Origin of the sequence: Salinispora pacifica DSM 45544 (assembly GCF_000378845.1) — a bacterium.
Classification (GTDB): domain Bacteria; phylum Actinomycetota; class Actinomycetes; order Mycobacteriales; family Micromonosporaceae; genus Micromonospora; species Micromonospora pacifica.
Genome location: NZ_KB905359.1, coordinates 794,558 through 850,601, shown reverse-complemented (window position 1 = coordinate 850,601; position 56,044 = coordinate 794,558). Strand labels below are relative to the sequence as shown.

The 56,044-nt window shown below is 70.1% G+C and carries 49 protein-coding genes, 2 pseudogenes and 1 riboswitch; of the genes and pseudogenes, 36 read left to right on the top strand and 15 right to left on the bottom strand.

From position 1 onward, the window contains the following. Positions 1-188: 188 nt before the first annotated feature. The 3 genes from SALPAC3_RS0103910 to SALPAC3_RS0103900 all read left to right on the top strand — a co-directional run bounded on the left by SALPAC3_RS0103910 (position 189) and on the right by SALPAC3_RS0103900 (position 2,320). Entirely contained in the window at positions 189-428 is a 240-nt protein-coding gene (locus SALPAC3_RS0103910; protein WP_018215227.1) for a DUF397 domain-containing protein, read from the top strand. A gap of 172 nt (positions 429-600) precedes the next feature. Beyond that, positions 601-1,434 carry a helix-turn-helix domain-containing protein gene (locus SALPAC3_RS0103905; RefSeq protein WP_018219965.1) on the top strand — a complete coding sequence of 278 codons (834 nt, stop codon included), beginning with the start codon at positions 601-603 and terminating at the stop codon, positions 1,432-1,434. A gap of 85 nt (positions 1,435-1,519) precedes the next feature. Continuing rightward, on the top strand, positions 1,520-2,320 hold the full coding sequence (locus tag SALPAC3_RS0103900; protein ID WP_018826845.1) for a DedA family protein: 801 nt from the start codon (positions 1,520-1,522) through the stop codon (positions 2,318-2,320). Positions 2,321-2,345: 25 nt separating this feature from the next. On the opposite strand, the gene SALPAC3_RS0103895 is transcribed toward SALPAC3_RS0103900, so the two are convergent. Continuing rightward, the gene (locus SALPAC3_RS0103895) at positions 2,346-3,782 is read right to left on the bottom strand and encodes a glycine hydroxymethyltransferase (protein WP_018219963.1); all 1,437 of its coding nucleotides are present in this window, start codon (positions 3,780-3,782) and stop codon (positions 2,346-2,348) included. Positions 3,783-3,813: 31 nt separating this feature from the next. Next, positions 3,814-3,903, bottom strand: a riboswitch (ZMP/ZTP riboswitch). 112 nt (positions 3,904-4,015) lie between these two features. Here SALPAC3_RS0103895 and SALPAC3_RS0103890 point away from each other — a divergent pair. Beyond that, a complete protein-coding gene (locus tag SALPAC3_RS0103890) occupies positions 4,016-4,897 on the top strand; it encodes a metallophosphoesterase family protein (RefSeq protein WP_018219962.1) in 882 nt (293 codons plus the stop codon). A gap of 91 nt (positions 4,898-4,988) precedes the next feature. Then, complete coding sequence (locus SALPAC3_RS0103885) at positions 4,989-6,017, top strand: DNA polymerase domain-containing protein (protein WP_050563725.1); 1,029 nt, start codon at positions 4,989-4,991, stop codon at positions 6,015-6,017. On the opposite strand, the gene SALPAC3_RS0103880 is transcribed toward SALPAC3_RS0103885, so the two are convergent. After that, positions 5,958-6,509 carry an Lrp/AsnC family transcriptional regulator gene (locus SALPAC3_RS0103880; protein ID WP_018219960.1) on the bottom strand — a complete coding sequence of 184 codons (552 nt, stop codon included), beginning with the start codon at positions 6,507-6,509 and terminating at the stop codon, positions 5,958-5,960. The genes SALPAC3_RS0103885 and SALPAC3_RS0103880 overlap by 60 nt on opposite strands. A gap of 72 nt (positions 6,510-6,581) precedes the next feature. Between SALPAC3_RS0103880 and pdhA the strand changes: the two genes are divergently transcribed. The 4 genes from pdhA to SALPAC3_RS0103860 all read left to right on the top strand — a co-directional run bounded on the left by pdhA (position 6,582) and on the right by SALPAC3_RS0103860 (position 11,704). After that, positions 6,582-7,763, top strand: a complete 1,182-nt coding sequence (gene pdhA / locus SALPAC3_RS0103875; RefSeq protein ID WP_018219959.1) for a pyruvate dehydrogenase (acetyl-transferring) E1 component subunit alpha — start codon at positions 6,582-6,584, stop codon at positions 7,761-7,763. Next, entirely contained in the window at positions 7,763-8,770 is a 1,008-nt protein-coding gene (locus SALPAC3_RS0103870) for an alpha-ketoacid dehydrogenase subunit beta (RefSeq protein WP_026185208.1), read from the top strand. Before pdhA ends, SALPAC3_RS0103870 begins: the two co-directional genes overlap by 1 nt. After that, complete coding sequence (locus SALPAC3_RS0103865) at positions 8,752-10,176, top strand: dihydrolipoamide acetyltransferase family protein (protein WP_018219957.1); 1,425 nt, start codon at positions 8,752-8,754, stop codon at positions 10,174-10,176. The genes SALPAC3_RS0103870 and SALPAC3_RS0103865 overlap by 19 nt, the downstream gene beginning before the upstream one ends. Positions 10,177-10,438: 262 nt before the next feature. Beyond that, positions 10,439-11,704 carry a L,D-transpeptidase gene (locus SALPAC3_RS0103860; protein ID WP_018219956.1) on the top strand — a complete coding sequence of 422 codons (1,266 nt, stop codon included), beginning with the start codon at positions 10,439-10,441 and terminating at the stop codon, positions 11,702-11,704. Between the two features lie 84 nt (positions 11,705-11,788). Here the strand turns inward: SALPAC3_RS0103860 and SALPAC3_RS0103855 are convergent, their stop codons facing one another. The 3 genes from SALPAC3_RS0103855 to SALPAC3_RS0103845 all read right to left on the bottom strand — a co-directional run bounded on the left by SALPAC3_RS0103855 (position 11,789) and on the right by SALPAC3_RS0103845 (position 13,717). Then, positions 11,789-12,166: an FKBP-type peptidyl-prolyl cis-trans isomerase gene (locus SALPAC3_RS0103855; protein ID WP_026185207.1), complete on the bottom strand. Its 378-nt coding sequence runs from the start codon at positions 12,164-12,166 to the stop codon at positions 11,789-11,791. 139 nt (positions 12,167-12,305) lie between these two features. Beyond that, positions 12,306-12,869, bottom strand: coding sequence for a DoxX family membrane protein (locus tag SALPAC3_RS0103850; protein ID WP_018219954.1), 564 nt, complete (start codon positions 12,867-12,869; stop codon positions 12,306-12,308). Between the two features lie 116 nt (positions 12,870-12,985). After that, positions 12,986-13,717, bottom strand: coding sequence for a helical backbone metal receptor (locus SALPAC3_RS0103845; RefSeq protein ID WP_018219953.1), 732 nt, complete (start codon positions 13,715-13,717; stop codon positions 12,986-12,988). 47 nt (positions 13,718-13,764) lie between these two features. Between SALPAC3_RS0103845 and SALPAC3_RS0103840 the strand changes: the two genes are divergently transcribed. Further along, positions 13,765-14,472 carry a nitroreductase family protein gene (locus SALPAC3_RS0103840; protein WP_018219952.1) on the top strand — a complete coding sequence of 236 codons (708 nt, stop codon included), beginning with the start codon at positions 13,765-13,767 and terminating at the stop codon, positions 14,470-14,472. An 80-nt stretch (positions 14,473-14,552) separates the two neighbouring features. On the opposite strand, the gene SALPAC3_RS0103835 is transcribed toward SALPAC3_RS0103840, so the two are convergent. The 3 genes from SALPAC3_RS0103835 to SALPAC3_RS0103825 all read right to left on the bottom strand — a co-directional run bounded on the left by SALPAC3_RS0103835 (position 14,553) and on the right by SALPAC3_RS0103825 (position 18,418). Beyond that, positions 14,553-15,134, bottom strand: a complete 582-nt coding sequence (locus tag SALPAC3_RS0103835) for an ArsR/SmtB family transcription factor (RefSeq protein ID WP_018219951.1) — start codon at positions 15,132-15,134, stop codon at positions 14,553-14,555. Between the two features lie 923 nt (positions 15,135-16,057). Then, entirely contained in the window at positions 16,058-16,396 is a 339-nt protein-coding gene (locus SALPAC3_RS0103830) for a histone-like nucleoid-structuring protein Lsr2 (protein ID WP_018219950.1), read from the bottom strand. A gap of 282 nt (positions 16,397-16,678) precedes the next feature. Further along, positions 16,679-18,418: a DEAD/DEAH box helicase gene (locus SALPAC3_RS0103825; RefSeq protein ID WP_018219949.1), complete on the bottom strand. Its 1,740-nt coding sequence runs from the start codon at positions 18,416-18,418 to the stop codon at positions 16,679-16,681. Between the two features lie 291 nt (positions 18,419-18,709). Here SALPAC3_RS0103825 and SALPAC3_RS0103820 point away from each other — a divergent pair, with 291 nt between their 5' ends. From SALPAC3_RS0103820 to SALPAC3_RS0103810, 3 genes are read left to right on the top strand one after another with little or no spacing between them, the layout of a single operon-like run. Continuing rightward, complete coding sequence (locus SALPAC3_RS0103820; protein ID WP_018219948.1) at positions 18,710-19,672, top strand: DUF5715 family protein; 963 nt, start codon at positions 18,710-18,712, stop codon at positions 19,670-19,672. Positions 19,673-19,676: 4 nt separating this feature from the next. Next, complete coding sequence (locus SALPAC3_RS0103815) at positions 19,677-21,287, top strand: asparagine synthetase B family protein (RefSeq protein WP_018219947.1); 1,611 nt, start codon at positions 19,677-19,679, stop codon at positions 21,285-21,287. 53 nt (positions 21,288-21,340) lie between these two features. Beyond that, positions 21,341-22,165 carry a MerR family transcriptional regulator gene (locus SALPAC3_RS0103810; RefSeq protein WP_018219946.1) on the top strand — a complete coding sequence of 275 codons (825 nt, stop codon included), beginning with the start codon at positions 21,341-21,343 and terminating at the stop codon, positions 22,163-22,165. A gap of 97 nt (positions 22,166-22,262) precedes the next feature. Here the strand turns inward: SALPAC3_RS0103810 and SALPAC3_RS0103805 are convergent, their stop codons facing one another. Continuing rightward, complete coding sequence (locus SALPAC3_RS0103805; RefSeq protein WP_018219945.1) at positions 22,263-23,705, bottom strand: LVIVD repeat-containing protein; 1,443 nt, start codon at positions 23,703-23,705, stop codon at positions 22,263-22,265. A gap of 248 nt (positions 23,706-23,953) precedes the next feature. On the opposite strand from SALPAC3_RS0103805, the gene SALPAC3_RS0103800 reads away from it, so the two are divergent. Beyond that, positions 23,954-24,628, top strand: a complete 675-nt coding sequence (locus tag SALPAC3_RS0103800; protein ID WP_018811365.1) for a DUF305 domain-containing protein — start codon at positions 23,954-23,956, stop codon at positions 24,626-24,628. 28 nt (positions 24,629-24,656) lie between these two features. Here the strand turns inward: SALPAC3_RS0103800 and SALPAC3_RS0103795 are convergent, their stop codons facing one another. Beyond that, a complete protein-coding gene (locus SALPAC3_RS0103795) occupies positions 24,657-26,000 on the bottom strand; it encodes a serine/threonine-protein kinase (protein WP_018811364.1) in 1,344 nt (447 codons plus the stop codon). Between the two features lie 216 nt (positions 26,001-26,216). Between SALPAC3_RS0103795 and SALPAC3_RS0103790 the strand changes: the two genes are divergently transcribed. The 5 genes from SALPAC3_RS0103790 to SALPAC3_RS0103770 all read left to right on the top strand — a co-directional run bounded on the left by SALPAC3_RS0103790 (position 26,217) and on the right by SALPAC3_RS0103770 (position 31,383). Beyond that, positions 26,217-27,449: a glutamate-cysteine ligase family protein gene (locus SALPAC3_RS0103790; protein WP_018219942.1), complete on the top strand. Its 1,233-nt coding sequence runs from the start codon at positions 26,217-26,219 to the stop codon at positions 27,447-27,449. After that, positions 27,446-28,780 carry an ergothioneine biosynthesis protein EgtB gene (gene egtB, locus SALPAC3_RS0103785; protein WP_018219941.1) on the top strand — a complete coding sequence of 445 codons (1,335 nt, stop codon included), beginning with the start codon at positions 27,446-27,448 and terminating at the stop codon, positions 28,778-28,780. The genes SALPAC3_RS0103790 and egtB overlap by 4 nt, the downstream gene beginning before the upstream one ends. A gap of 10 nt (positions 28,781-28,790) precedes the next feature. Beyond that, on the top strand, positions 28,791-29,537 hold the full coding sequence (gene egtC / locus SALPAC3_RS0103780) for an ergothioneine biosynthesis protein EgtC (protein ID WP_018219940.1): 747 nt from the start codon (positions 28,791-28,793) through the stop codon (positions 29,535-29,537). A 51-nt stretch (positions 29,538-29,588) separates the two neighbouring features. Then, complete coding sequence (gene egtD / locus SALPAC3_RS0103775; protein ID WP_018219939.1) at positions 29,589-30,554, top strand: L-histidine N(alpha)-methyltransferase; 966 nt, start codon at positions 29,589-29,591, stop codon at positions 30,552-30,554. A 244-nt stretch (positions 30,555-30,798) separates the two neighbouring features. After that, positions 30,799-31,383 carry a TMEM165/GDT1 family protein gene (locus SALPAC3_RS0103770; RefSeq protein WP_018219938.1) on the top strand — a complete coding sequence of 195 codons (585 nt, stop codon included), beginning with the start codon at positions 30,799-30,801 and terminating at the stop codon, positions 31,381-31,383. 123 nt (positions 31,384-31,506) lie between these two features. On the opposite strand, the gene nhaA is transcribed toward SALPAC3_RS0103770, so the two are convergent. After that, positions 31,507-32,817 (bottom strand): Na+/H+ antiporter NhaA, encoded by a 1,311-nt coding sequence (gene nhaA / locus SALPAC3_RS0103765; protein ID WP_018219937.1) that lies wholly within the window; start codon positions 32,815-32,817, stop codon positions 31,507-31,509. Between the two features lie 483 nt (positions 32,818-33,300). On the opposite strand from nhaA, the gene SALPAC3_RS0103755 reads away from it, so the two are divergent. From SALPAC3_RS0103755 to SALPAC3_RS0103745, 3 genes are all read left to right on the top strand, one after another. After that, positions 33,301-34,518 carry a glycosyltransferase family 4 protein gene (locus SALPAC3_RS0103755; RefSeq protein WP_018219935.1) on the top strand — a complete coding sequence of 406 codons (1,218 nt, stop codon included), beginning with the start codon at positions 33,301-33,303 and terminating at the stop codon, positions 34,516-34,518. A gap of 113 nt (positions 34,519-34,631) precedes the next feature. Next, positions 34,632-35,300 carry a hypothetical protein gene (locus SALPAC3_RS0103750; protein WP_018219934.1) on the top strand — a complete coding sequence of 223 codons (669 nt, stop codon included), beginning with the start codon at positions 34,632-34,634 and terminating at the stop codon, positions 35,298-35,300. Positions 35,301-35,385: 85 nt separating this feature from the next. Next, on the top strand, positions 35,386-35,796 hold the full coding sequence (locus SALPAC3_RS0103745) for a DUF2267 domain-containing protein (RefSeq protein WP_018219933.1): 411 nt from the start codon (positions 35,386-35,388) through the stop codon (positions 35,794-35,796). Between the two features lie 33 nt (positions 35,797-35,829). Here SALPAC3_RS0103745 and SALPAC3_RS0103740 read toward each other — a convergent pair whose 3' ends face one another. Further along, on the bottom strand, positions 35,830-36,996 hold the full coding sequence (locus SALPAC3_RS0103740; RefSeq protein ID WP_018219932.1) for a CaiB/BaiF CoA transferase family protein: 1,167 nt from the start codon (positions 36,994-36,996) through the stop codon (positions 35,830-35,832). Positions 36,997-37,246: 250 nt separating this feature from the next. On the opposite strand from SALPAC3_RS0103740, the gene SALPAC3_RS0103735 reads away from it, so the two are divergent. Both SALPAC3_RS0103735 and SALPAC3_RS0103730 read left to right on the top strand, forming a co-directional pair. Then, complete coding sequence (locus SALPAC3_RS0103735) at positions 37,247-38,260, top strand: TerC/Alx family metal homeostasis membrane protein (protein WP_018219931.1); 1,014 nt, start codon at positions 37,247-37,249, stop codon at positions 38,258-38,260. A 92-nt stretch (positions 38,261-38,352) separates the two neighbouring features. After that, a complete protein-coding gene (locus SALPAC3_RS0103730) occupies positions 38,353-39,654 on the top strand; it encodes an NAD(P)/FAD-dependent oxidoreductase (protein WP_026185206.1) in 1,302 nt (433 codons plus the stop codon). Positions 39,655-39,733: 79 nt separating this feature from the next. Here the strand turns inward: SALPAC3_RS0103730 and SALPAC3_RS0103725 are convergent, their stop codons facing one another. Continuing rightward, on the bottom strand, positions 39,734-40,711 hold the full coding sequence (locus tag SALPAC3_RS0103725) for a DUF2267 domain-containing protein (protein ID WP_018219929.1): 978 nt from the start codon (positions 40,709-40,711) through the stop codon (positions 39,734-39,736). Positions 40,712-40,903: 192 nt separating this feature from the next. On the opposite strand from SALPAC3_RS0103725, the gene SALPAC3_RS0103720 reads away from it, so the two are divergent. Both SALPAC3_RS0103720 and SALPAC3_RS0103715 read left to right on the top strand, forming a co-directional pair. After that, positions 40,904-41,209, top strand: coding sequence for a hypothetical protein (locus SALPAC3_RS0103720; protein WP_018219928.1), 306 nt, complete (start codon positions 40,904-40,906; stop codon positions 41,207-41,209). Between the two features lie 204 nt (positions 41,210-41,413). Further along, the gene (locus SALPAC3_RS0103715) at positions 41,414-41,899 is read left to right on the top strand and encodes a hypothetical protein (protein WP_018219927.1); all 486 of its coding nucleotides are present in this window, start codon (positions 41,414-41,416) and stop codon (positions 41,897-41,899) included. 144 nt (positions 41,900-42,043) lie between these two features. Here the strand turns inward: SALPAC3_RS0103715 and SALPAC3_RS0103710 are convergent, their stop codons facing one another. Together SALPAC3_RS0103710 and SALPAC3_RS0103705 are read right to left on the bottom strand one after the other, a co-directional pair. After that, positions 42,044-42,895 carry a hypothetical protein gene (locus tag SALPAC3_RS0103710; RefSeq protein ID WP_018219926.1) on the bottom strand — a complete coding sequence of 284 codons (852 nt, stop codon included), beginning with the start codon at positions 42,893-42,895 and terminating at the stop codon, positions 42,044-42,046. Positions 42,896-43,196: 301 nt separating this feature from the next. Next, complete coding sequence (locus SALPAC3_RS0103705) at positions 43,197-43,625, bottom strand: OsmC family protein (protein WP_018219925.1); 429 nt, start codon at positions 43,623-43,625, stop codon at positions 43,197-43,199. 206 nt (positions 43,626-43,831) lie between these two features. Here SALPAC3_RS0103705 and SALPAC3_RS0103700 point away from each other — a divergent pair, with 206 nt between their 5' ends. The 10 genes and pseudogenes from SALPAC3_RS0103700 to SALPAC3_RS0103660 all read left to right on the top strand — a co-directional run bounded on the left by SALPAC3_RS0103700 (position 43,832) and on the right by SALPAC3_RS0103660 (position 55,994). Further along, on the top strand, positions 43,832-44,578 hold the full coding sequence (locus SALPAC3_RS0103700; RefSeq protein WP_018219924.1) for a response regulator transcription factor: 747 nt from the start codon (positions 43,832-43,834) through the stop codon (positions 44,576-44,578). A gap of 22 nt (positions 44,579-44,600) precedes the next feature. Further along, the gene (locus SALPAC3_RS0103695; protein ID WP_026185205.1) at positions 44,601-46,034 is read left to right on the top strand and encodes a sensor histidine kinase; all 1,434 of its coding nucleotides are present in this window, start codon (positions 44,601-44,603) and stop codon (positions 46,032-46,034) included. A 45-nt stretch (positions 46,035-46,079) separates the two neighbouring features. Beyond that, positions 46,080-46,817, top strand: a pseudogene (locus SALPAC3_RS29340) (glycosyltransferase family 39 protein); the annotation flags it as partial. Positions 46,818-47,906: 1,089 nt separating this feature from the next. After that, positions 47,907-48,230, top strand: a pseudogene (locus tag SALPAC3_RS29485) (mannosyltransferase YkcB-related protein); the annotation flags it as partial. Beyond that, a complete protein-coding gene (locus SALPAC3_RS0103685) occupies positions 48,227-49,471 on the top strand; it encodes a bifunctional glycosyltransferase family 2/GtrA family protein (RefSeq protein ID WP_018219921.1) in 1,245 nt (414 codons plus the stop codon). The pseudogene SALPAC3_RS29485 and the gene SALPAC3_RS0103685, both read left to right, overlap by 4 nt. A gap of 151 nt (positions 49,472-49,622) precedes the next feature. Then, complete coding sequence (locus tag SALPAC3_RS28240) at positions 49,623-49,772, top strand: hypothetical protein (RefSeq protein ID WP_018219920.1); 150 nt, start codon at positions 49,623-49,625, stop codon at positions 49,770-49,772. A gap of 4 nt (positions 49,773-49,776) precedes the next feature. Beyond that, a complete protein-coding gene (locus tag SALPAC3_RS0103675; RefSeq protein ID WP_018219919.1) occupies positions 49,777-51,189 on the top strand; it encodes a class I SAM-dependent methyltransferase in 1,413 nt (470 codons plus the stop codon). Then, positions 51,182-53,266: a sulfatase-like hydrolase/transferase gene (locus SALPAC3_RS0103670; RefSeq protein WP_018219918.1), complete on the top strand. Its 2,085-nt coding sequence runs from the start codon at positions 51,182-51,184 to the stop codon at positions 53,264-53,266. The genes SALPAC3_RS0103675 and SALPAC3_RS0103670 overlap by 8 nt, the downstream gene beginning before the upstream one ends. Before the next feature lie 401 nt (positions 53,267-53,667). Beyond that, complete coding sequence (locus tag SALPAC3_RS0103665) at positions 53,668-54,951, top strand: citrate synthase (RefSeq protein ID WP_018219917.1); 1,284 nt, start codon at positions 53,668-53,670, stop codon at positions 54,949-54,951. A 176-nt stretch (positions 54,952-55,127) separates the two neighbouring features. Further along, a complete protein-coding gene (locus tag SALPAC3_RS0103660; protein ID WP_026185204.1) occupies positions 55,128-55,994 on the top strand; it encodes an NmrA family NAD(P)-binding protein in 867 nt (288 codons plus the stop codon). Positions 55,995-56,044 lie beyond the last annotated feature (50 nt).

Here is a 56,044-nt window from a genome sequence, read left to right as displayed (position 1 = left end):
CCCCGTGTCTGCCCTGCTAGTCGCCCAGTAAAGGTGACTTACGGTGAGCGGATCGACACCGCTCCCGTCGGCTATCATGCTCGTTGTCCGATGCATATGCAATAGCAGATGCACGTGCAGGAGCCACTCTGTCCACACGTACCCGTCCGGGCTGCGGTATGGACGGATGCATGACGAGAAGGGCGCACATGCAGCCGCTATCGAATGGCGTTCCCGCTCCCGAGCTACCGCCGCTGCGGTGGCAGAAGAGCCGCCGCAGTAATCCCAGTGGCAACTGCGTAGAGCTGGCCGAGCTTCCGGACGGTGCGGGCATCGCCGTGCGCAACTCGCGGCATCCCGACGGCCCCGCTCTGATCTACACCGTGGACGAGATCGCAGCCTTCGTGCTTGGCGCCAGGGACGGTGATTTCGATCACCTGATCCACTGATCCACTGATCCGCGCCGCGCCGCCGGGACCGATTCCCCTCACCGACGGGCCATGGCATGCTGACTCGGCGACCGGGCCAGGTTCGGCCCGGGCGCGTCCAGTAAACGGAGGGGCGGCAGTGGCGACGAGACCCGTTGAGGGGGGGTCATCGGCTGGCCCAACCGTCCTACGGATGATGCTCGGCGCGCAGCTGCGCCGGCTACGCGAGTCCTGCGGGGTTAGTCGGGAGGGTGCGGGCTGGGAGATTCGGGCCTCCGAGTCGAAGATCAGCAGGATGGAGCTGGGACGGGTCGGGTTCAAGGAACGCGACGTCGCGGATCTGCTGACCCTCTACGGCATCACCGACCCAACGGAGCGGGACGCCCTGCTCCACCTTGCCCGGGAGGCGAACAGCCCCGGTTGGTGGCACCGGTACGGGGACGTGCTGCCGTCCTGGTTCCAGGCTTACCTCGGGTTGGAGGCTGCGGCTACCCGGATCCGCACGTACGAGCTCCAGTTCGTACCCGGCCTGCTCCAGACCGAGGAGTACGCCCGAGCCGTCGTGCTTCTCGGTCACAGCCGCGCCGGGTCGGCGGAGATCGACCGTCGGGTCACGCTGCGGATGCGGCGGCAGCAGGTGCTGCACGGGGAGGATCCGCCGCAGCTGTGGGCCGTGGTGGACGAAGCGGCCCTGCGCCGGCCGATCGGCGGCACGGCGGTCATGCGGCAGCAGGTTTCGGCGCTGATCGAGGCGACAACATTGCCGAACGTGCGGCTCCAGGTCGTACCGTTCGCCGCTGGCGGGCACGCGGCCGCGGGCGGCGCCTTCACCATTCTCCGCTTCAGTGACCAGGAACTGCCCGACGTGGTCTACATTGAGCAGCTCACCAGCGCCCTCTACCTCGACAAGCGGGAAGATCTGGAGTTCTACGCGTTGGCGATGGAACAGCTCTGCGTGGAGGCGGAGCCGCCCGAGCGTACGCCGGAACTGCTCGGCCGGATCCTGGCCGAACTACCCTCGGGCTGACTCGGTGGGGCGGGCCTGATCTCGTCGCCGGGTGGGCGCCGCCCGGCTGGGTGCGCTCTCAGGCGGAGTTCGTACCGTATAGCCCATGCCTCGAACCGTGCACGCCCTCCTCGCCGCCAGTACCACCGCCAGCCAGGCCGAACCTCCTCAGGACGGCCTGGTCGGGCACGTGATCGGTCTGGTGGAGCAGCTGGGCGGGCCCGGCGCCGGCCTGGCCGTGGCGCTGGAGAACCTCTTCCCGCCGATCCCCAGCGAGGTGATCCTTCCGCTGGCCGGGTTCGTCGCCGGCCAGGGACGGATGAGCGTCATCAGCGCGATCTTCTGGACCACGTTGGGCTCGCTGGTGGGTGCGCTCGCCCTGTACTACATCGGTGCGGCATTGGGGCGGGACCGGATGCGGGCCATCGCCGCCCGGCTTCCGCTGGTGAAGCTGAGCGACGTCGACAAGACCGAGGAGTGGTTTCTCCGGCACGGCGTCAAAGCGGTGTTCTTCGGCCGGATGATTCCGATCTTCCGAAGCATGATCTCGATCCCGGCCGGGGTGGAGCGCATGCCGGTGTGGACCTTCGTCGTCTACACCACTTTGGGCAGTCTGATCTGGAACACCACCTTCGTCATGGCCGGCTACCTGCTCGGGGACAACTGGCATCTGGTCGAGGAGTACGCCGGTGTGCTCCAGAACATCGTCATCCTGGCCTGCGTGGCGGGGCTCGTCTGGTTCGTCGTCACCCGGCTCCGCCGGTCCCGGACGACCGGGGGAGTGCAGCCCAACGGGCCGGGGGACGAGTTCCCCGCGCCGCTGCCGCCCATCGATGGTGTCCCCGACCCGCAGGGCCGGGGAACCCTCTACCGGAGTAGCTGGTCCGAGGACACCACCGTGAGCTGACAAGTCCGATCGAGGCGCCGGCGGGCTAGCCGAGGTCGATGGCGGGGTAGAGGGGGAAGCCGGTGAGCAGGTCGCTGGCCTGCTTGCTGACCCGGTCGGCAACGCCCGGGTCCAGCACGTACTTCGCCTTCGACGCGGTGCCGTCGGCGTTCGTGCCGGGTGCGGTCCGGCTCAGGACGGTGTGGATCAGCTCGGCTGTGGCGTCCAGCTCGGCGGTGCCGAAGCCGCGGGTGGTCAACGCCGGTGTGCCGACCCGGATCCCGGAGGTGTACCAGGCGCCGTTCGGGTCCTGCGGGATCGCGTTGCGGTTGGTGACGATGCCTGAGTCGAGGAGCGCCTGCTCGGCCTGCCGGCCGGTGAGCCCATACCCGGTCACGTCGATCAGCGCCAGGTGGTTGTCGGTCCCGCCGGTGACCAGCTTCGTGCCCCGACGCTGCAACCCGTCGGCCAGGGCCTCCGCGTTGGCGACGATTCGCCCGGCGTAGTCGACGAAGTCAGGCCGTCGGGCCTCGGCGAGCGCGACCGCCTTGGCGGCCATCACCTGCGGCAGCGGGCCGCCGAGCACCATCGGGCAGCCCCGGTCGACCTGCTCGGCGAGCTCTGGACCGCAGAGCACCAGGCCGCCGCGGGGCCCACGTAGCGACTTGTGCGTGGTGGAGGTCACGATGTGCGCGTGCGGAACCGGGTCGAAGTCACCGGTGAAGATCTTGCCGGCGACCAACCCGGCGAAGTGGGCCATGTCCACCATGAAGGTGGCACCGACCGAGTCGGCGATCTCCCGCAGGATGCGGAAATTGACCTTCCGTGGGTACGCCGAGTAGCCGCCGACGAGGATCAGCGGCTTGAACTCGCGGGCCGCCTCGGCGACCCGGTCGTAGTCGATCAGCCCGGTCTCCGGGTCGGTGCCGTAGCTGCGCTGGTCGAACATCTTGCCGGAGATGTTCGGCCGGAACCCGTGGGTCAGGTGACCCCCCGCGTCCAGCGACATGCCCAGCATCCGCTGGTTGCCCAACTCACGGCGCAGGGCGAACCAGTCGGCCTCGGTGAGGTCGTTGACATGCCGGGCCTGGGCGCGCCTGAGCGCGGGCGACTCGACCCGGTCGGCCAGGACCGCCCAGAAGGCGACCAGGTTGGCGTCGATCCCCGAGTGCGGCTGCACGTAGGCGTACGGCGCTCCGAACAACTCCCGGGCGTGCTCGGCGGCGAGCGCCTCGACGGTGTCGACGTTCTGGCAGCCGGCGTAGAAGCGACGGCCGACCGTACCTTCGGCGTACTTGTCGCTGAACCAGTTGCCCATGGCCAGCAGCGTCGCGGGGGAGGCGTAGTTCTCGCTGGCGATCAGCTTGAGCGACTCACGCTGGTCGGCCAATTCGGCGCGGATGGCGGTGGCCACCCGCGGCTCGACGGCACCGATTACCTCGAGTGCGCTGCGATAGGCGGTGGACTCGGCGTTACCCGACATGTGACCTCCTGGTGAACGTTCCCGGTGGACGTGTGGAGGCCCAGGCGCTCGGCTTGCGTCCGCGTAAGGGCCGTTCCCCGATGGTGCTCCATCCCAAATCGCGCCAGTCCCGGCCCGAGGGGATCCTACCGGGTTCGCGGTGCAGCGCCCGGCCGACGTTCCTCCGCCGTGCGCGCCGGGGCCGCGCCGGGTCGAAGATCGACGGCGATGGGGAGCGCGGCTAGGATCGGAACATGACGGGGCCGGGTGATCGGGCGGACGGTCGGGGGAGTCTGCTCGCAATCAGTGATCTGCACGTGCGGCACGCGGAGAACCGGACGGTCGTCGAGCAGCTGCGTCCGGAGTCGCCGGCGGACTGGCTACTGGTCGCCGGCGACGTGGGAGACACGGTCGCGCAGGTCGAATGGGCGCTGCGGCTGCTGGCCGCCCGGTTCGCGAAGGTGCTCTGGTCGCCCGGCAACCACGAGCTGTGGAGCCTGCCAGCCGACCCGGTGCCCCTGCGCGGCGCCGCCCGCTACGCCCACCTGGTCGAACTCTGCCGGGAGCTCGGCGTCGTCACGCCGGAGGACCCATACCCGGTGTGGGAGGGGCCCGGCGGCCCGGTCACCGTGGCCCCGCTGTTCCTGCTCTATGACTACAGCTGGCGCCCCGAGGGCCTCGACACGTCGCAGGCGGCGCTCGCCGAGGCGTACCGGACCGGGATCGTCTGCACCGATGAGTACCTGCTGCACCCTGACCCGTACGAGAGCCGGTCGGCCTGGTGCGCCGCCCGGGTCGCCGGGACGGCCCGGCGGCTGGCGGAGCGGGACCCGGCGCTGCCGACGGTCCTGATGAACCACTGGCCGCTGCGTCGTGAGCCCACCCGCATTCTTCGCTATCCGATCTTCGCGCAGTGGTGCGGCACCGAGGCGACGGCCGACTGGCATCGGCGTTTCGACGCCGCCGCGGTGGTCTATGGCCACCTCCACATCCCGCGCACCACCTGGTACGACGGGGTGCGCTTCGAGGAGGTGTCGGTGGGCTACCCCCGGGAGTGGCGGCGTCGGGGCGGGCCGCCGGGGCAGCCGCGCCGGATCCTGCCGGCGCCGGCCGGGTCGCCACCGACCGCCTGGTAGCCCGTTCCTTCGCCGGGGGCTACCGGATCCGTGCGGCTGGCGATGCGCGTCCGACCCGGTGCGCGCGGCGGATCACGGCTACGGTGTGGGCGTGGCGACGCCGGCCGAGCAGCTCCGGGTGGGACGGCGGCTGGTCCGCGTCTCCAACCCGGACAAGCCCTACTTCGCCGAGTTGGGGCTGACCAAGCTCGATGTGGTGCGCTACTTCCTGGCCGTCGGCGAGGGCATCCTGCGCGCCCTGCGGGACCGGCCGACGATGCTCGAGCGGTGGCCGCGCGGCGTCTTCGCCGGTGCCAGGATCGCGACGCGGGCGGACAACCGCGGGGACGCCTTTTACCAGAAGCGGCTGCCGGCGGGCGCTCCCGACTGGGTTCGCACCGCGCACCTGACGTTCCCGAGCGGTCGGAGCGCGGACGAACTCGCGCCCAGTGAGCTGGCCGTGGTGGCCTGGGCGGTCAACCTCGGCACGCTCCGGTTCCACCCGTGGCCGGTGTCCCGACCTGACGTCGAGCGACCAGACCAGCTACGCATCGACCTGGATCCGCTACCCGGGGTCGGGTTCGACCAGGTGGTCCCGGTGGCGCACGAGGTCCGCGCCTTCCTCGACGAGCTCGGGCTGGTTGGCTACCCGAAGACCACCGGGGGACGAGGGCTGCACGTCTACCTCACCATCGAGCCACGGTGGGGCTTCGGGGACTGCCGCCGGGCGGTGCTGGCGTTGGGTCGGGAGATCCAGCGCCGTCGGCCCGACCTGGTCACCACCACCTGGTGGCGGGAACAGCGGGATCGGCCGGTCTTCGTCGACTACAACCAGATGGCTCGGGATCACACGATGGCCTCGGCGTACTCGATCCGGCCCACCCCGGCGGCGCTGGTCTCCGCCCCGGTGGCCTGGACCGAGCTGGACGATGCCCAGCCGGAGGACTTCGACATCACCACGATGCCGGCCCGCTTCGCCGAGCACGGCGATCCGCACGCGGGCCTGGACGAGCGGGCATATTCGCTGGAGCCGTTGCTGGAGCTGGCCGACCGGGAGAAGCTGGCGGCGCCTCCGGAGCGTTCAGGGCCCCGGGCGCCTGGGCCCGGGAGACGGAGGGGACGCGGCCGGGCTCCAGGGTGACGTCTCGCCGTCGAACTCGTGGAAGACCAGCCAGGTGCGGCTGGAGAGCACTCCGGGGATGCTCTGCACCCGGGTCAGCACCACGTCTCGCAGCGTGGCGTTGTCCGGGGCCCGGATCAGCGCGAGTACGTCGTGCTCGCCGCCGATCAGCGCGGCGTGCTCCAGGTAGCGCACCTGGGCCAGCTCCGCCGAGACCTCCCGCCAGGTGTTCTGTTCGATGGTGATGGCGATGTACGCCGAGGTGCCCAAGCCGGCGGCCTCCGGTGCCACCCGGGCCCGAAAGCCGGTGACCACACCGTCACGCAGCAACCGCTCCATCCGGGCGTACGCGTTGGTTCGGGAGATGTGCAGGCGCGCGGCGAGCGTCCGCACCGATGTGCGTCCGTCCCGGACCAACTCGGCCAGGATGCGGCGGTCCACATCGTCCAACGGCCGGGCCGATCGTCCCGGCCCGGTCGCCGCGGCCCGGTCTGGGCGGGACTCTTGGCTCATCACAGTACCTCCCTTAGACCAATCATCTTGCGTTTTCGCCGGTTCTTGAGTCAATCATCCGACCACAGGAGCATGGGCGCACCAGATGTCCAGGAGGTACCCGCCGTGACGACCACATCCCGGGCGGTTCGCCGAAAGTCTCGGCCGGCCGCGCCGCCGGACCCGGCCCGCCCGTTCCTGCCCACCACCGAGCAGATTCGCCTGCTCGACCCCGCTGGCACTCCGCTACCGGCGCACCCCGACTACCCGGCGCCCCCGGTGGAGACGCTGGTCGAGCTGTATCGCCGGATGGTGCTCGGCCGTCGCTTTGACCTGCAGGCCACCGCCCTGACCAAACAGGGTCGGCTCGCCGTCTACCCGTCGGCTCGGGGCCAGGAGGCATGTCAGGTCGGCGCGATCCTCGCGCTGCGCGACGAGGACTGGGTGTTCCCGACCTATCGCGAGTCGATGGCGTTGACCGCCCGGGGGATCGACCCCGTCGAGGTGCTGACCCTGCTCCGCGGCGACTGGCACTGTGGTTACGATCCGGCCGTCCGGCGCACCGCCCCGCAGTGCACCCCGTTGGCCACCCAGTGTGTGCACGCCGCCGGCCTCGCCTACGGCGAGGCGTACCAGGGCCGGGACACGGTGGCACTGGCCTTTCTCGGCGACGGCGCCACCAGCGAGGGTGACTTCCACGAGGGGGTCAACTTCGCCGCCGTCTTCAAGGCGCCGGTCGTCTACTTCATCCAGAACAACGAGTACGCGATCAGCGTGCCGCTGTCCCGGCAGACCGCCGCACCCAGTCTCGCGTACAAGGGCGTCGGGTACGGCGTGCCCAGTGAGCGGGTCGACGGCAACGACCCGGTCGCCGTCCTCGCGGTGCTCACCCGGGCCGTGGCGCACGCCCGTGCCGGCCACGGCCCCTTCCTGGTGGAGGCGCACACCTACCGGATGGAGCCGCACACCAACGCCGACGACGCCGCCCGCTACCGGGACGCCGATGAGGTGGCGAGCTGGCAGGACCGGGACCCGGTCGTTCGGCTGGAGACCTACCTGCGGGACCGGGGGGCGTTGGACGACACCACCGTGGCGCGGGTGGCCGCGCAGGCCGAGGAGTACGCGGCCGCCCTACGCGAGCGGATGCACGACAAGCCGACCGTTGACCCGTTGACGCTCTTCGACCACGTCTACGCCGAACCAACGCCGCAGCTGGTCGAACAGCGGGAGCAGGTTCGCGCCGAGTTGGCCGCCGATCAGGAGGGAGCCGGGTGATGGCAGGCATGACCATGGCGAAGGCGCTCAACGCCGCGCTCGCCGACGCGATGCTCGACGACGATCGGGTGGTCGTCTTCGGCGAGGACGTCGGCCAACTCGGCGGCGTCTTCCGGATCACCGACGGGCTGGCGGCCCGCTTCGGCGACAAGCGCTGCTTCGACACTCCGCTCGCCGAGGCCGGCATCGTCGGCTTTGCAGTCGGCCTCGCTATGTCCGGGCTCCGGCCGGTGGTGGAGCTGCAGTTCGACGCGTTCGGGTACCCGGCCTTCGAGCAGATCGCCTCGCACGTGGCGAAGCTGCGCAACCGTACCCGAAGCGCACTGACCGCGCCGATCGTCATCCGGATCCCGTACGCCGGTGGCATCGGTGGGGTGGAGCACCACTGTGACTCCTCGGAGGCGTACTACGCGCACACCCCCGGTCTGAAGGTCGTCACCCCGGCCACCGTGGCTGATGCCTACTCGCTGCTGCGTTCGGCGATCGACGATCCGGACCCGGTTATCTTCCTGGAGCCGAAGAAGCTCTACTTCGCCAGCGCCGAGGCTCAGCTACCGGCCCGGACCGAGCCGTTCGGCCGCGCCGTCGTGCGCCGTCCGGGCACTGACGCCACCCTGGTCGCGTACGGGCCGGCGGTGCCGGTGGCCCTGGCTGCCGCTGAGGCAGCCCAGGCGGAGGGCCGGGACCTTGAAGTCGTTGACGTACGGACGATCGTGCCGTTCGACGACGGCACGATCGCGGCCTCGGTGCGGAAGACGGGTCGGTGCGTGGTGGTCCACGAGGCACAGGGCTTTGCCGGCGTCGGCGCGGAGATCGCCGCGCGGGTGCAGGAGCGATGCTTCCACTCCCTGCACGCGCCGGTGCTGCGGGTTGCGGGATTGGACATCCCGTATCCGGCGCCGATGCTGGAGCACACCCACCTGCCGTCGGTGGATCGGGTGCTCGACACGGTGGCCCGCCTCCAGTGGGACGACCAGCCCGACGAGCGGTGGGTGACGGTCGGATGAGTGAGCGAGTCTTCCTCCTACCGGATCTCGGGGAAGGGCTGAGCGAGGCGGAGATCGTCGAGTGGCGGGTCGCCGTGGGCGACACGGTGACGGTGGACCAGGCCGTCGTGGAAGTGGAGACCGCCAAGGCGGTGGTCGACGTGCCCTGCCCGTACGCCGGACGGGTGGTGGCCCTGCACGGCACGGCGGGCGAGGTGCGGCCGGTCGGCCAGCCCCTGATCACCATCGCGTCGCTGGAGGCGGTCGAGGCGGATGGTGCCCCTGGGGGCTCCGGCGCGCCCGTGGTCAACCGTGAGGCGGAGCAGGATGGCTCCGGGAACGTCTTGATCGGGTATGGGACCGGCCACGGCGGAGCGGCTCGCCGACGCCGGCCTCGGGTTGCTCGGGCCGCACCGACCAGTGTCGTGTCGAGTGGCGCCGTACCGCCCGGTGCTGCCCCGAGTGGCGCCGCCCCGACCGGCACTGCCCCGACCGGCACTGCCCCGACCGGCACTGCCCCGGGTGGCGGCCTCGGGCCAGCAGGCGAGAGCGTTCGGGTCATCTCGCCGATCGTGCGGCGGCTGGCGAAGCAGCGCGGCGTTGACTTGGCCGCCCTGCGTGGTAGCGGCCGCGGTGGCGTGATTCGCCGGGCTGATGTGGAGGCCGCCACCCCGGCTCCGGGCACTGCGCCCGCCGCGAGCGCCGCGCCGGCGGCGGACGCCGTGCCCGCCGACGGGGATGTGATCGTGCCGTTGACCGGCATCCGCAAGGTCATCGCCGATAAGCTCTCCCGCAGCCGGCGGGAGATCCCCGAGGTGACGATCTGGGTGGATGCCGACGCGACCGCCCTGCTGGAGACCCGCGCAGCGATCAACGCGGCCACCCCGGCCGAACCGGTGAGCATCTTGGCGCTGCTCGCCCGGATCTGCCTCTCTGGGCTGCGGAGATTTCCCCAGCTCAATGCTCGGGTAGATAGTGGGGCGCAGCGGATCGTCCAGTCCGCCGGGGTGCACCTGGGCATCGCGGCCCAGACCGACCGAGGGCTCGTGGTTCCGGTGCTGCGCGACGCGCAGCGGCTCACCACCGCCGGGCTGGCCGCCGCGCTGGCCGAGACCACGGCGGCGGCGCGGGCTGGCACGCTGCCACCGACGCGGCTTACCGGCGGGACGTTCACGCTGAACAACTACGGCGTGTTCGGGGTGGACGGCTCCACGCCGATCATCAACCATCCGGAGGCGGCGCTGCTCGGCGTCGGGCGGATCGTGGACAAGCCGTGGGTGGTGGACGGGCAGCTTGCGGTACGGAAGGTGACGCAGCTCAGCCTTACTTTCGATCATCGGGTCTGCGACGGCGGGGTGGCGGGCGGCTTCCTGCGGCATGTCGCGGACTGTGTCGAGCGGCCAGCGGTGCTGATCGCGAACCTCTGACCAGGACGCGGGGCCTGTAAGCCCCGCGTTCCGGTCTCCGCCGCACATTAGGGTGGATTTTGGACAAACTGCCCCGAGTGGCTCGGATATCGACAGTGCACCTGATCGGGACAGGCTCGGAACAGATAGCACAAAGGTGGAAATAAGGGAGGTATTGCGCCGCCGAATTTGTCGAAAAATGCGTTCCCCGGTTGGTGTGGCGGAGAGAATGTGGCGGAGGAGGCGACCAACGGGGGGTGCGCACATGACATTCAGGCGGCGAATGACGCTGCTCGCGGTAACTGTCGCGGCCGTATCGGTGGCGCTCGGCGGGTGCACCGTCGGCAAGCGCGAGGAGGCCCGACCGGCTCCGCCGGAACTGACCGTGACGCCGGCCGACCGAGCGACGGACGTTCCGATCAGCGCCGAGGTCGGCACCGCGGTCAAGGGCGGGACAATTACCGCGGTCCGCGTCACCGACGACACGGGGGCCGAGGTGAAGGGGGAGCCCCGGGAGGATGGCTCGACCTGGGTGCCGAGCACGCCGCTAACGCCAGAACGGACATACACGGCTGAAATTACCGCTACCGGTGATTCCGGTAAAACGACTACGACTCGGAAGACCACCTTCACTACTGGGCCAAAGTCCACGAAACCGACAATTACCAGCACGCTGTACTTCGCGGGTGACCGGACGTACGGAACCGCTATGCCGGTGACCGTCGCGTTCGATCCGCCGATTCCGGAGGAGGCCCGGGCGGCCGTTCAGCGGCGTTTGTTTGTGCGGACCAATCCGTCCCAGCCGGGGGCGTGGTCCTGGGTGTCCGACGGCAGCCAGGTCTACTACCGGGCACCGGACTTCTGGCGACCGGGTACGACGATCAGCTTCCGTGCCGGTCTGGAGGGTCTGCCGATCGGTGAGGAGTACGTGGGCGACGCCGACCGGCGGGCGACGTCGAAGATCGGTCGCCAGGTCTCCTTGGAGATCGACAACGAGACCAAGCAGATGTCGGTGTTCCAGGATGGAAAGCTGCTGCGGGAGCTACCGGTGAGCCTCGGTAAGCCGAGCACGCCGACCTCCAGCGGGAAGATGGTGATCATGGAGAAGCATGAGTTCACCACCTTCGACACCCGCGGCTCGGCGGACCCGTACGTGGTGGATGTCGAGGATGCGCAGCGGCTGACCTGGCAGGGTGAGTTCCTCCACGGCGCGCCCTGGTCGGAGGGAGTCCAGGGGTACCGCAACGTCTCCCATGGCTGTACCAACCTCTCGGCCGGCAGCGCCGACTGGCTGATGGGCGTCACCCAGGTCGGCGACCTGGTGACCATCAAGGGCACCGAGGTGACGTTGGGTGAGGGCAACGGCTGGACCGCCTGGAACGTGAGCTGGGAGGAGTACGTCAAGGGCAGCGCCCTGCCGGTGCCGGCCAGCCTGAAGCCAAGTCCGGCCGCCCCGAACCCGGGTGCGGTGGCCGGCGGCTCCCCCGCACCGGTGCCGTCCGAGGGTAGCGGTTCCCCTGCTCCGGAGCCCTCCGTGAGCGGCGGCTGACCGTCAGCGCTGAGGTGACAAGTGTTCCCGGGCGTTTCCTCCGGCTCACCGGAGGGAACGCCCGGGCCCGGTTGGTCGGACTGGTCAGCGGAGGCCGACCAGGTCAACGACGAAAACCAGCGTCTCGCCCGGCCGAATGACGCCACCGGCGCCGCGGTCGCCGTAGGCGAGGTGCGGCGGAATGGTCAGTCGCCGTCGACCGCCGATCCGCATGCCGACCACACCCTGGTCCCAGCCGGCGATGACCCGCCCGCCGCCGAGAGGGAACTCGAGCGGCTCGCCACGGTTCCACGATGCGTCGAACTCACGGCCCGTGGAGTGGGCGACACCAACGTAGTGGACGCGGGCGACCTGCCCGGCCTGCGCCTCCGCGCCCTCGCCGACGGTGATCTCCTCGACGAGGAGGTCGCTCGGCGGGGCGCCCTCGATCGGTCCCACCTCGGGCTTCGTTGCCTGGTTCACCAGCGTCTCCTGTTCTTCGTCGTCCTGCCTGACCTGCCCGATCCTGCCGGATCGCCGCTGGCCGACCTGCAGGGGGCGGTAACCACGCGGGGCGGGCATCACCGATGGTGACGCCCGCCCCGCGTGGTTACCGAGATCGTCAACGGAGCCAGGGCATCCGCCGCACGATCGGGAGTCCGGCCCAGGCTCGACCGAGACCCCAGGTGTCACCGGCGTTGAGTAGGGCGATCACCGCCAGCACCGCGGCGTAGATCAGGTGATCGTCCATGAACGGGTTGTTCGACGGCGGTAGGGCGGCCGTCCACATCAGGACCATGAGTAGTCCGCCGGTCGCGGCGGCGACCCGGATGCCGATCCCGAGCAGTAGGGCGGCGCCGATGGCCGCCAGACCGATCATGAACAGCCAGTCGGCCCAGGCCGCGCCCGCGATGCTGTTGTAGAAGCCCTGGAACGGGCCGGTCGCGCCGAAGCTCAGGAAGCCCTTCGTCGGGCTGCCGCCATTGATCCAGGCGCTGTCGGTCTCGGTCGCCCGCCCCAGCCCGAACAGCTTGTCGAGAAAGGCCCAGAGGAAGATCCAGCCCAGCGCGAGGCGGGTGCCGGCCAGTACGTAGCGGGCGGCTCGCCCCTGCCCGGTTTCGACCTGGTTCAGGTTGCTGGTGGTCTCGGCGGCGTTCCGCTTGGTCGTTGCGGTCATCGTCTCCACGCCCCTTCGTGCTGGTGCCTCGGATCGCACTGCCTGTGGCGCTTCAATTGGATCGCAGCGCAACGGGTGCGAACAGGGTCAAGTGGGCTCGCCAGCCGGGACCTTGGGCCTGTGGGTCAACCCGCCGGGTGGGACACCGGTGCCGCCAGCTGGGCGGCCAGGACGGCGGGCGCCTCCACCAGAGACGGGCCGTACCACGTCAGGTGGCGACCGGAGACGAGGGCGCACGGTAGCCCGGGGAATGCCTCCGGCCCATCATCCACAGCGAAACGGTATGGCTCGTCGGGCAACACGACCAGCGTGGGATCCCGGCCGCGTAACTCGTCCAAGGACGGCCGAGGATACCGCTCGGCGTGGTCGGCATACAGATTGGTCAGTCCCAGCCGGCGGAGCACGTCCCCGGCGAACGTGTCCCGGCCCAGCGCCACCCACGGGCGCCGCCAGACCGGCACCACGGCTCGGCGCGGCGGCCGTTCCTCGGGCAGTTCCGCCCAGGCGCGGCGGGCGGACACCAGCCATTCGGGCTCACCCGGCGAACCCAACTCGGTGAGGAGCTCGGCCAGCTCGGTGAGGGCCCCATCGACGGTACGAGGGTAGGTGACCCGCACCGGCACCCCCGCCGCCACCAGAGCGTCCGCGTCCTCGCGCCGGTTCTCCTCGACGTTGAGCAGGACCAGATCCGGCCGGAGCGCGCGTACCCGGTTTAGGTCCGGGTACTTGCTGCCGCCTACCCTGGGCACCTCCAGCCCCACCGGGTGGGTACACCAGTCGGTGGCACCGACCAGCGCTCCGGGCAGCGTCAACGCCACCGCCTCGGTCAGCGACGGCACCAGGGACACCACCCGCATCTGCTCCGCCTCCTGTCGGCCGTTGCGTCGATCATGCCGGCGCGGGAGTGGCCACCGCCACCCGGGCGGCCGACAATGGCCGGATGTCGCCGAACCGTGCTGAGCAACCCCCCGCCGTCCGACCGCTCTCCGACTACGGCGTGCCGCCTGCGGCGGCGCTGGCTCGGGCGCGTGGGTTCGCCGATGCGATGGTCCGGCGCCGTACCGTGCGGGACTTCAGCGAGAAGCCGGTCCCGGAGGGGGTGCTCGAGCAGGCCCTCCGGGCGGCGGCCTCGGCGCCGAGTGGCGCGAACCGCCAGCCGTGGCGGTTCGTGGTGGTAACCGAACCGGAGCTCAAGCGGCGGCTGCGCATCGCCGCTGAGGCCGAGGAGCGGGTGTTCTACGAGCAGCGCGCGCCGCAGGAGTGGCTGTCGGCGCTGGCGCCGCTGGGAACGGACGCGAGCAAGCCGTTCCTGGAGACCGCCCCAGCGGTGATCGTCGTCTTCGAGGTCCACCGCGGCCCACAGAGTCCCCGTCCCTACTACGTCAAGGAGTCGGTGGGGATCGCGGTCGGGCTACTGCTCGCCGGGCTGCACCAGGCTGGCCTCGCCACCCTGACCCATACCCCGAGTCCGATGCGCTTCCTCAACGAGTTGTTGGACCGGCCGGCGGAGGAGCGGGGAAATTTGATCATTCCGGTCGGCTACCCGGCGGAGGGAGCGACCGTGCCGGACATCTCCCGCAAGCCGCTGGACGAGGTGGTCGTCTGGCGCTGACCCGGGGCCCGGTCTCTATCGTTGAAAGTCTCGATCCGCGAGTAGGCCCCAGCGGGCGGGTGAACGCTCTGGTGTGGACCTCACGGGGTTGCGGGGATGGTGTGGGCGACAGCCAACACCGATTCCCGCTGCTGTCCGTCGTCCGGGACCTCTCGGTTCGCCCAGTGGGTGAGCACCTCGGTCAGCTCGTGTGCTACCTGGCGGGTCTCATCGGCGGTCAGCCGTAGCCACGTCTCGGCGGAGACAGCGCACCCTTCGTGCCAGGCGGTGTCATAGGTACCTCGCTCAGCGAGCCACTGCCGGAAGAACGCCCCCTGACGGTCGAACACCATGGTGCCCACAGCGTGTGCAACCGCTTCGGACAAGGCGTCGGCATCGAAGTCAACCCGGCTCCAGCACACGTCCGCGGAGACGAGACGCCACCACCGCTCCCGGCGGTTTCTGGCCAACTCCGGTGCTTCCTCGATGAGCTCGGCCGCGGCCAGTACGCGAAGGTGGTGGCTCACGTTGCCGACCGCCTGGTTGGTTGCCTCAGACAGCGCGCCGACCGTAGCGGGCCCTTCCAGTTTGAGCACGTCGAGCAGGCGCTGTCGTACCGGATGGGCCAGTGCGCCGAGTGCCTGGATGTTTCGAATGTGTCGCGCCGGTCGAGAGTCCACCATGCTGAGAGACTAACAAGAATTCTTGTTAAAGGAGTTTTGTGTAATGGATGTGGTGGAAGCGTCGAGCCTGCCGGGGCCGCGTCGATCCGCGTGCCGGTCGAACGGAGAAGCGCATCCGCCCGGGTTGCTGGTCGGCCTGGCGGGCTCGTCGACCCGCATGGATCACTCCAACAACCGGCATTGGCCGATGGCTCGGTATCGACCGTCCGGGGGCGCGACCGGCAGTGTTCCGCCGTGTCATGTCGCCAGATGCTCCTGATCCGGCCGGCGTCGGAGCTATAGGCCGCATCTGATGGCTGGCCGCACTGCCTTCCGTAAGCCGCTAACCCGCGTGGTCCAGCAGTGACTTGGTAAACCCGGGGGGATGCGGAGGGCGACGACGAAGGAGGGATTTCGGCCGAGATCTGGCGGGGATCGGTCTGCCCGGGGAACGATCCGGCAGTCGACATCTATGCTCTCGGGGGTTGATTGCTGCTTGTGCAGCATTTGGAGCATATCACCCAGCATCGATCGAGTCGGACGGGGTTGAGCCACTGTCGTTCATCAACAGGGATCACGCTATCGCCGATGCGGGCAGTCGGCTTGCTGTGCCCATCGTGGGGTCCTTAACCTGACTGACCTGGACCGGCTGCCGCCAAGTCCGGTGACGGACTGGTGCGCCCCCGAGCCTCGGTCGCGGTCGAATGTTGACGAGCCCGGATCAATTCAGCTACCGGGCGCCCGTCGGTGGTCCGGCGATTCCGGTCCCTCGCGGGTCGATTCCGCAACCGTGTCCGTGCCTGGTGGAGCGCCTGGTCGGGCGACCGCCCGCGGGCATGGTGGTGAGTGCGGGCGAGGCACTGGCGGCGGGCCGTTGGCCCGCGAAAAGGCGGCGGGGCCGTGCCGGAATCGGCACGGCCCCGCTCGGGCGGGTGCCCGGGTGCTCAGCGCTTCTTGTACGCCTCGACGACCTCCACCGGGATGCGACCGCGCTCCGAAATCTTGTAGCCGTTCTGCGCGGCCCATTCCCGGATCGCACGGTTCTGCTCCCGGTCTATTCCGGTGCTGGTGCCCCGTCGCAGTGCCCGCGACGTGTCCACGCCGCCCCGGCCGATCCTGCGGCCGGCGCTCAGATACGGATCCAGCGTCTTCCGGAGGATGCCCGCATTCTCGTCGGAGACGTCGATGGTGTACGCCACGCCGTCCAGGCTGAACTCGACGGTCCGATCGGCTTTTCCGCCGTCGAGGTCGTCGGTCAGAACCGTGATTACTTTTCTTGCCATGGCCGGTTACTCCCTGTGTGGGGGCGGGGTGTGGGTCAAAGTTTGACCTATCGCCGGGCATTTTCGCAACAAAACGCGTCGACTTCATTTCGAGTGCGGCGAAATCTGGTGCCGAATCGCCATGGTGGCAACCGAAAACACCTCGGGCGCACCAATGCCGACCATCGTCGGCCGGCTGGTGCGCCCGGAGCTTGGTAGCACGCGTGGCGTGGCGCCGATCGCCGCCCCGAGGGGCAGAAACAGACCCTCGTCAATGCCGGACGGAGGCGACCGCGCGCCCGCTCAACGGTGCTGCCGGCGGCGGTCACCCCCGTCGGTGTCCCGGTCGCGGCGAACGGTTGCCCGGCGTCCCTTGATGGTGCTGCCGCGCAGGCCCGAGATCACCTCGTCGGCCAGCCCCGCCGGCACCTCCACCAACGAGAAGCGGTCCGCGATCTCGATCGAGCCGATGTCCCGTCCGTTCATGCCGGTCTCGCCGGTGATCGCGCCGACCAGGTCCTGCGGTCGGACCCCGGCCCGCCGGCCCAGCCCGACGAAGACCTGGGTGGTGCCGGCGCTCCGGGGCCGTCCCGGCCGACGCTCCCCCCGACTCTCCTGTCCCGGTCGGCCGGTCCGGGGTGGGCGAACCGCGATCTGCGGAATCTCCTCTTCCTCCTCCAGCGCGCCGGGCAGGGTGGCCTCGTGGGCCAGGCGTACCGCGGCGAGGGCGACCTCCATCAGGTCGAACTCGTCGCTCAGCGACTCCACGATCACCCGGAACGGCTCCAGGTCGTCTTCCAGTAGGCTCTCCCGCAGCGCGGCCTGGGTGAGTTCCAGGCGACGATTGCGCAGGTCCGCCACGGTGGGGATCTTGTCGATGGTGATCCGTTGGCCGGTGACCCGCTCGATGGTCTTGAGCATCCGGTGTGCCCGCGGCTCGGCGAGAGTGATCGCCACTCCCTCCCGGCCGGCTCGCCCCACCCGGCCGATCCGGTGCACGTACGACTCGGGCGCCGAGGGGACGTCGTAGTTGACGACGTGGCTGAGCTGCTCGACATCCAGGCCCCGCGCTGCCACGTCGGTGGCGACCAGCAAGTCGGCGGTGCCGGCGCGCAGCCGACCCATCACCCGGTCCCGCTGTTCCTGACTCATCCCGCCGTGCAGCGCCTCGGCCCGGTAGCCGCGACCGTTCATCGTCTCGGTGAGCCGGTCGACCTCTTCCCGGCTGCGGCAGAAGACGATCGCCGCGGTGGGGGACTCGACGTCCAGCACCCGGCCCAGCGCGGCGGGTTTGTGCGCCCGGGCCACCAGGTACGCGCTCTGCCGTACCCGGGGTGCCTCACCCGCTACCGGCTTCTCCCGCGCGATGAGGATGCGGACCGGGTCGGTCAGATAGGCCCGGGCCATGCCGTCGATGCGGGCCGGCATGGTCGCCGAGAACAGCACGGTCTGCCGCTGTTCCGGCGCGTGTTCCAGGATCGCCTCGATGTCCTCGGCGAAGCCCATGTCCAGCATCTCGTCAGCCTCGTCCAGCACGACGGTGCCGACATCACCCAGGCGGAGGGTGCCACGAGCGATGTGGTCGAGCGCTCGCCCGGGGGTGGCCACCACGATGTCCACGCCGGCGTCCAGGGCCCGAAGTTGCCGACCGATGGGCTGGCCGCCGTAGATCGGCAGCACCCGGGTGCCAAGTTCCTTGCCGTACCGATGGAAGGCCTCCGAGACCTGCACTGCCAGCTCTCGGGTGGGCACCAGCACCAGCGCCACTGGATCGGCGGTCGACCGGTCGGCGGGCATCCGTTGCAGCAACGGTAGGGCGAATGCGGCCGTCTTGCCGGTGCCCGTGGCGGCCTGGCCGAGTAGGTCCCGTCCGGCGAGCAGGGGAGGGATCGCCTCCCGCTGGATCGGCGTCGGCTCCTCGTAGCCGAGCGCGGCGAGCGCGGCGAGGAGTTCGTCGCGCAGGCCCAGGTCGACGAAGGCGGTCGCCTCGTCGGCAGTGGACGGTTCGGCAGTCGGATCTGGCCTAACGGGTGCGGAACTCATGCGTCAAGCCTTTCATCACGACTCGGGGCCCGCTTCGCCGACCGGCACATCATTGCGCGGGCCGATGCTGCCGCGGGTGGCGGCGCAGTCGCGAACCCGGGTCGTGGGGCGGCGGGCCCCGCCGGATCTCTGGCCAGCTGTCCGCCTGCTGGTGCTTCCATCCTGTCCGAGTTGTTTGGCTTCTTCACGAGGAAATGGGAGGAATATTCGACCTCATCCCCGCTAGAGGTGATTATGATCTCACGCAGAGTGATGCTTCCTGGAGTGTGGTGACGGGAGAGGGGACCGACGATGCGTGTGCCCAGCCGAAGCCCGGGCCAGCAGCCCGGCCCGTCCATCCCGGCCGCTCCCGCCCGCCGCGCGGTGGCAGACGCCTCCCGCCGGCCATCGACTGGCGAGCCGGACCTGGACGCGTACCGAGCGGCCGTTGCCGACCTGCTGATCGAGGTGGGTGCGCTCGCTGGGGCCGCCAGCACCGTAGCCCGGCAGGTGCTGATCGACCAGCGGCTGCGCGAGCCAGCCATCGCGGCGGTGCTGGATGCCACTCCATCAGGCCTGGTTGGCGCGCGCGAGACGCTGCTGCTGGAGATGGCTCGTTACCAGCCGAGCGAGCGCAGTTCCGCGGCCGACCTTACCGCCCTGGTCCGGATCTATTTGCTCTCGCGCATCGACGTCATGTGGTGGCGCGACGCGCTCACCTACCGCACCGACGAGCAGGTCAACCAGAGCACCGACCTGGTTGACCTGGAGTGGCTGCGCCGTCGGGACCTGCTGCGCTTCCGCTACCAGGAACAGCCGGCCACGATCTTCGAGCGCGGAATGCGGGCGCTGCGGCACCGAATCCGCCCCTGCGCCGCTCCACAGACCGCCGGGTTGCTGTTCCGCCGGTCCCGCCGGGAGATGGTGGCACTACTCAACGACATCGCCCGCGAGTTCGCCGCCCACGCCCCCGCCGGCACCCCGTCGCTCTGGGTGACCAGCCTGGTACGCAGCGCGGAGCACCAGTACCGGCTGCGCCAGCTCGGGTACGCGGCAATGCTGCCCAGTGGGCACTGCCTCGGCTGGGCCGCGGATGTGGAGATGAACTGGTTCGACCGCTTCGGAGCCCGGGACATCCTCGCCGAACTGCTCCTCGCCCGGCAGCGGGCGGGCGAGGTCAACGTGGTTGACGAGGGGCAGGCCTGGCATCTGTGCCTGGCACCCGGGGCGCGCAGTCGACTGCGTTGGAGTTACGAAGCCGAGCTGGGGGTCTGAAAGCATGGGTGGGATCGCGGTGAGCCTCGGTCCGGAGGCAGATCCGGCTGTCTTCCGACAGATGCTCGCCACCCTGGAGCCCCGCGGTGAGGTGACCGAGACCCGATCCGAGACGGGCCTGCTCACCGGGGTACGCCGGCTGCCGGTGGTGGACCGGAAGCGGGCGGTGCAACCCTGGGTCTCCGCCGACGAGCGGTGGGTGCTCTGCTACAACGGCGAGGTCTTCAACCACCATGAGCTGCGCGCGGAGCTGACCGCCGTGGGGTACCGCTTCCGTGGGGTGAGCGACACCGAGGTGGTACTCGCGGGGTACCTGCACTGGGGTGAGGCGATGGTCTCCCGGCTGCGCGGTGAGTACGCCTTCGTGCTCGTCGAACGGGCCAGCGGACGGGCGTACCTGGTGCGTGATCCGCTCGGGGTCAAGCCGCTGTACTGGACGCAGACCCCGGGCTGTGTGCATGTGGCGAGCGAGGTCAAGGCTCTCGTCGGCTTCGGCGCGCCGGTCACCGAGGTGCCGCCCGGACACCACGGTTGGGTGCAGGCCGACGTCGCAGCCTGCCTGCGTCCGTACGTCAACCTGCTTGCCCTCGGTGCGGGGCTGCCAACCGTGGACGACCCGGACGAGGCCGCCCTGCTCGTCCGGGCCGCCCTCACCGACAGCATCCGGGCGCGGCTGGACACCGACCTCACCGTCGGCGTGGTCCTCTCCGGTGGCCTGGACAGTTCCCTCGCGTTGCTACACGCCCGCGAGCTGCATCCGGACTGCGTGGCGGTCACCGTCGGCGTGCCGGAGAGCCCCGACCTGCGTTACGCGCGTCGGCTGGCGAAGGATCTTGGGGTCCCGCACGAGGTGGTGGAGTTGCAGCCGCGAGACATTCGCCTGGCCCAGATCCGGGAGGCGATCCGGATTTCGGAACTCACCGAGTACGGCGACATCATCAACGCGGTGGTCTCGGTGCCGCTTTTCCGACGGCTGCGCGAGTTGGGCGTCAAGGTGGCGCTCACCGGCGACGGCTCGGACGAGTTGTTCGGCGGCTACCCGCTGTACCACCGGGTCGGGCCGCAGGCCGCCCATCGGCTCTTTCTGCACAAGATCAGTAATCTCGGCCGTACGGAGTTGCAACGCGTCGACCGCACCAGCATGGCGTACGGGGTGGAGGCCCGGTTGCCGTTCCTCGACCCGAGCGTGGTCGAGCTCGCGATGCGGTTGCCGATCGGGCTGAAGTTGCGCGCGGGGCAGGAGAAGTGGATCGTCCGGCGCGCCTTCGCCGATCTGTTGCCGGACTACATCCGGCGGCGACCGAAGAACCCGATGTCGTACTCCTCCGGTCTGCACGAGCGAGCCCGGCTCTACAAACCGGTCTTCGCCCGGCTGCACCGCTCCTTCCGTTACGACCTGGCCGAGCCGGTGCGCCGGGACTTCGGCCGCGTGCTGACCAGCTGCGGCAACGACCTGGACCGGGCCATCGCCGCCGGCCGAGCCCGCCCGGACCACACGGTGCTGGAGCACGCGCGGGACCTGGCCGGCGCGGCGAAGTGGAACGCGCTGCCGGTCGTGCGCCGGCTGGTCGGACCGCGGCGCAGCCGGGGGGACGACGTGCCGTCGCCCGGCTGAGGATGGTCCGGGGTTGACTCTGACATCGTGTCAGGGCCGACCGTGGAGGGACCATGTTCACTATCGGAGACTTCGCCAGGCTCGGCCGGGTATCAGTGCGGATGTTGCGACACTATGACCGCATCGGTCTGCTCCGGCCGGTCGCTGTTGACGCCCGCAGCGGCTACCGGTACTACACCGCCGACCAGCTGCGCCGGCTCAACCGGGTGATCGCGCTGAAGGACCTTGGTCTGACGCTGGCCCAGGTGCAGCAGGTCCTCGACGAAGCGTTGGATGTCGCGGAGTTGCGCGGCATGCTCCGGCTGCGTCGGGCCCAGCTGGCGGCGCAGCTTGCCGCGGACGCCGCGCGGTTGACCCGGATCGAGGCGAGGCTCCGGGCGATCGAAAGAGAGGGTCGGATGACCACGCAGGATGTCGTGCTCAAGGAACTACCGTCGCTCCGCGTCGCGGAGTTGACCGCGACAGCGGCCAGCTACGAGCCCGCTGACATCGGTCGGGCGATCCAGCCGCTCTACCCGGAGCTGTTCCGGCGGCTGGCCGTGGCGGAGGCGTCGCCGGCCGGGCCGGGCCTGGCCTATTACGAGCCGGCCGGGGACGGGGAGCAGGTTGTGGTGCACGCCGCCATCGAGGTCGCGGTCAGCCCGGATCCGGCGCGGGACTTCACCGTGGTTGACCTGCCGGCGGTGCCGGCAGCGGCCACGGTGATTCACCGCGGGCCGATGGATGAGGTCGCGGGAACCCTGCAGCTGTTGGCTCAGTGGATCGAGGAGAACGGCTGGCGGGCCGAGGGCTACGCCCGCGAGCTGTACGTGGAGTACTGTGCCGATGATCCCGCGGCCGGGGTGACGGAGCTACAGCAACCAGTGACGCGGGCCTGACCACGCCGGACCGCCGAGCGAGACGGGGGTCGGCTTCCAGATGGAAGCCGACCCCCGATGCATCCGGTCGGGACCGGGCTGCGCGGTTGCCCGTCGGCTACCAGCCGAAGCGACCGGTCTGGGTCTGTGCGTTCAGCTCCGGGTAGCGGACGAAGTTGGCCGTCCAGGTGCGCCAGTCGGTCAGCCGGAGAACGTCCAGGCCCTTGGTGATGTCGTTGGAGTAGATGTAGCCGTTGTACCAGTAGGCGGACCAGGAGCCGCCGGTGATGAGGTTCTCCTCGTCCAGCGGGCCCCGCTCCCAGTAGGCGATCTCGCGGGGGTTGGCCGAGTTGGTGAAGTCCCAGACCGAGACGCCGCCCTGGTACCACGCCTGGACCATGATGTCCCGCCCGAAAACCGGAATCAGCGAGCCGTTGTGTGCCACACAGTTCTCGGTGTCGGCGTTTTCCCGCGGGATCTTGAAGTAGCTGCCGAAGACCAGGGTGCGGTCGTCGCCGCGCCCCACGATGTCGTAGATCGCGTCGGCCCCCCGGTTGGGGCCGATGGTGTCGTTGCAGGTGGCGCCGCCGCCACCGCCCAGCTCGTCGGTGAAGATCACCTTAGTGCCGGCATTGTTGAAGGTGGCGGAGTGCCAGAAGGCGAAGTTTTCGGTGTCTCGGACCCGGTTGATGACCTGCGGCTCTGCCCGGTCCGAGATGTCCATCAGGATGCCGTCACCCATGCAGGCACCGGCGGCCAGGTTCTTCGACGGGTAGGCGGTGATGTCGTGGCAACCGCTGGTCGCCGACTTCTGCCCCGGCACGCCCTCGTAGCCGCCGTCGGGGAAGAGGTTCGGGGTGGCCACCACCGCCGCGTCGGTGGGCCGGTGTACCGGCACCTTGACGATGGAGATCGAGTCGTGCGGTGGCGGACAGCCGACGTACGTGTCCGACGGGCCGTACGACGAGACGTAGATGTACATCGTCGCCTTGTTTCGGCCGGGCACCAGCGTGTGGGTGTGTGAACCGCAGGCGGTCTGGACACTCTTCACGTAGCGGGGGTTGGCCTTGTCGCTGATGTCGAAGATCTTGATGCCCTCCCACTGGGTCTCGCTTGAGGGCACCCTGATGCTGTCGCACGAGTCGTCGCTGCGGGGCGAGTCGGTGGAGAGGAAGAGCAGGTCGCCGTGGACGGAGATGTCATTCTGCGAGCCCGGACAGAGTACGCGGGAGACGACCGTCGGTGCGGTCGGACGCGAGATGTCGTAGATAACGAAGCCGTTGTAGTTGCCGGCGAAGGCGTACCGGCCCTGGAAGGCGAGGTCGCTGTTCGTCGCGTCGAGCGGTGTTTCCAGTGGCAGGTTGGCGACCTGCTTCAGGTTGGGGCTGCTGCGGATCTCGTCAACCCCGGGGATGTCCGCGGTGGTGACGGCGCTGGACTTGGTGGTGGCCGCGCTGGCGTCAAGGGGCGCTGCGGCGACCACGCTCGTCAGGAGAAGGCCGGCCGCGGCCAGGCTCAGTGTGCCGAGCCAGCGGGACCGCGGCGTGCGGGATCTGCTCATCGGCGGGGCCCTTCGCGAGGTGTGAGGACTGGCCACACCCTACCGCCGCAATGGCAGGTGTCGATAGCTATTACGGTCGATCGGTGCCGGTTCGGGCCGGGTCTGGCTCTGGTTGCTCTCGGCGACGGCGAGGCCCTCGGGCTGCCGGTCGCCCGCTTCGCGGGACGAAGTGCGGTGACGCCCGTCACCTATACTCTCGGTTGTCGATGGCTACGATCATTGTGACCTTGACCGCCAGGGGGTGTCGAATGACCGTGCGGGGTAGGTGGGTGCTAGCCGCGGTGACGACGGTGGTTCTGTTGCTCGGCGTGGTGGTGTGGCAGGGGGCCGCCCAGGACCGGTCACGATCCGCGATGCCGGCGGCGACCGAGGTCGGCGACGGTCCCGGTCCGTCGGTCATCGTGCCCGGCCGGCCCGGAGAGCCGGCTCGGATCCGCCCTGCCGACGAGGTGCGGGCAATCGCCACCGGAGTGCACAACTCGCTGGATACCTGGTACGTCCAGATGATGATCCCGCATCATGAGCAGGCTCTGGAGATGTCGGAGTTGGTCCCGGGACGGGCCGCCGATCCACAGGTGGCGGCGTTGGCTGAGCGGATCCGGGCCAGTCAGGCGCCGGAGATCGAGGTATTGCGGGCCTGGCTCGCCGCCCGCGACCTACCGGTGGAGGTTCCCGAGCACGATCACAGCGAGATGCGTGGCATGCAGTCGCCGGAGGCGATGCGCCGTCTCGCCGAGTCTCGGGGGGCCGAGTTCGACCGACTCTTTGTGGAGATGATGAGCGATCACCACGCCGGGGCGGTCGAGATGTCCATCGATTTGTTGAAGGTCGGGTCGGAGCCGGTGCTGCTGGAGTTCGCGAACTCGGTCGCCGTCGAACAGAACGCCGAGATCGGCCGGATGCAGGAGCTGCTCGACCGTTGACCAGCCGACGCCGCTCCGGCGCTCCGGGTCACGCTCCTGCCTCGGGGGTGGTGGTCGAGGCCGGTGGCGTCGTCGTAGGGCCGTCGCTCGGATCGGACGGCCCTGGGTCTGGCGATGGGGGATCGGGCGTTTCGGAGGAGGTCGGCGGCTCGGTCGGGCTCGGCGATGGGTCCGCCGATGCCGATGCTGACACCGATGCGGATGCCGACGGGGTTGGTGCCGGTGCCGGCGGCGGCTTACTGGTGGACCCGTTCGGTTGCCGGGGGCGTTGCGGCACCGAACTGGTGGTCGCGACGGACGGCGGGGCTGCCCCGTCGTCACCGGTGGTGGTCGTCGGCGTCGTCGACGGCGCCTCGCCCGGCGGGTCCGCGGCGGCGCCGAGAGCCACCACCGTGGCCAGGCCGGCGACCGCTACCACCGCGGTGGCCACCGCCCCAACCAGCGGTCCGCGTCGGCTTGGGGGATGCGGGTCAACGACCGGATTGTCGGTGAGCGTCTTCGGCTCGGCGGTGCGCAGCGTCGCCGGATCCACCTGAGCCGCCGGTGCGGTCGCCGCGGTGGGGTCCGGCACCGCGGCGCGCGCGGCCGCTGCCATCGCAGACCCACTGCTGAACCGGCTCTCGGGGTGCTTCGCCAGGGCCCGGCGGACCAGCGTGCGCACCGCCTCCGGGATGTCGTGGGGTAGCTCGGGGGGGTCTTCGTCGAGGTGCGCGACGGCGACCTGCAGTGGGTTCTCACCGGTGAATGGCGGGCTGCCGCTGAGGCAGCAGTAGGCCACCGCCCCGAGCGCGTAGATGTCGGTGGCGCCGGAGACCGGTCGCCCGGCGGCCTGCTCCGGTGCCATGTAGAGCGCGGTTCCCGGTACGGCGTTGGTGCTGGTGATGCTCGTCACACCAGTCGAACGGGCGACCCCGAAGTCGACCAGCACAACGGCACCGTCTTCCTGCACCACCAGGTTGCTTGGCTTGATATCCCGGTGCACGACGCCACGGCGGTGCACTGCTTCCAGTGCCTCTGCGGCCTGCTCGACGATTGACATCGTCTCGGCCACGTCGAGCCGACCGGCGGCCTCGATCCGTCGGGACAGCGGCTCGCCGGTAACGAATTCCATAATCAGGTAGTTGGCCTGGTCGCCGTTGGGGAGCTCGTCCGCGCCGCAGTCGAAGACCTGCACCACCCCCGGGTGCCGCAGGGCGGCCATGATCCGCGCCTCGGACCGGAACCGGGTGATGAAATCGGGGTCACAGACGAGCGTTGGCAGCAGCACCTTCACCGCCACGGGGCGGTCCAGGACCAGATCGACGCCCCGCCAGACGTCCCCCATGCCGCCGGTGGCGATCCGTTCGTCCAGGCGGTATCGACCGCTGAGCACGACACCCGATGTCAACACGCCAACACCGTACCTACAGCGGGCGGGGGCGATGCGCCGCGGAGCCCCACCCGCCACGCGGGCGCTCCGGTATTCCGCCCGGATTCACGGAGTTCGTCTGCTAGACAGAGGGAGGCTGGCTCGCGGGCATCCACCTTCGTGGTGATCCGCGTTACGGTGGCACGGGTCGGACGTCGGCGCGGCGAAAGGGGCCGAACCATGGTGACGTCGCCGGAGGTGGACCACGGCACGGTCCTGACCTCCTCGGCCGCGGCTGCGAGCCACCTGTCGCGGATCTGTTTCAAGACCGGCCCGCCCCGATGGCTCGGCGTCGAGCTTGAATGGACCGTGCACGATGCGGTTGACCCCGCCCGTCCGGTCGGGGCCAACCGCCTGCGGGCAGCCCTCGGGCCGCACAGCCCCCGCACCCTGGATACGACGAGCCCCGCCCAGCCGCTGGGGCATGGCGGCTCCGTCACCGTCGAGCCCGGCGGGCAGGTGGAGATCTCCACCGCGACACATACCTCGGTCGTGGCCCTCGTTACCGCCACCGAAGCCGAGATCGCCGAACTCACCGCGCTACTCGAGCGAGCCGGGCTGGTCCTCGGCGCCGGTGGTATCGACGCCCACCGGTCACCCCACCCCGTGTTCGAGACCCCGCGGTACCGAGCGATGCGCCAGGTCTTCGATCGCCGTGGCCCGGCCGGGCGCCGGATGATGTACAGCACCGCCGGCCTCCAGGTCTGCCTCGATGTCGGCGAGGCGGATCAACTCGCCGACCGTTGGGCCACGGCACACGCGATTGGTCCACCCCTGATCGCCGCCTTCGCCACCGCCGGCCGGCATGCCGGGCGAGCGACCGGCTGGGTCTCGGCCCGGATGGCCGCCTGGCTGGCCATCGACCCGGCGCGGACCCGGGCGGTGTGGACTCCCGAGCAGGGCACGGCGGATCCGATCACCAGTTGGACGGCGTACGTCCTCGCTGCCCCGTTGCTCTGCGTGCGGGACGGGCCGGACTGGACGGCTCCGGTCGGCGTCACCTTCGCCGACTGGCTCGCTGGCGCGCTGCCCCGGCCCCCCACAGTCGACGATCTCGACTACCACGTCAGCACGCTCTTTCCGCCGGTGCGTCCCCGCGGTTACCTGGAGCTGCGCTACCTCGACGCCCAACCGGAGGACAGTTGGTCCGTGCCGGTGGCCGTGGTTGCCGCGTTGCTCTCCGAACCGGCCGTCACCCGGGCCGCCCGCGCGCTCGTCGGGGCGCAGGCGCAGCGGTGGATCGCCGCCGCCCGGTACGGCCTACACGACGATGCTCTCGCGGCGACGGCCGCCGACCTCTTTGATCTGGCGCTGACCGCGCTGCCCCGGCTGGGGCTGCCGTCCGCGCTGCACGACGACCTTGACCGAGGCGTACGACGGCGGCGGGAGGCCGCGGGAAGGAGGCGGCGGTGACCGAGACGACCGACCGGCCCGACGGGGTACGACTGCGGGAGCACATCGCGACGGAGCTGGCCCGGACCCGGGCCCGTACCGAGGTGTTGACCGACGCGGTTGACGACGCCGACCTGGTGCGACAGCATTCACCACTGATGTCGCCCCTGGTCTGGGACCTCGCCCACGTCGGCAACCAGGAAGAGCTATGGCTGGTCCGGGACGTTGGTGGCCGGGAGCCGGTCCGCCAGGACATCGATGAGCTCTATGACGCCTTCAAGCAACCTCGCCGGGACCGGCCGGCGCTGCCGTTGCTGCCGCCGCCGCAGGCGCGGGCATACGTGGCGACGGTCCGGGACAAGGTCTTTGACCTCCTCGACGGGGTGACCTTCACCGATCGGCGGCTGGTCGCCGACGGCTTTGCCTTCGGCATGATCGTCCAACACGAGCAGCAGCACGACGAGACCATGCTCGCGACTCACCAGTTGCGCTCCGGTCCAGCTGTCTTCGACGCGCCGCCGCCGCCGGAGCCCCGGGTCCGGGTGGGCGGGGAGGTACTGGTTCCGGCCGGGGAGTTCACCATGGGTACCGACACCGATCCCTGGGCGCTGGACAACGAGCGCCCCGCCCACCGGGTGCACCTGCCGGCGTACGTCATCGACGCGGCGCCGGTCACCAACGGTGCGTACGCGGCCTTCATCGCCGAGGGCGGGTACCGCGACTCACGTTGGTGGAGCGCTGCGGGGTGGGCGCACCGGCAGGAGGCGGGCCTGACGGCACCGTTGCACTGGCACCCGGATGGAGACGGCTGGGCCTACCGCCGCTTCGGCCGGTGGGCACCGGTACGCGACGACGAGCCGGTGGTGCACGTCAGCTGGTACGAGGCGCAGGCCTACGCCACCTGGGCGGGAAAGCGGTTGCCGACCGAGGCGGAGTGGGAGAAGGCAGCCCGCTGGGACCCGGCGACCGGTCGGTCCCGCCGCTACCCGTGGGGCGACGGGGACCCGACGACCAGCCACGCCAACCTCGGCCAGCAGCACCTCTGGCCGGCACCGGTCGGGGCCTACCCGGCGGGTGCGTCGCCGCTCGGTGTCCACCAGCTGATCGGCGACGTGTGGGAGTGGACCTCGACGACCTTCCGCGGCCATCCCGGCTTCACGGCTTTTCCGTACCGGGAGTACTCCGAGGTCTTCTTCGGCGACGACTACCGGGTGTTGCGTGGCGGATCGTTCGGTACCGACCGAGCGGCCTGCCGGGGCACCTTCCGTAACTGGGACTACCCCATTCGGCGGCAGATCTTCAGTGGCTTCCGCTGCGCCCGGGACGTCGCCTCCGAAGAGGCACCCGAGTGAGGGCCTGCTGATGTGCCGTCACCTGGTCTATCTCGGGCCGCCGGTCACCCTGCGGGAGTTGCTCTTCGATCCGCCGGCGTCGCTGGTCCAGCAGTCTTGGGCGCCGAAGGACATGCGTCGCGGCGGGTGTATCAATGCTGACGGCTTCGGTGTCGGTTGGTACTCCGCCGACGGCGACCCGGTCCGCTACCGGCGGGCCCAGCCGATCTGGACCGACCCGACGATCGCCCAGCTGGCCGGCGTCACCCGTGCGGGCGCGATCCTCGCGGCGGTCCGGTCCGCGACCGTCGGCATGCCGGTGCTCGAGACGGCCGCCGCGCCGTTTCTGGAGGGGCGGTGGCTGTTCAGCCACAACGGGGCGGTGCGCGGCTGGCCGGATAGCATGGCCCCGCTCGCTGCTGCGTTGCCGGTACGTGACCTGCTCACCCTCGACGCGCCCACCGATGCTGCGCTGCTCTGGGCGCTGGTCCGGCACCGGCTGCGCGCCGGGGTCGAGCCGGCCCGTGCCGTGGCGGAGACGGTTGTGGCGGTGGCCCGGGCGGCCCCCGAGTCCCGGCTCAACCTGCTGCTGACCGATGGGCACACGGCGGTGGCGAGTGTCGCCGGGCACAGCCTGTCGATCCGTCGGACGCCGAACTCGGTGCTGCTGGCGTCCGAGCCGCACGATGACGATCCCGACTGGCAGGCGGTGCCAGAGGGGCAACTGGTGGTGGCGACCGCCGCCGGGGTGCGGACCAGTGCCCTGCTGGCGGAGTGACCGTCAGGCGATCTTGATACCGCCGGAGACGTCGATGAGGAAGGGACAGACATGACCGCAGAGCCGCTGGAGATCCACCTCGAAGAGCAGGACGTGGGACGTAACCTGCGGCAGGAGGTCCGCGCCGGGTTGACTGCCGAGGAGAAGTGGTTGTCCCCGAAGTGGTTCTACGACGCTCGGGGCAGTCAGCTCTTCGAGGAGATCACCCGGCTGGCGGAGTACTACCAGACCGGGGCCGAACGGGCCGTGTTGCTGGATCGGGCTGCTGAGATCGCGACGGTGAGTGGTGCCAAGACGCTGATCGAGTTGGGCTCCGGTTCCTCGGAGAAGACCCGGCTGTTGCTGGACGCGTTCACCCGACACGGCGACCTGGGCACCTTTGTGCCGCTGGACGTGTCGGTGAGCGCGCTGCGTGAGTCCACCGCCCGGATCGCTGTGGACTATCCGGGCCTGCGCGTACGAGGAATCGTTGGCGACTTCACCCGGCATCTTGATCGGCTGCCGGCGGGCGGGCGGCGGCTCGTGGTGTTTCTCGGCGGGACGATCGGCAACCTGCTGCCGGCCGAGCGCGCCGAGTTCCTGGCGGCGATGCGCGCCGCGTTGGAGCCGGGGGACTGGCTGCTGGTCGGCACCGACCTGGTGAAGGATCCGGCGATCATTGTTCCCGCATACGACGACGCGGCGGGGGTGACCGCCGAGTTCAACCGCAACGTGCTGCGGGTGATCAACCGGGAGCTGGACGCCGATTTCGACCCAGCGGCCTTCGACCACGTCGCGCTCTGGAATCCTGAGCGGGAGTGGATCGAGATGCGGCTGCGGGCCCGGCACCCGATGCGGGTGCAGGTGCTCGACACCGAGGTGACGTTCGCCGCCGGGGAGGAGCTTCGGACCGAGGTCTCGGCGAAGTTCCGACCCGAGGGGATCGCGGCGGAGCTGCGCGAGGCTGGCTTCGCCACCAGTGAGTTCTGGACGGATCCGGCCGGCCTGTTCGGCGTCACGCTCGCTCGCGCCGAGTAGGCGGACGCCGCCGGCCCAGCCTCGACTCACCGGCCCGGCCGGTCCGCCGTTATCAGCGTCGTCGGTGGTCGGCTAGGGTGGTCGACGCGAAGGGGAGTAGCCCCCAACGTCGTGGTCGACACACTGGTGTTTCGGCACCCGGCCACACGGCCCCGCTCGGCGGGGCGGGCGAGACCTTCGACCCAGGTTGGTAGCCGGGTCGAGGTCGCTCCATGCCTCTTTCCGGCCGGATCGGAAGGATGTCATGGCGGGTTTCCTCGTCGCGCTGGGAGTGAGCTTCGGCGTCATCTTCGTCGCCGAGTTGGGGGACAAGTCCCAGCTGATGGCGCTGACTTTTGCCACCCGGTTTCGACCGTTGCCGGTGTTGATCGGCATCACCGTGGCCACGGCCGTCGTGCACCTGGCCTCGGTGGCGATCGGCTACGGGCTCGGTGCGGCGTTGCCGACCGGCTGGATCGCGCTCCTCGCCGGCGTGGCGTTTCTCGGGTTCGGCGTCTGGACGCTTCGCGGCGACCGCCTCACCGAGCAGGAGCGCCGTAAGGCGAGCCGGTCGGGCCGGCCGGCGGTGGTGGTCGGCGTCGCGTTCCTCCTCGCCGAGTTGGGGGACAAGACCATGCTGGCGACCATCACCCTGGCGACCCAGTACGGCTGGTTCGGTACCTGGGTCGGATCCACGCTTGGCATGGTGGCCGCGGACGCCTTGGCGATCATGGTGGGACGGGTACTCGGCCGCAGGTTGCCCGAGCGGACCGTGCGCTTCGGTGCGGCGCTGCTCTTCGCCGGATGCGGCCTCTGGCTGATCCTGGACGCGGTCGGGCAGCTCGGCTGACCTTCCGGCGGTACGTCACCCGCCGGTAGCGGGCGAACCGAATTCGGTCGGTTCGCCCGCTACCGTGATGGCGGTGGAGCCGGCGGATACCCGGTGGCGTCCGCCAGCGAACGGTCGGCCTGGTCAGTTGTCGCGGTGCTGGAAGACGTCGGGCACGCCGTCGCGGTCGGTGTCCACCCGCTCCTTCACGGCGATGCGTCGATAGGCCTTGTTGCGGCGGGTCAGCACGATGGAGGCGAGCAGCGCAGCGATCAGGGATCCGCTGAGTACGGCAGCCTTGACGTTGTCATCGGCGGCACCGCTGTCGAAGGCGAGTTCACCGATCAGCAGCGACACGGTGAAACCGATGCCGGCCAGCAGGGAGACCCCGAGCAGGTCGGTCCAGGTGATGTCGCGGTCCAGCTCGGCGCGGGTGAACCGGGCGAGCAGGAACGTCGAGCCGAAGATGCCGAGTACCTTGCCGAGCACCAGGCCAGCGACGATGCCGACGACGATCGGGTCGGTGATCACGGCGCCGAGGTCGGCGCCGCGTAGGGACACTCCGGCGGCGAAGAAGGCGAAGACGGGGACGGCCAAGCCGGCGGAGATCGGCCGCCAGCGGTGCTCGAGGTGCTCGGCGAGCCCGTGTTTGTCCCCCTCCCGGCCGCGCAGGACCGGCACCGTGAAGCCGAGCAGAACGCCGGCCACCGTGGCGTGCACGCCCGACTCGTGCACCAGGGTCCAGGCCACCAGGGCCAGCGGGATCAGCGCCCACCACCAGGTCTTGCGGCGCTGCACGAGCAGGCCGAAGAGGGCGATCGGCAGCAGCGCGAGCAGCAGCGGCGTGAGATTGAAGTCGCCGGTGTAGAAGATTGCGATGACCGTGATCGCGAGCAGGTCGTCCACCACGGCGAGGGTGAGCAGGAAGGCGCGGAGCCCCTGCGGCAGGTGGGATCCGATGACCGCCAGCACGGCGAGCGCGAAGGCGATGTCGGTGGCGGTCGGGATGGCCCAGCCGCGCAGGTTCTCGCCACCGGCGGAGAGGTTGATACCGACGTAGATCAGGGCTGGAACGATCATGCCGCCGACGGCGGCGACGACCGGCAGGGCGGCACGTCGGGGGTCGCGCAGGTCGCCGGCGACGAACTCGCGTTTGAGTTCGAGCCCGACCACGAAGAAGAAGATCGCCAGCAGGCCGTCGGCCGCCCAGGTGGCGAGGTCCAGGTCCAGGTGTAGGTCGGACCCGCCCGGCCAGGGCACCCATGATGCCAGGGTGGCGTAGGAGTCGCCCCAGGGCGAGTTCGCCCAGAGCAGCGCGATCACCGCGCCGAGCAGTAGCAGGCCGCCGCCGAAGGTCTCGGTCCGCAGCACGTCAGCCAGGAAGCGGGCCTCCGGCCAGGAGGTACGCGAGAAGAGGCGGCGGGCGCGGCCCGGGGGCGGGGTGCGGTCGGTCATACGCGCGGTCCATCCAAGCGGTGTCAGAGCAGCAGGCGGTGTCAGAGCAGCAGGAAACGTTCGCCGACCAGGCTTCCCGGCACACCGCTCACCACCCTATCCAGGCGAGTGACGGGACGGCGAGCGGAGACGACGTGACCTTGCCCCCGTCACACCGTTTCTCCCGGGAGCGGAAGGGCGTCGGGTTTATCGATCGAATGGCGAAACTTCGGATATTTGATGTGTGAGGCGTTGTAGTAGTTTCACGGTATAAGTTGAGCGTAGGAGCTTTTATGAGTTTCTTTGGGGCTTTCGGCTCGGTGCGCCGAAGTACCTGATGGACCGCTGCCGCCCGCACCGGGTACCGCGGCGCGCCCACCTGCGTCGCCGGGCGGTCGATGAGCACCAGAGCGAGCCGTTCGGGTCGCAGCGCAGGACGGATTCGTACATGGACAGCGGTCGGCGGGGCAACGCGGCCACCCTGCTGAGAACGGGGGAGCAACGATGAGGATCGGCATCCTGGCGTATCACTTTCCACCGGAACCGGCTTTCATCCCGGGCAGCCTCGCGGAGGAGTTGGCCCGCCGTGGGCACGAAGTCCGGGTACTGACCGGATTTCCCGACTATCCGGGCGGGCACACCTACCCGGGCTGGCGTCAGCGTTGGCGCCACGAGACCCGTAGCGAGCGGCTGACCGTACGGCGGGTGCCCCGCTACGTGGGCCGGAGCGGCCAGGTACGTGGCCGGTGGTCCGGCCCGCTCTCCTTCGCGGGCAGCGTGTCGCTGGTCGGCCGGCGGTTTTTCGCCGGTGTCGACGCCCTCTACGTGCACCAGCCACCGGCCACCGCCTTCGCCGCCGCCCGCCTGCTGCGCGCGCTTCGACGGGTGCCGGCGGTCGTGCATGTCCAGGACGTGTGGGCTGGCTCGGAGCCGGCGGCCGCCGAGCCCGATCGGTGGACCGCTCGGCTCGCCAGGGCGATGGCCGCCACCTACCGCCGCGCCGACCGGGTCGCGGTCGCGGCCCCCTCGCTGCGGGACCTCGTCGTGACCGAGGGGGCCGACCCGGGGCGGGTCGAGGTGGTGCTCAACTGGACCGACGAACGGATCTTCCAGCCGGCTACACCGAGTCCGGCCGCCGGTCAACTGATCCGTCGTGACGACCGCTGCGTGGTCATGCACGCCGGCACCATCGGCGCCCGACAGGGGCTGGAGACAGCGGTACGGGCGGCGGCGGCCCTCGACCAGCGGATGGATCTGGTGCTGGTCGGGTCGGGTGAGCGGGAGCGGCGGGTGCGGGACCTCGCCGCCGAGCTGAGCGCCGACAACGTGCGGTTCGTCGACCGGCGCTCGCCGTTGGAGATGCCGGAGCTGTACGCCGCCGCCGACTACCAGTTGGTCATGCTTCGGGACCGGCCCGAACTGCGCAGCACCCTGCCGGGCAAGTTGCCGACGGCCCTGTCCTGCGGGGCACCGGTGATCGCCTCGGCCGGTGGCGATACCGCTGAGGTGGTGGAGAGCGCCCGGGCCGGACTGTCGTGCGCACCGGAGGAGTGGGATGCCCTCGCCGACCGGTTCTGGTTGGCCACCACCATCCCGCCGGCTGCCCGTGCCGAGATGGGGCGGCGGGGTCGGGAGGCGTACCTGCAGCAGATGTCGATGCCCGCCGGAGTGGAACGGATCGAAAGCCTGCTGGACGAGGCTGTCAGCGCGCGCCGACGGTGAGGATGACGCGCGCCACCAGCGGTGCGGCTGAGGGGGCTGGCGAGCCGGGTGGGGTGTGGCGGCGGCGCCAGGCCGCCAGGAGTGGCGCCGGTCGGGGCGGGTAGTCGCCGCCCATGCCGACAATCGAGGACAAGAAGCGCCTGGTCCGCCGACTCGCCGGGGGCGGGCGCGGCTTTGCTGAACAGTACGGCTTCCGAACCACCAACAACCCGGCGAGCCTCTTCCAGCTGCTCTGCCTCGCCGTGTTGTTGTCCCGCCGCGGCGATGCCCGGCGAGCTATCGCGGCGGCCCGCGCCCTGCAGGTCCATGGCTGGGACAGTGCCGCCCGGCTGGCCCGCTCCACGCCCGCAGAGCGGGTCGGGCTGCTGCGCGACTGCGGCCTGCGCGCGGGATCCGAGCAGACCGCCGACACGCTCGGAGAACTGGCGCAGGCGGTCGTTGACCGGTACCGGGGCGACCTGCGCCGGTTGCGCGTGGTCGCCGCCCGCGACGCCGACCGGGAACGTGCCCTGCTCACCGAGCTGCCCGGGGTGGACGACACGGCGGTTGTCCTGTTTCTCCGCGAGGTGCAGGCACTCTGGGCTGAGGTGCCGCCGGTCGCCGACCGGCGGGCGCTGGCCGCGGCCCGCCGGCTGGGCCTCGGGCGTTCCGCCGACGACCTGGCCGGACTGGCGGGTAGCGGCCGGTCCGAGCGGCTGGCCTGGCTGGTGGGCGCGCTCGCCCGGGTTGACCTGGAGCAGCGATACCCGGAGGTGACCGGTCAGGCCATACCAGCACCGTGACGGGGCAGCCCCTGGCGGCTGCCGACAGCCGGCGGTTTCCGCACCGCGCGGGTGGGTATCCGGTCGGCTGGACCGAAGGGACAGCATGGACTATCACACCTTTGTTGACCAGGTCGGGCAGCGTACGGACACCCCTACCGCACAGGCGGTGGAGCTGACCCGTGCGGTCCTGGAGACGCTCGCCGAGCGGCTGACCGGCGGGGAGGTGCTGGACCTGGCCGTACAGCTGCCGGCGCAACTGCAGGTGGTGCTGAAGCCGGGGCCCGAGAACGAGGCAGCGCAACCGCTCGCGGCGGCGGAGTTTGTCACCCGGGTGGCAGCCCGCGCCCACGTTGACGAAGCGACCGCGCACGGGGCCGTTCGAGCGGTCTTCAGCACGCTGCGGGCGGCGATCAGCGGTGGTGAGTTCGACGACGTCGCGGTGCAGCTGCCCCGCGACTACCGGGAACTGGTGGAGCCGGCGCTGGCGCCGGGTTCGGCGCTGCGCCGGCCTTGATCCGCCGTGCTGCCTCCCCGCACCCTCGGTCGGTTAGGCGACGGCGCCCGCAGCCTGCAGGTCGGCGATGCGGTCAGCCCCGAAGCCCGCCTCGGCCAGTAGTTCGGCCGTGTGTTCCCCGGGGTGCGGCGGTGGGCGGTGCAGGGCTGTCGGGGTACCGGAGAAGCGTGGTGCGGGCGCCGGTTGGGTGACCCCGTGGTGGTGCACGAACGTGTCCCGCGCCGTCAGGTGCGGGTGCGCTGGTGCCTCCGCCCAATCCAGAACCGGGGCCACGCAGGCGTCCGACCCGGCGAATAGCGCCGCCCACTCGTCCCGGGTCCGGGTTCGGAACAGGCGTGCCCACGCCTCCCGCAGCGCCGGCCAGTTCGCCGGGTCGGTGCGGTCCAGCGCGGTGTCGCTGGGCAGCGGAAAGCCGGTGCGTTGGACCAGTTCGTCGTAGAACCGGGGCTCCAGCGCGCCCACCGCCAGGTGCTTCCCGTCGGCACACTCGTAGCTGTCGTAGAACGGTGCGCCCCCGTCGAGCAGGTTCACCCCGCGCGGGTCCTGCCACCTGCCGAGGCGGCGTAGGGCGTGGATCTGGGTGCTGAGCACCGAGACGCCGTCCACGATGGCGGCGTCCACCACCTGGCCGGCGGCGCCGCCACGCACGGCGTACAGGGCGCTGATCAGGCCGAGGGCGAGTAGCATCCCACCGCCACCGAAGTCGCCGAGCAGGTTCAGCGGCGGTACCGGACGCTCGCCGGCCCGCCCGATCCCGTGTAGCGCCCCGGTCAGGGCCAGGTAGGTGATGTCGTGCCCGGCTTCCGGTGCGGCCGGACCGTGCTGCCCCCAGCCGGTCATCCGCCCGTACACGAGGTGTGGGTTGACCGCGTGGCAGTCCGCCGGGCCGAGGCCGAGTCGCTCGGTCACCCCGGGCCGGAAGCCCTCGATCAGTACATCCGCGCCAGCGGTCAGCGCGAGCACCACATCGCGGCCGGGAGGTGACTTCAGGTCCACGCCGATTGATCGCCGTCCCCGGTTCAGCAGGTCGGGGTGGGGGGCGCCGAAAGCGGTCGGGTCCACGTCAGCCGCCCGGTCCACCCGGATCACCTCGGCGCCGAGATCGGCCAGCATCATTGCGGCGAATGGCCCCGGCCCGATCCCGGCCAGCTCGATTACCCGCACCCCGGCGAGGGGGCCGGCCGGTACGTTGTCGGTCATCGGGCCACGATAAGCGCCGATGGGCCCGGGTGGTAAGGGGGCTGGGTACGCTGGTCGGAGCGGAGGTGTCGTTGCCGGGGTGCCGCGTGGCGGCCTGGACCCGGACTGCCCTACCCTTGGTCGCGACGAGGGGAGTACTTCCCGCGAGCCATTCCGGTCAGTACGGCGGGCCCGGAGCCCGCCTCGGATGGTTGCCCGCGAAAGTGGGTGAAGGAGACCTCGAGCATGGCATCGTGTTCGAGGAGGCCCCATGACCGATTTGTACCTTTCTGTCGAGCTGCAGTCGGTCGGTACACCGACGCTGTGGGTCGTCACCATCGCCGGTATCGTCGTGCTGCTGGTGCTCGACTTCCTGGTCACCCGGCGGCCGCACGAGGTATCGCTCCGGGAGGCGCTGGCCTGGTCGGCGTTCTACCTCGCGCTGCCGCTGGCGTTCGGCGCCTGGCTCTGGTCCCGCTACGGCTCGCAGCAGGGCGTCGAATACCTGACCGGCTACCTGGTGGAGAAGTCCCTCTCGGTAGACAACCTCTTCGTCTTCATGCTTCTGCTGGCCGCTTTCGCGGTACCCCCGGTGCTCGCCCAGCGGGTCCTGCTGTTCGGGATCACCGGTGCCCTGGTGCTGCGCGCGGTGTTCATCGCACTCGGCGCGGCAGCTCTGCAGACGCTCGACTTCGCCTTCCTACTCTTCGCCCTCATCCTGCTCGCCACCGCGGCGAAGCTGCTGCGCGACGCGATCTCCGGCCAGGAGCAGGAGGTCGACATCAACGGGATGCGCTCGGTACGGCTCCTGCGTAGGTTCATGCCGGTCACCCAGAACTATCAGGGTACGAGGATGGTCGTACGCCTGGCTGGCCGGCGAACCCTCACCCCGCTGGCCCTGGTGGTGGTCGCGGTGCTCGCCACCGATGTGGTCTTCGCCGTCGACTCGGTGCCCGCCGTGTACGGCATCACCGAAGATCCGTACCTGGTCTTCGCCACCAACGCGTTCGCGCTGCTCGGGCTGCGGGCGCTCTACTTCGTCCTGCATGCCGCGCTCAGCCGGCTGGTTCACCTCAACTACGGACTCGCGGTCATCCTCGCGTTCATCGGAGTGAAGCTGGGCCTGCACTGGGCGCACGGGGTTTGGCCGGGGGTGCCGGAAATTCCGACCCTGGCATCACTCGCAGTGATTCTCCTTGTCCTCGTGGCGGTCACTCTCACCAGCCTGTACGCGACTCGTACCAGCAGGTCGGGTGCGAGCACCGTGGGCCGGGGCCACACCTGACCGAGGGGAATTCACCACCGGTGCGCGGTGCCCGGAGTGTCGCCGGGCACCCCGGGAGGTTTGTCCGGCCTTGCCCGGGGAACGGCGATGGAATGACGAAGCCTCGGGTGGTGATTGTTGGGGCCGGTTTCGCCGGGTACCACGCGGCAAAGACACTCAGCCGGTTGGCCAGGGACCAGGCCGAGATCGTGCTGCTGAACGCGACCGACTATTTCCTGTACCTGCCGCTGCTACCCGAGGTCGCCGCCGGTGTCGTCGAGCCGACCCGGATCTCGGTGCCGCTGGCGGGGACGCTCGACGGCGTCCGCCTCGTGGTCGGCGAAGCCGACCACGTTGACCTCCGGAACCGTTGGGTCGGTTTCACGCAGCCGGAGGGGGAGCGGAACCGTCTCGCCTACGACCGGCTGGTGCTGGCCGTCGGTAGCGTCAACAAACTGCTGCCGATCCCCGGGGTCACCGAGTACGCGCACGGCTTTCGCGGCCTGCCGGAGGCGCTCTATGTCCACGACCACGTGGTTCGACAGGTTGAGCTCGCGGAACAAGCCACCGACCCGGCCGAACAACGGGCGCGGGCCACCTTCGTGGTGGTGGGAGCCGGCTACACCGGCACCGAGGTGGCCGCTCACGGGCAGTTGTTCACCGACCGGCTCGTCGGGCAACGGTCTCGGCTGAAGCTTCGGCCCCGGTGGATGCTGCTCGACGTGGCGCCGCGGGTGCTACCCGAGCTGGACCGGCGGATGTCCGACACCGCCCATCGGGTCCTGGCCGAGCGCGGAGTGGATGTGCGGATGGGAACCTCGGTTGCGGTCGCGACCGCCGACGGGGTCAAGCTCACCGACGGGGAGTTCATCCACACCTGTTCCCTCATCTGGTGTGTCGGGGTCCGCCCCGATCCGTTCGTCGAGCAGCTCGGCCTCCGGACCGAGAAAGGTCGTCTGGTGACCGATGAGTACCTCAACGTGCCGGGCTTCCCGGAGGTGTACGCCTGCGGCGATGCCGCGGCCGTGCCCGACCTGGCCCAGCCCGGGCAGGTCTGCGCGATGACCGCCCAGCATGCCCAGCGGCAGGGCAAGCTGGTCGCCCGCAACATCGCCGCCTCGTACGGGCAGGGCACCCGCAAGCCGTACCGGCACCATGACCTGGGCTGGGTGGTTGACCTGGGGGGTCGGGATGCGGCGGCGAACCCGTTGAAGGTGCCGCTGGCCGGGCTGCCCGCCAAGGTGGTGACCCGGGGATACCACCTGCTGAACCTGCCCGGCAATCGCGCCCGGGTGGGCGCCGACTGGCTGCTGGACGCGACCCTGCCCCGTCCGGCGGTCCAGTTGAGCCTGGTGCCGGCTCACTCGGTTCCGTTGGAGAGCAGCTCTCCAGAGGTGCCCGCCCAGCTGGGGTAGGTAGGCGGGAAGGGGCCCGCCATCACCGGGTTGTGCGACCAGGTGTGGAGGTGGCCCCTTCCCGCCACCGGGCGCCGGGCTAGCCCGCCATCCCGGCCCCCACCTCGTCGATCGCGTCGTCCACCGCGTGGGCCAGGTCAACGTCCGGTCCGGTCACCTCGGAAGCCCCCCGGGGCCGGGAGGTCGCCACCGTCAACACGGCGGTGGTGCGGTCCGGTTGACCGATCGAAGGTCCGCGTCCGGTCTGCCGTCGGAGCTGGTCGAGTCGGTCCAGCACGCGGCCGAGGTTCTCGGTGGGCAGCTCGACTGTCCGGGACAGCCCGTGCCGGTCCCCGGACCAGTACGGGAGGCGGACCAGTTCCTCGCGTAGCTGGCCCTCGTCGAGCGGCGGGGTTGCGGCCGCCGCTCCGATCACGCCGCCGCCCGGCTCGGGCGGGGTGAGTAGGTCCGTCAGCTCCTCCGGGACGTGCAGCGACTCGACCAGGTCCGCGTCCCGGTCGGCCAGCGCGGTCAGGGTGGCCGCCGCCTGGTAGCGGGCCTGCTCCGGGGTGCGGCCGCTGAGCCGGCCCACCTCGGCTAGGAAGCCGGGTAGGTCGGGGCGGTCCTCGATTCCGTCCACCGGGATGATGTCGTGTAGCCGGCTCGGCACGGCCGCGAGCAGCCGGCCGCGTTCGGCCGCACCCAGGGTGCGGGCCAGGGTCAGCACCGTCGCCGTCGCGCCCACCTTCGCGGTGGAGAAGTCGACCCCGGACCGCCGGCCAACATCGGTCACCAGATCCTGGTAGCTGATCGTGGTGGCACTGGTGGGAGCACCGTCCGGGATGGGCCGTGAACTCTCCGGGATGCCGACCGGAGGCGGGGCGGGACCACCGTTGGTGCTGGACGGTTTGTGGCGTCCCGCCGGAGCGGGTCCGTTGCGCCGCCGTTGGTCAAGGCTGGTCAACTGTTTGGTGGCGCCCAGGCTGGCCCCGGTCCCGCTGGGCCGCTGTCCCTGGCTCCGGGCCTGACGGGCGAGCGCCCGGCGGCGTTGGTTGTCGCCCTCCATCTGCTTGCGCATGTGACCTCCTCCACTGCGGTTCCTGCTGTCATCAATGCCTTCCCACCGCCGGCAAGCAGGAAACAGGCCCGGCCAGGGCCGCGGAGGGCGAGGAGATCCTCATCCGGCCGGGGTGATGGTTGCTCACCCGGTTGAGCCGGACGATCGCAGTGGACCGGTGGACTTCCGAGGTATGCGGAAGGGAAGGTCGTGATGAAGCGGATCGTCGAGATCATCCCCGCCCGACCCGGCTGGTACGCACGTTGGCGTCTGGCACCCGGTGGCACCCGTTGCTACCCGGTCAGCCTGTGGGTCCTGCTTGAGGAGAGCGACGGCACGGGCCGGGAGGTGATCGGGGTGGACTGCGTCGGGCAGTGGCCCGGTGCGGACGACAACGAGGCCGGCGGGGAGTTTATCCGTTACCTCTTCCAGACTCCGGATTCGGGCGCGCCGGGGGACGCCGAACCAGCGACGGTGGTGCCGGGGCGGGTAACTGGCCGCGACCTGCGGGCGGTGTAGTGAGCGGAGATATCGACGATGGAGCAGAGGGGCGCCGCACTCCCGCCGCGTCCGGCCGGACCGATCGGTAGCGGTGGCCTGAGGTGTCGAAACCCGCCGGCCGTTCGAATGTTGAATATTTTTCCCGAATGTCCTCGGCGATGGCCCTCGGACACCGAGGATCGACGGTGGGGATAGACGTACCAGCTGTCTGGGGGCGACAGGATGAGGTTCTCCGTCGTAGACGTCGGTTACGACCAGCGGCAGGTCGATTCCTGCCTGGATGAGCTCGGGGTTCGGTTGAGCCGGTTGGCGGCACGCGCAGAGGGCGCCGCGCGGGCCGGGCGGGAGTGGGACGAGATCCGCGAGGAGGCGGCGGGTCTCTGTGGGGTGCTCCAGCGGCTCGACCTTGGCGATCTGGCTCGGCGACCCGTTGACTCACCCGACCGGGAGGCGGCTGAGCGGGAGGTGACCGACCTGCTGCTACGGGCGCGACTGGAATTCGACGCCGCCCGGGAGGAGGCTCGACGGGTACGCGAGCAGGCCTATACCGAGGCGGTACAGGCCCGCCGGGAGCTTGAGGCGGCGCTACACGCTCGACGGTGCCGGGCGGTCCGGGTTGATGAGATCCTCGGTGGCCCGACGGAGGCGGTGCCGACCGACACGCCAACCGCCGCCTCCGCCGTGGCGCCGAGCCGAGTAGTCCACTGAGGACGATCTGCCCGTGGGGATCCGCCCGTGGGGATCCGCCCGTGGGGATCCGCCCGTGGGGATCCGCCCGTGGGGGACGATTCGCCCGTTGGGGATGATTCGCCTGCTGAGGACGATTTGGCCGCTGGGCGGGACAGTATTCCGTCACACCAGCGCGCGGACGATTGTGGTCGCCCGGGATTCGTGCTGGGCGTACGCGTCGGGGAAGGCCGATACCTGGACAGACTGGGCCGCCCAGGCGACGCTCATCTCCTGCCAGCCGGGTACCTGCAGGAGCGCTTGGTAGAACGCCTTGGCCGCGTAGGTCGGCGTCATCAGCTCGGCGACGCTGCCCCAGCCGGTGCTTGCGCGCTGCTGGAACAGGCCGACCGAATCGTGGTCCCAGCCAACCGCCTCGTGCGGGTAGTTCTGGGACTCCGGCACGCTGGCGTTGGCGTAGTTGAGCAGGGTGCTCTCCTGCATCGCGGTCGCGATGGCGACGATCAAACCGCGATGCGGGATGTTCATCTCGGCCCCTACATCGACAATTGTTTTGGCATTGTCCATCTGGATCTGGGTCAGCCCGGCGACCGGTTGGGGCGGTGTTGGCTCGCTGGAGGCGGGCTCCTGCTCAGTCGCCGTTGGGCTGGCGGTTTCGGTCGGGCTGGCGGTTTCGGTCGGGCTGGGGCTGGTCGAGGCGGGTGTGGCGTCGTCTCGGAGGAGGGAGCGCCCGGCGCGCTCCGCCGCGTTGCCCCGTTCTGTTGCCGCCTCGGCGACCGGGGCTTGCTCCGGCTGCTCGGGAGTCTGCCGCGTCCCGACGTAGGCGGCTGCGCCGAGGCAGCAGGTGAGGCCGGCGGCGAGCGCGACCCGGGTCGGGGTTGACTCCAGCAGCGTGCGTAGCCCGCGACTGGAGGTGCGGACGGGCCGGGTAGTCCGTTCGGTGGAGGTTTCATCGGTCGACTGGGTGGCCGATGACTGCTGGGTTGTCTTCTCGGTGTAGGCATCGTCGGGGTGCATCCGCCGAGGCTAGAAAGCAGATCGCTCACTGCCATCGGTCCGATTAGTGGGGTGCGTCACTAATTGCAACAAAGTTCGGATGGGGCGGATGAGGTCCGAGGGAAGCCTTACAAACCTCTGCTATCGCTAATATCGGAAATGGGTGCTCAGGAAGCGTGAAGGGTGCAAGTTTCTGATCTTGCTGGGTGAGTGGATCTATGGATGAACCCCTCCTCCGAACGGCTGGCGGCAGCTCCGGCGTTCGGTTGTGCAGGGTCGGTCGGAGTGCTGACCCGACAGTTCCGGTTCGACGTGGGCTGGGTCAGTGCCGGCCGTTGTCGGTCAGCGCCACCGTCAGGTGATGTCGGCTCGCGTCCTCGGTGGAGAAGGGCCAGAGTCGGTCAGCGTGCTCTACCAGGTCAGCCAGCTGTTGGCGGGTCAGTCCGGCCGACGAGATGGAGGCGTTCACGTCGGCCCGGTACCGGCCGTCGTCGTCGCGGCCGAGCTTCGCCTCGGCCCGCACCTGGACCGTGTGTGCCTCGTCGGTGATCTCGCCGGCCGCTTCCACCGCAGCATGGTGCAGGCAGGAGGCGAAGGCGGCAGCGAGCAACTGCGACGGGCTCAGCCCGGTGCAGTGCGGAGCCAGTGGGGATGCCAGGGCGGTGGAGAGCCCACCATCCTCGGTACGGACGTGCCCGCCCTCCGCCGTCGCGGTGGCTGTCTCGTTCAGCCAGGAGCTGTGCTGGGACATCGTGTTCCTCCCGTCACTCACCCCGGGCTACCCGGCGTCCGGCCGGCGAAACCGTGTTCCGAACCCGGAGGAGCAGCTCCGGCCAGCGGGTCGGCTGGGCTCGTCGTTTCGTTTCGGCCCCTGCCGGGAGCGTCCGAGTAGCCTGCACAGCGGGGGCACAGGAAGCGCACAACCGCCCTACAGCGGGAGCATCCAGGATGAGGGCCATGATGACCAACGAGCAGGTGGGACCAGCCCGGGTTGACCTCCGCCGCCCTGACGGCCAGCCCGTGCGGGTCCTGGTCGTTGACGACGAATCCGCCCTGGCTGACCTGCTGTCGATGGCGCTGCGCTACGAGGGCTGGCAGGTGCGGACGGCCGGCAACGGGATGGCGGCGTTGAGCACGGCCCGCCAGTTCCAGCCAGACGCGGTGGTGCTCGACGTGATGCTGCCCGACCTGGACGGCTTCGCGGTGCTGCGTCGCCTGCGCGAGGTGGCTCCGACGGTGCCGGTGCTCTTCCTGACCGCACGGGACGCGGTCGAGGACCGGATCGCCGGGTTGACCGTCGGCGGTGATGACTATGTGACCAAGCCGTTCAGTCTGGAAGAGGTGATCGCCCGCCTGCGGGCGCTGCTGCGCCGTTCCGGCTTCGCGATCGCCGCCCGACAGGAGGCGGTGCTCACCGTCGGTGACCTCTCCCTTGACGAGGACAGCCACGAGGTGAGTCGGGGTGGGCAGTTGATCAATCTGACCGCCACCGAGTTCGAGCTGCTGCGCTACCTCATGCGTAACCCGCGTCGGGTGCTCAGCAAGGCGCAGATCCTGGACCGGGTCTGGAACTACGACTTCGGGGGTCAGGCCAACGTGGTGGAGCTGTACATCTCGTACCTCCGTAAGAAGATCGACGTCGGCCGTGCACCGATGATCCACACCCTGCGCGGGGCAGGCTATGTGCTCAAGCCCGCCGACTGAACGGGTGGGTTGGCGGCGGTGGGTGGCCGGTCGGTCGCTGCGGACCCGGCTGGTGGTCATCCTGGTCTGCCTGCTGGCCGCGGTCAGCGTCGGCATCGGTGGGATCACCACCGTCGCGTTACGGGACTTCCTGACCGACCGAATCGACCGGCAACTCCAGGCCGATGCCGGACCACAGGGCTTTCCCCCTCCCGAGCGGCGGCGCGAGTGGCAGGACCTGAAGATCCCGGTCGGAATGGGAGTGGGGTCGGTCATCGCGGACCTGCAGGATGGCCGGGTCGCCGAGGCCCGCATCCAGACCGAGGTCCGGGAGAACGGTGGAAAGAGCATCGCGTCCGAGACGGTGGCGGCGTTGGGTGGCCTGGTGCCGGGCGCCGAGCCGCGCACGGTGGATCTGGATCAGGGAGAGTACCGGGCCATAGCCAAGCAATGGCCGGACGGCCGGGTGACCGCGTTCGCCCTCCCCCTCGCCGAGGTGCAGGAGACGGTGATGTGGATGGTCGTCGCGCAGGCTGGTATCGCTGGCACCGGGCTCATCGTGGCCGGCACCACCGGCGCGCTGATGGTCCGGCGCACCCTCCGCCCACTGCGGCGGGTCGCCGCCACGGCCGCCGAGGTCAGCGAATTGCCGTTGGACCGGGGTGCGGTGACGCTGCCGGTGCGGGTGCCGGGGGCCGACACCGACACCCGCACCGAGGTGGGCCAGGTCGGCGCCGCGCTCAACCGGATGCTCGGGCACGTCGCCGCCGCGCTCGCCGCGCGGCAGGCCAGCGAGACACGGGTACGTCAGTTCGTCGCCGACGCGAGTCACGAACTGCGCACCCCGTTGGCGGCCATCCGGGGGTACGCGGAGGTGGCCCGGCGAGGCCGGGACCAGGTGCCGCCCGACGTGGCGCACGCCCTGCGTCGCGTCGAGTCCGAGAGCACCCGGATGACCGGTCTGGTGGAGGATCTGTTGCTGCTTGCCCGGCTCGACTCGGGCCGCCCGCTCGCCGTCGCGTCGGTGGACCTCTCCGTGCTGGTCGTGGACGCGGTCAGTGACGCGCATGTCGCCGGGGCCGAGCACCGCTGGCAACTGGACCTGCCGGAGCAGCAGATCGCCGTGCCCGGTGACGCGGCCCGGCTGCACCAGGCGTTGGCCAACCTGCTGGCCAATGCCCGGGTGCACACCCCCGCTGGCACCACGGTCACCACCAGCCTCGCGGTCGAGCCGGACGCCGCGGTGCTTCGGGTCGCCGACGACGGCCCGGGTATCCCGGAGGAGCTTCAACCGGAGGTCTTCGAGCGCTTCGCGCGTGGGGACAGCTCGCGGTCACGGTCGCAGGGCAGCACCGGGCTGGGGCTCGCGATCGTCGCCGCGGTGGTCGACGCCCACCACGGAACCGTCTCGGTGCGCAGCCGACCCGGTCGCACCGTGTTCACCGTGCGACTGCCGAATTCCACAGCGGAGACATAGCGGACCCATGGGGGCCGTGCAGTCCGGCCGGCCAGGCTTCCCGCCATGGACAGAATCGAGACGACCTACGGGTCCCGTGCCGCTCCGTCGGCGGGCTTCGCCCGGACCCCGCTGGTAGCACCGGAGGCGGCGCCGACCTCCACGCCACGTCGGTCGGCCCACTGGGCCCGCCTCTGCCTCGGCGGGCTACTGCTCAGCACCGCCGGGCTCTACCTGTGGGGGCTTGACGTCTCCGGCTGGGCCAACGCCTACTACGCGGCGGCGGCACAGGCCGGCGCGCAGAACTGGACCGCCTTCTTCTACGGCTCGTTCGATGCCGCCAACTCCATCACCGTTGACAAGACGCCCGCCGCGCTGTGGCTGATGGCGCTCTCGGTGCGGCTGTTCGGCCTGAACAGCTGGGCGGTGCTGCTGCCGCAGGCGCTGTGCGGGGTGGCCGCGGTCGCGGTGCTCTACGCCGCGGTACGGCGTTGGCACGGCCCGGCAGCAGGGTTGATCGCTGGTGCGGTCCTCGCTGTCACGCCGGTGGCCACGCTGATGTTCCGGTTCAACAACCCGGACGCGCTGCTGGTGCTGCTGCTGGTCGCCGCCGCCTACGCCACCGTACGGGCGGTCGAGACGGCCGCCACCCGATGGCTCGTACTCGCCGGCGTGCTGGTCGGGTTCGGCTTCCTCACGAAGATGCTGCAGGCGTTCTTGGTGGTACCGGTGCTCGCCGGTGTCTACCTGCTGGCAGCGCCGACCGGGCTCGGCCGGCGGATCCGCCAGACCCTGTGGGCCGGCCTCGCGGTCCTGCTGTCCGCGGGTTGGTGGGTGGCCATTGTCGAGCTGGTCCCTGCCAGCGCTCGCCCGTATGTCGGTGGCTCGCAGACCAACAGTGTCCTCGAGCTGACCCTTGGCTACAACGGCCTCGGCCGCATCACCGGCCGCGAGGAGGGCAGCGTGGGGCGGCCCGGCGGAGGGGACTTCGGTGCCGGGACCGGCCTGTTGCGCATGTTCGATAACCAGGTTGGCGGGCAGATCGCCTGGCTGTTGCCCGCCGCGTTGATCCTGCTCGCGACCGGTCTACTGGTGGTCGGGCGGGCTCCGCGGACCGACCGGACCCGCGCCGGGCTGCTGCTCTGGGGCGGCTGGTTGCTGGTCACCGGGGCGATCTTCAGCTTCATGTCCGGGATTTTCCACGAGTACTACACCGTGGCCCTGGCACCGGCGGTCGGCGCCCTGGTCGGGATCGGGGTCACGCTCCTGTGGCGGGTCCGCTCCGCTCCGCTCGGCGCGGTCTGGCATCGGCAGCCCCACGCCGCCATCGCCATCTTGGCCGGGGCACTGGCCGTCACCGCGGGGTGGTCCTGGCTGCTGCTGGCCCGTAGCCCCGACTGGTATCCGTGGTTACGTACCACTGTCTTGGTGGGTGGCCTCGTGGCGGCGGCGCTGTTGGTGCTCTCTCCTCGGCTGCCCCGATCAGTTGTGGTGGCGGGGCTTGCGCTGGGCGCCGCGGCGGCCCTCGCCGGGCCGGTGGCCTACTCGATACACGCCGCCGCGACGGCGCACAACGGTGGGGTTCCCACCGCGGGACCGGAGCTGACTCGTGCGGTCGGCGCCCGGTCTGACGGCGCAGGGCGTGGCCCCGGCGCCGCCGGTGCCGGCCAACCTCCCGGTGGGGGCCAGCCACCTGGGGCCGGGCAGCTGCCGCAGGGGCCGGATCGGCAACCCGGCATGGCGCTCGACAACCGCCAACCGGGTCAGCCTGGTGGGTCTGACGGGCCGAACGGGTCCGGTGGGCCCGGAGGGCCACACCAGCTCGGCCAGCCGGGCGGTGACGGCGGGCTACTGGGTGCCCGCGTTCCCAGTGCGCAACTACGCGAGCTCCTTGAACTCGACAGCGACAGCTACACCTGGGTCGCGGCCACGGTCGGTGCGAACAACGCTGCCGGCTACCAGCTGGCCACCGGCGATCCGGTGCTGCCCGTGGGTGGCTTCAACGGCACCGATCCCGCCCCGACCGTCGCCGAATTCCAGCAGTACGTCACTGCTGGAGAGATCCATTGGTTCATCGGCGGGGGTGGCTTCCGGGGCGCCAACGGCGGCAGCTCCGCCTCCTCCGAGATCGCCGCCTGGGTGGCGGAGACGTTCGAGGCGCGAACCGTGGACGGAATCACGATCTACGACCTGAGCAGCGAGGTAGCGGAAGCATGATCGATACAACCGAGGTCCGGGCCACCGAGTGGATCCGGCCGGTCGCCACCGCGCCCATCCTGGACGTGGTGATTCCCGTCTACAACGAGGAGGCCGACCTTGGGCCGTGTGTGCGGCGGCTGCACGCACACCTACGCGCGAATGTCCCGTATCCGTTCCGGATCACGATCGCGGACAACGCCAGCGTCGACGGCACGTTGGACGTAGCCCGGTCACTCGCCGTCGACCTCGCCGGCGTCGAGGTGCTACATCTGGACGCCAAGGGGCGTGGGCGGGCACTTCGGGCCGCCTGGTCGGCCTCACCCGCGCCGGTGCTCGTGTACATGGATGTCGACCTGTCTACTGATCTGGCGGCGCTGTTGCCACTGGTGGCGCCGCTCATCTCCGGCCACTCGGACCTGGCTATCGGCACCCGGCTTGCCCGTACCTCACGAGTGGTTCGGGGTGCGAAGCGGGAGGTGATCTCGCGGGGCTACAACCTGTTGCTGCGGGGAATCCTCGCCGTTCGATTCTCCGATGCCCAGTGTGGCTTCAAGGCGATCCGGGCTGACGTGGCGGCCCAACTGCTGCCGTTGGTGCGAGACACCGAGTGGTTCTTCGACACCGAGTTGCTGGTGCTGGCCCAGCGGGCTGGCCTCCGCATCCACGAGGTTCCGGTGGACTGGGTGGATGATCCGGACAGTCGGGTGGATGTGTTGGCAACCGCGCTGGCCGACCTGCGTGGTATTGGCCGGCTGGGCCGGGCCCTGGTCACCGGCGCGCTGCCGTTGCGGCACCTGCGTGACCAGTTCGGACGGGCCCCGCTCGCACCGCCGCCAGCTCGAGTGCCGGTGGGGCTGCCGCGACAGCTGGGCCGGTTCGCCCTGGTCGGGGTGGCCAGCACGGTGGCCTACCTGCTGCTGTACGTCGCCACCCGTGGCGTCCTCGGTGCCCAGCCGGCAAACCTGCTGTCGCTGCTGGTCACCGCGGTAGCCAACACAGCGGCGAATCGGCGGCTGACCTTCGGGATCACCGGTCGGTGGCGCGCCGGTCGGCACCACCTGCAGGGCCTGGTGGTCTTCGGGCTCGGCCTGGCGCTGACCAGTGGTTCGCTCGCGTTGCTACACGCCGTGGTCGCGGCTCCGACCCGGACGGTGGAGTTGGCGGTGCTGGTCGCTGCGAACCTGGCCGCCACGGTGTTGCGGTTCGTGCTGCTTCGCTATTCCATGCATCACCGGCGGGTCGCTGACGGACGGGGCTGATTCGCCACCAAATCAGAATGTTGGCGTGGTTATGACCCGCAATGCGCCCTGCATGCGCGTACTGTGTCCGAATACATCCTCAGCGTATTGAAGCACCCTCCCGGTGCGCCCGGTTTGGTGGGCCGAGGGGCGAGATCGGAAGGAGTAGCCAGTGGATCATCTGGCCTACCTGGACGCGGGATCGGGCAGCCTGATCGTGCAGGCGGTGGTTGGCGGGGTAGCTGGTGTCGCGGTGGCCGGCAAGCTCTACTGGCGACGCTTGGTCAACCGGTTCCGCAAGCAGCCCACCGACCGGCACTGACCGCATGACATCTGCATATCCCGACCTCCGGGCCGAGCCAGGATCCTTCCGGGACCCCGCGAACCGGGTCTTTCACCGCGGCGACGACGTGCTGCGCGGGTTGGACGAGCGGGCTGCCACCGACTGGCGGTCCCTCGCCGGCAGCGACTTCTTCGCGACGCTACTTGCCGAGGGCAAGGTGTGCGACACCGTGGAGACCAGCCCGGCGCCGCCGGGCTGGTCCGCGGTGCTCCGGCACGAACGCATCCCATTCGTCTCCCACCCGTACGAGTGGTCCCACGGCATGCTGCGGGACGCCGCCCTGCTGCACCTGGACATCCTCCAGGCGGCGCTACCGGGGGGCTTCACCACCAAGGACGGCTCGGCGTACAACCTGCAGTGGCGCGGCGTGGAGCCGGTCTTCATCGATATCGGCTCCTTCGCCCCGGTCCAGGACGGTGAACCCTGGGCCGGCTACCGCCAGTTCTGCCAGACCCTGCTGTACCCGTTGCTCCTCGGCGCCCACCTGGGGCTGGACTTTCAGCCGTTGCTGCGGGCCCAGGTCGACGGGATCGAGGCGGACCAGATTCGTCGTCTGTTCACCGGCCGTCGCCGGTTCCGCCCCGGCGTGCTTACCCACGTCCACCTGCACGACGCGATGCAGCGACGCAACTCCCGATCCAGTACGGCCGAGGTCCGCAACCAGCTGCGCGACGCCGGCTACTCCCGGGACCTCGCCGTCGCCACGGTACGCGGTCTGCACCGCCTCGTCCGCCGGCTGGACCGGTCGCCGCCTGCCAGCCACTGGATTGACTACCAGCGCACCTGCGGCTACACCGCCGAGGACCGGGCCACCAAGGAGCGCTTCGTCGCCGCTTCGCTCACCGCCGGGCCCCCGACCCGGCTGGCGCTCGACCTCGGGACCAACGACGGCCGGTACGCCCGCCTGGCCGCGCGTCACGCCGAGTACGTCGTCGCCGTCGAACAGGACCCCGGGGTGGTTGACCGGCTCTACCGGGAGCTGCGGGCCGAGGGGGAGCAGCGGGTTCTGCCGTTGGTGATGGATCTGGCCGACCCGTCACCCGGCGGCGGCTGGCGGGGGATCGAGCGGGCCTCCTTCGGTGACCGGGCGCGGGCTGATGTCGTCCTCGCCCTGGCGGTGGTGCACCACCTCGCGGTGGGACGGAACGTCCCGTTGCCGGAGGTGGTCGCGTGGTTGGCCGGTTTCGGTCGGCCGGGCACGCGGCTGGTGGTGGAGTTCGTGCACCCGGAGGATCCGATGGCCCGTCGGCTGTTGGCCAACAAGCCGGAGGACACCTTCCCCCACTACCGCCGGGACGAGTTCGAGCGACTGCTCGCTGCCCACGGTCACCTTGAGGAACGCCTTCGTCTGCCCTCGGGTAGTCGGACCCTGTACCGGGTGGTCCTGAGTGGGTGACCCGGACACCGCGCCCACACCGGATCAACCCGAGGGCGTTGACGGCGCCGCTGATCGACGAGCCGGCGCAGCGGGGGACCCGGACGGTGCGCCGCGGCGTGGCTGGAGAGCGGAGGGGTTCCGGCTGCTGGAGCTCGCCGCTCTGCTCGGGCTCGCGGTTACTCAGCCGTTGTTGGATGTGCTCGGCCGGAGCCCGGACTTCTTCCTCTTCCACCGGGCCGGCCGTGGCGAGATCGTACAGCTGGTCGTGCTGGTCGCGATCGTACCGACCCTCGCGGTCGGCGCGCTCGCGGCGATGTCGCGGCTCGCCGGCCGTACCACCCGGGAGCTGACCCACACGCTGCTCGTGGGTGTCCTGCTCACCGCGCTGGCCGTGCAGGTTGGACGGCACACGACACCATTGCGGGGCGTACCGCTGTTGCTGCTGGCGGTTGTCGTCGCGGCGGCGGCGACGGTGGCCTACCGACGGTGGCGTGCTCCGGCCCGCGTGCTACGGGTCGCGGCGCTCGGGCCAGTGGTCTTCGTCGCGCTGTTCCTGCTCGTGTCGCCCACTTCGGCGGTGGTGTTGCCGCGCTGGGACGGCGGCACCGTCGGGCTGGCCCGCGCTGGTGGCCATCCGCCGGTGGTACTCCTGGTCCTCGACGAACTGCCCCTGGTCTCCCTGCTTGACCCGGACGGGCAGATCGACGCGGACCGGTTCCCGCACTTCGCTGAGCTGGCCGCCGGCTCGACCTGGTACCGGAACGCGACCGGGGTCAGCGGGTGGACGCCGTACGCGTTGCCGGCGATGTTGACCGGCCGCTATCCGGACACCGGGGCAGCTCCCCACTATTCGCACCATCCGGACAACCTGTTCACTGCCTTCGGTGGCCTCTACGACATCCGTGCCGAGGAGAGCATCGCCCGCCTCTGCCCGCCCAGCCGCTGTGAGACGCCGCTGGGTCGGGAGCAGGGGATGGGGGTACTGGCTCGGGAGAGCGCGAAGTTGCTGGCGCGGATATCCGCGCCAACAGAGAGCCGGGTTGACCCGGCGGACTCCTACCGGGAGCAGACCGCCGCTGAGGTTGGCCTCGACGCGGCCGAGCCGATCCCGGAGGATCCGACGTTTCGCTGGGACCGGTTGAGTGACAACCAACCGGCCCGGTTCAGTAGCTTCCTCGCCGGGCTCCGGCCGTCTGACGGGCCCACCCTGCACTTCCTGCACCTGCTGATGCCGCATTCGCCATGGGCGTATCTGCCCTCGGGGATGCGCTACGTGGCGCCGGAGGACTTCCCGAACGACGGGGAGGGCTGGGCGGAGTTGGCCCGTCAGCGCCACCTGGCCCAACTCGGCTACACCGACCGGCTGATCGGCGAGACCCTGCGTACGCTGCGCGCCACCGGACTCTACGACGACGCCCTGTTGGTGGTCACCGCCGACCACGGGGTGAGCTTCACCGAGGGGGCGCCGGGGCGGGGGATGGGCGCGATCGAGGTCGCCGCCGACGAGGTGGCGTGGGTGCCGCTGTTTGTCAAGTATCCCGGGCAACGCACCGGCCGGGTCGACGACCGGGACTGGCAGCACGTCGATCTGTTGCCCACCCTCGCGGACGAGGCGGCGATCCGGCTGCCCTGGGCGGTCGACGGTTTGTCGGCGCGGGAGGCGCCCCGGGCGCAGGCAAGTAAGGTCTTCTATGACCGGCCCGCCCAGCCGATCCCGATCGACGGTGGCGTACCCACCGTCGCGCCGCCGGCCGCGCCGCACTCGCTGATCGGCAGCACGGTGCCGGAACAGCCGACGGCGGGGGTGGCCCAGGTCGAGAACCTGGCTGCCTTCCGGGAGGTGGATCCGGACCAGGGCCTGCTACCCGCGTTGGTCTGGGGTGACCTGCCCGACGAGGTCCCCGATGGCACCCCACTGGCGGTGGCCGTCAACGACCGGGTCGCCGCCGTGGTTCCGGTGGTTGGCCGGGACGAGGGCGGGCGCCGGTTCGCCGCCCTGATCGATGATGATCGGTTTTTTCAGCCGGGAACCAACCAGCTTGATCTCTTCCTCGTCGCCCCCGATGGCACGCTGACCCGGCTCGCGCTTTCCTGACGCTGGTCGCTGGTCGCTGGTCGCTGGTCGCTGGTCGCTGGTCGCTGGTCGCTGGTTGCTGGTCGCTGACCGGTGGCCTCGGCCTCGTTCTGCTGGCCGCGGGTCGCCAGCGTTTGGCCGCTCCAACCTGCTTCGCTCGGCCTGCATCAGGCCATTTACGGTGTTCTGCGGCGATCTTCGCCAAAATTCGTCGTCCAGTGATTTCGTGCTGTCCTGTCCTGCCTCGGCTGACTCCTCGGCTTGGGGTGGAGACCCGGTCGGCGTTTCCTGGGCCGGGGGCCGGGAAATGGGTGACGCATCCCTCACCGGCGAACCACCGCGGGCGGTGTCCTGGGAAGCACGAATACGGTAAAGCGAAGGAAATTCAACGAAGAAGACCTGTCGGCGAAGCGAGGACGCACATGACGGAAGTCAAGCTCGATCACCCCGGTGGGCAGCTGTCGATGCCGGTGAACACGGCGATCGAGGGTCCCGCCGGCATCGGGGTCAGCCAGCTGCTCAAGCAGACCGGGATGACGACCTATGATCCTGGCTTCGTGAACACCGCCGCCTGCTCGTCCGCGATCACCTACATCGACGGCGACGCGGGGATCCTGCGCTACCGTGGCTACCCGATCGAGCAGCTGGCGGAGAAGTCCTCCTTCCTGGAGGTCTCATATCTGCTGATCTACGGCGAACTCCCCACCCAGCAGCAGCTGATCGAGTTCACCGAGCGGATCCGGCGGCACTCGTTGCTGCACGAGGAGATGCGTCGGTTCTTCGACGGCTTCCCCCGGGACGCGCACCCGATGGCGGTGCTCTCCTCGGCGGTCAGCGCCATCTCCACCTTCTACCAGGACAGCCTTGACCCGTTCGACGACGATCATGTGGAGATGTCGACGGTCCGGCTGATGGCGAAGGTGCCGACCATCGCCTCGTACGCCTACAAGAAGTCGATCGGCCAGCCGCTGCTCTACCCGGAGAACTCCCTCGGGTACGTGGAGAACTTCCTCCGGATGACCTTCGGCGTGCCGGCCGAGCCGTACGAGGTTGACCCGGTGGTGGCTCGGGTGCTGGACATGCTGTTCATCCTGCACGCCGACCACGAGCAGAACTGCTCCACCTCGACCGTACGGCTGGTGGGTTCCAGCAACGCCAACCTCTTCGCCTCCGTCTCGGCCGGGGTGAACGCCCTCTTCGGTCCGCTGCACGGCGGTGCGAACCAGGCCGTGTTGGAGATGCTGGAGACGATCCGCGCTGACGGTGGCGATGTCCGCTCCTTCGTGCGGCGGGTCAAGGACCGGCAGGCCGGTGCGAAGCTGATGGGCTTCGGCCACCGGGTCTACAAGAACTACGACCCTCGGGCCGCCATCGTGAAGAAGGCCGCCCAGGACGTGCTCGGTCGGATGTCCATCTCGGACCCGATGCTGGACCTCGCGATGGAGCTGGAGGAGATCGCGCTCGCCGACGACTTCTTCGTCTCCCGCCGGCTCTACCCGAACGTGGACTTCTACACCGGCCTGATCTACAAGGCCATGGGCTTCCCGACGAAGATGTTCACGGTGCTGTTCGCGCTGGGGCGGCTCCCCGGCTGGATCGCCCAGTGGCGTGAGATGATCAAGGACCCGGAGACGAAGATCGGCCGTCCGCGGCAGATCTACACCGGTGCCGCCCAGCGCGACTACGTCAACCTCGAGCAGCGCTGAGCGGAGTGGACTCTCGCTAAGTTACCCAGCCGGCAGTCGTTGACCCGTGGTTGGTGTCAGTGACTGCCGGCTGTCGGCGGATGTCGGGACTGCCGGACACCCGTGAGCTGGCCGCAGCTCGGCGGACACCCTGCCCGAACTGGCGTGACTGTACAGACATATGCGTTAATTTCGGGATGTCTTATATCGTGCATGGCGCTACTGGCGCCCAGGGTTTTCCTGTTCTGTCCGCTCTCCAAGCGGCGGGCCGGCGCGCAGTCGCGGCGGTGCGGGACGTCACCACGGTGCCGGACGGATTCGCCTCGGCCACGGTCGACCTGGCGGACGCCGACTCGTTGGCGGCGACCTACACCGGTGCGGGCGGTGTGTTCGTCCACCTTCCGTTGGGGGCGCCGACCGATCTGGGAACCTACGCCAAAGCGGTCGCCGCGGCGGTCGCCACGGCCCGACCTCCCCGACTGGTCATCTCCACCAGCGGTCAGATCGTTGACCAGCCGGGGACGCCGCTCCAAGCGGCGCCGGAGACGCCGGTCGTCCAGCTCATCCGGGACATCGAGGCGAGTGGCGTCCCGACGGCCGTCGTTGCTCCGCGCCTTTACCTGGAAAATCTGCTACTGCCCGTCGTCATGGGGCCCGTACGTGCGGAGGGGGTCCTGCGCTATCCGCTTCCGGAGAATTACGCCGTGTCGTGGAGTTCCCACCTGGACGTCGCGGACATCGTCACCCGGCTCCTGACCGACGCGACCGTTACCACCGGTACGGTCGCGGTCGGGCATCGACCTGGGCTGACGGGGGCGGACCTGGCCGCGGGATTCTCCACCTACCTGGGGACGGACGTGCGCTACGAGGCCATCACACCGGCCGCGTTCGGCGATCTCATCACCCCGCTCTTCGGTGCCGGTGCCAGCGCCGGCGTGGTGGGCCTGTACGAGCTGTTGAACGCCCAGGCCGGGAACACCATCGCCGAGGAGAACAGCGCCCAGCGGCTGCTTGGTCTCGCTCCACGTTCCGTCACCGACTGGCTCACGCAGGTACGCGCCTGAGTCGACGCGGTGGCGGAGTCCCGTCGCCCCTCGGCTTGCCGGGCCTGCTG

Bases quoted from the DNA above. Each gene is read 5' to 3' on its own strand.
- SALPAC3_RS0103725 (WP_018219929.1), bottom strand. From the start codon at position 40,711: ATGCGCAAGCAGATGGAGGGCGACAACCAACGCCGCCGGGCGCTCGCC.
- SALPAC3_RS0103910 (WP_018215227.1), top strand. From the start codon at position 189: ATGCAGCCGCTATCGAATGGCGTTCCCGCTCCCGAGCTACCGCCGCTG.
- SALPAC3_RS0103845 (WP_018219953.1), bottom strand. From the start codon at position 13,717: ATGCGGGTGGTGTCCCTGGTGCCGTCGCTGACCGAGGCGGTGGCGTTG.
- SALPAC3_RS0103880 (WP_018219960.1), bottom strand. From the start codon at position 6,509: ATGAGCCAAGAGTCCCGCCCAGACCGGGCCGCGGCGACCGGGCCGGGA.
- SALPAC3_RS0103755 (WP_018219935.1), top strand. From the start codon at position 33,301: ATGAGGATCGGCATCCTGGCGTATCACTTTCCACCGGAACCGGCTTTC.
- SALPAC3_RS0103720 (WP_018219928.1), top strand. From the start codon at position 40,904: ATGAAGCGGATCGTCGAGATCATCCCCGCCCGACCCGGCTGGTACGCA.
- SALPAC3_RS0103660 (WP_026185204.1), top strand. From the start codon at position 55,128: ATGTCTTATATCGTGCATGGCGCTACTGGCGCCCAGGGTTTTCCTGTT.
- SALPAC3_RS0103895 (WP_018219963.1), bottom strand. From the start codon at position 3,782: ATGTCGGGTAACGCCGAGTCCACCGCCTATCGCAGCGCACTCGAGGTA.
- SALPAC3_RS0103830 (WP_018219950.1), bottom strand. From the start codon at position 16,396: ATGGCAAGAAAAGTAATCACGGTTCTGACCGACGACCTCGACGGCGGA.
- SALPAC3_RS0103800 (WP_018811365.1), top strand. From the start codon at position 23,954: ATGACCGTGCGGGGTAGGTGGGTGCTAGCCGCGGTGACGACGGTGGTT.
- SALPAC3_RS0103870 (WP_026185208.1), top strand. From the start codon at position 7,763: ATGGCAGGCATGACCATGGCGAAGGCGCTCAACGCCGCGCTCGCCGAC.
- SALPAC3_RS0103745 (WP_018219933.1), top strand. From the start codon at position 35,386: ATGGACTATCACACCTTTGTTGACCAGGTCGGGCAGCGTACGGACACC.
- egtD (WP_018219939.1), top strand. From the start codon at position 29,589: ATGACCGCAGAGCCGCTGGAGATCCACCTCGAAGAGCAGGACGTGGGA.
- SALPAC3_RS0103675 (WP_018219919.1), top strand. From the start codon at position 49,777: ATGACATCTGCATATCCCGACCTCCGGGCCGAGCCAGGATCCTTCCGG.
- SALPAC3_RS0103825 (WP_018219949.1), bottom strand. From the start codon at position 18,418: ATGAGTTCCGCACCCGTTAGGCCAGATCCGACTGCCGAACCGTCCACT.
- SALPAC3_RS0103835 (WP_018219951.1), bottom strand. From the start codon at position 15,134: ATGGTGGACTCTCGACCGGCGCGACACATTCGAAACATCCAGGCACTC.
- SALPAC3_RS0103810 (WP_018219946.1), top strand. From the start codon at position 21,341: ATGTTCACTATCGGAGACTTCGCCAGGCTCGGCCGGGTATCAGTGCGG.
- SALPAC3_RS0103740 (WP_018219932.1), bottom strand. From the start codon at position 36,996: ATGACCGACAACGTACCGGCCGGCCCCCTCGCCGGGGTGCGGGTAATC.
- SALPAC3_RS0103890 (WP_018219962.1), top strand. From the start codon at position 4,016: ATGACGGGGCCGGGTGATCGGGCGGACGGTCGGGGGAGTCTGCTCGCA.
- SALPAC3_RS0103805 (WP_018219945.1), bottom strand. From the start codon at position 23,705: ATGAGCAGATCCCGCACGCCGCGGTCCCGCTGGCTCGGCACACTGAGC.
- SALPAC3_RS0103905 (WP_018219965.1), top strand. From the start codon at position 601: ATGATGCTCGGCGCGCAGCTGCGCCGGCTACGCGAGTCCTGCGGGGTT.
- SALPAC3_RS0103900 (WP_018826845.1), top strand. From the start codon at position 1,520: ATGCCTCGAACCGTGCACGCCCTCCTCGCCGCCAGTACCACCGCCAGC.
- egtC (WP_018219940.1), top strand. From the start codon at position 28,791: ATGTGCCGTCACCTGGTCTATCTCGGGCCGCCGGTCACCCTGCGGGAG.
- SALPAC3_RS0103735 (WP_018219931.1), top strand. From the start codon at position 37,247: ATGACCGATTTGTACCTTTCTGTCGAGCTGCAGTCGGTCGGTACACCG.
- SALPAC3_RS0103790 (WP_018219942.1), top strand. From the start codon at position 26,217: ATGGTGACGTCGCCGGAGGTGGACCACGGCACGGTCCTGACCTCCTCG.
- SALPAC3_RS0103715 (WP_018219927.1), top strand. From the start codon at position 41,414: ATGAGGTTCTCCGTCGTAGACGTCGGTTACGACCAGCGGCAGGTCGAT.
- SALPAC3_RS0103770 (WP_018219938.1), top strand. From the start codon at position 30,799: ATGGCGGGTTTCCTCGTCGCGCTGGGAGTGAGCTTCGGCGTCATCTTC.
- SALPAC3_RS0103860 (WP_018219956.1), top strand. From the start codon at position 10,439: ATGACGCTGCTCGCGGTAACTGTCGCGGCCGTATCGGTGGCGCTCGGC.
- SALPAC3_RS0103665 (WP_018219917.1), top strand. From the start codon at position 53,668: ATGACGGAAGTCAAGCTCGATCACCCCGGTGGGCAGCTGTCGATGCCG.
- SALPAC3_RS0103820 (WP_018219948.1), top strand. From the start codon at position 18,710: ATGCGTGTGCCCAGCCGAAGCCCGGGCCAGCAGCCCGGCCCGTCCATC.
- nhaA (WP_018219937.1), bottom strand. From the start codon at position 32,817: ATGACCGACCGCACCCCGCCCCCGGGCCGCGCCCGCCGCCTCTTCTCG.
- SALPAC3_RS0103815 (WP_018219947.1), top strand. From the start codon at position 19,677: ATGGGTGGGATCGCGGTGAGCCTCGGTCCGGAGGCAGATCCGGCTGTC.
- SALPAC3_RS0103730 (WP_026185206.1), top strand. From the start codon at position 38,353: ATGACGAAGCCTCGGGTGGTGATTGTTGGGGCCGGTTTCGCCGGGTAC.
- pdhA (WP_018219959.1), top strand. From the start codon at position 6,582: ATGGGCGCACCAGATGTCCAGGAGGTACCCGCCGTGACGACCACATCC.
- SALPAC3_RS0103700 (WP_018219924.1), top strand. From the start codon at position 43,832: ATGATGACCAACGAGCAGGTGGGACCAGCCCGGGTTGACCTCCGCCGC.
- SALPAC3_RS0103705 (WP_018219925.1), bottom strand. From the start codon at position 43,625: ATGTCCCAGCACAGCTCCTGGCTGAACGAGACAGCCACCGCGACGGCG.
- SALPAC3_RS0103750 (WP_018219934.1), top strand. From the start codon at position 34,632: ATGCCGACAATCGAGGACAAGAAGCGCCTGGTCCGCCGACTCGCCGGG.
- SALPAC3_RS0103710 (WP_018219926.1), bottom strand. From the start codon at position 42,895: ATGCACCCCGACGATGCCTACACCGAGAAGACAACCCAGCAGTCATCG.
- SALPAC3_RS0103685 (WP_018219921.1), top strand. From the start codon at position 48,227: ATGATCGATACAACCGAGGTCCGGGCCACCGAGTGGATCCGGCCGGTC.